General features: G+C 44.0%; 39 protein-coding genes (2 of these 39 only partly in view). 17 read left to right on the top strand and 22 right to left on the bottom strand.

The window, feature by feature from the left end:
* The 12 genes from ACQY73_RS25280 to ACQY73_RS25225 all read right to left on the bottom strand — a co-directional run.
* A protein-coding gene (locus tag ACQY73_RS25280) for a DEAD/DEAH box helicase (RefSeq protein WP_428656390.1) crosses the window boundary here: on the bottom strand, positions 1-237 show its 5' portion. It extends 1,092 nt beyond the left edge of the window; only the first 237 of its 1,329 coding nucleotides appear in the window; the start codon lies at positions 235-237; its stop codon lies beyond the left edge, outside the window.
* An 82-nt stretch (positions 238-319) separates the two neighbouring features.
* Positions 320-2,101 carry a fibronectin type III domain-containing protein gene (locus tag ACQY73_RS25275; protein WP_428656387.1) on the bottom strand — a complete coding sequence of 594 codons (1,782 nt, stop codon included), beginning with the start codon at positions 2,099-2,101 and terminating at the stop codon, positions 320-322.
* A gap of 9 nt (positions 2,102-2,110) precedes the next feature.
* Entirely contained in the window at positions 2,111-3,757 is a 1,647-nt protein-coding gene (locus ACQY73_RS25270) for a glycerophosphodiester phosphodiesterase family protein (RefSeq protein WP_428656385.1), read from the bottom strand.
* 91 nt (positions 3,758-3,848) lie between these two features.
* Positions 3,849-4,043, bottom strand: coding sequence for a hypothetical protein (locus ACQY73_RS25265; RefSeq protein WP_428656382.1), 195 nt, complete (start codon positions 4,041-4,043; stop codon positions 3,849-3,851).
* Positions 4,044-4,172: 129 nt separating this feature from the next.
* Positions 4,173-5,030: a glycerophosphodiester phosphodiesterase family protein gene (locus ACQY73_RS25260; RefSeq protein WP_428656380.1), complete on the bottom strand. Its 858-nt coding sequence runs from the start codon at positions 5,028-5,030 to the stop codon at positions 4,173-4,175.
* Positions 5,031-5,557: 527 nt separating this feature from the next.
* Entirely contained in the window at positions 5,558-6,907 is a 1,350-nt protein-coding gene (locus ACQY73_RS25255) for a PhoPQ-activated pathogenicity-related family protein (RefSeq protein ID WP_428656378.1), read from the bottom strand.
* Between the two features lie 52 nt (positions 6,908-6,959).
* A complete protein-coding gene (locus tag ACQY73_RS25250) occupies positions 6,960-8,204 on the bottom strand; it encodes a hypothetical protein (protein ID WP_428656375.1) in 1,245 nt (414 codons plus the stop codon).
* 84 nt (positions 8,205-8,288) lie between these two features.
* Positions 8,289-9,926 carry a SusD/RagB family nutrient-binding outer membrane lipoprotein gene (locus tag ACQY73_RS25245; protein WP_428656373.1) on the bottom strand — a complete coding sequence of 546 codons (1,638 nt, stop codon included), beginning with the start codon at positions 9,924-9,926 and terminating at the stop codon, positions 8,289-8,291.
* Positions 9,927-9,948: 22 nt separating this feature from the next.
* Positions 9,949-13,362, bottom strand: coding sequence for a SusC/RagA family TonB-linked outer membrane protein (locus ACQY73_RS25240; protein WP_428656371.1), 3,414 nt, complete (start codon positions 13,360-13,362; stop codon positions 9,949-9,951).
* A gap of 362 nt (positions 13,363-13,724) precedes the next feature.
* Positions 13,725-15,362: a SusD/RagB family nutrient-binding outer membrane lipoprotein gene (locus tag ACQY73_RS25235; RefSeq protein WP_428656368.1), complete on the bottom strand. Its 1,638-nt coding sequence runs from the start codon at positions 15,360-15,362 to the stop codon at positions 13,725-13,727.
* A gap of 29 nt (positions 15,363-15,391) precedes the next feature.
* On the bottom strand, positions 15,392-18,757 hold the full coding sequence (locus ACQY73_RS25230) for a SusC/RagA family TonB-linked outer membrane protein (protein ID WP_428656366.1): 3,366 nt from the start codon (positions 18,755-18,757) through the stop codon (positions 15,392-15,394).
* Positions 18,758-19,062: 305 nt separating this feature from the next.
* On the bottom strand, positions 19,063-19,605 hold the full coding sequence (locus ACQY73_RS25225) for an RNA polymerase sigma factor (protein ID WP_428656364.1): 543 nt from the start codon (positions 19,603-19,605) through the stop codon (positions 19,063-19,065).
* 353 nt (positions 19,606-19,958) lie between these two features.
* Between ACQY73_RS25225 and ACQY73_RS25220 the strand changes: the two genes are divergently transcribed.
* The 3 genes from ACQY73_RS25220 (at position 19,959) to ACQY73_RS25210 (ending at position 25,742) form a co-directional block, all read left to right on the top strand.
* On the top strand, positions 19,959-22,205 hold the full coding sequence (locus ACQY73_RS25220) for a ligand-binding sensor domain-containing protein (RefSeq protein WP_428656362.1): 2,247 nt from the start codon (positions 19,959-19,961) through the stop codon (positions 22,203-22,205).
* 156 nt (positions 22,206-22,361) lie between these two features.
* Positions 22,362-24,581 (top strand): hypothetical protein, encoded by a 2,220-nt coding sequence (locus tag ACQY73_RS25215; RefSeq protein WP_428656359.1) that lies wholly within the window; start codon positions 22,362-22,364, stop codon positions 24,579-24,581.
* A gap of 126 nt (positions 24,582-24,707) precedes the next feature.
* Entirely contained in the window at positions 24,708-25,742 is a 1,035-nt protein-coding gene (locus ACQY73_RS25210; RefSeq protein WP_428656357.1) for a hypothetical protein, read from the top strand.
* A 159-nt stretch (positions 25,743-25,901) separates the two neighbouring features.
* On the opposite strand, the gene ACQY73_RS25205 is transcribed toward ACQY73_RS25210, so the two are convergent.
* Both ACQY73_RS25205 and ACQY73_RS25200 read right to left on the bottom strand, forming a co-directional pair.
* Complete coding sequence (locus ACQY73_RS25205; RefSeq protein ID WP_428656355.1) at positions 25,902-27,512, bottom strand: glycoside hydrolase family 28 protein; 1,611 nt, start codon at positions 27,510-27,512, stop codon at positions 25,902-25,904.
* A gap of 93 nt (positions 27,513-27,605) precedes the next feature.
* Complete coding sequence (locus tag ACQY73_RS25200; RefSeq protein ID WP_428656352.1) at positions 27,606-29,054, bottom strand: Gfo/Idh/MocA family protein; 1,449 nt, start codon at positions 29,052-29,054, stop codon at positions 27,606-27,608.
* A 497-nt stretch (positions 29,055-29,551) separates the two neighbouring features.
* Between ACQY73_RS25200 and ACQY73_RS25195 the strand changes: the two genes are divergently transcribed.
* Positions 29,552-32,239: an ABC transporter permease gene (locus ACQY73_RS25195; protein ID WP_428656350.1), complete on the top strand. Its 2,688-nt coding sequence runs from the start codon at positions 29,552-29,554 to the stop codon at positions 32,237-32,239.
* A gap of 83 nt (positions 32,240-32,322) precedes the next feature.
* On the opposite strand, the gene ACQY73_RS25190 is transcribed toward ACQY73_RS25195, so the two are convergent.
* The 5 genes from ACQY73_RS25190 to ACQY73_RS25170 form a co-directional block, all read right to left on the bottom strand.
* Positions 32,323-34,209: a hypothetical protein gene (locus ACQY73_RS25190; protein ID WP_428656347.1), complete on the bottom strand. Its 1,887-nt coding sequence runs from the start codon at positions 34,207-34,209 to the stop codon at positions 32,323-32,325.
* Positions 34,210-34,587: 378 nt separating this feature from the next.
* Complete coding sequence (locus tag ACQY73_RS25185) at positions 34,588-35,880, bottom strand: PQQ-dependent sugar dehydrogenase (RefSeq protein ID WP_428656344.1); 1,293 nt, start codon at positions 35,878-35,880, stop codon at positions 34,588-34,590.
* 141 nt (positions 35,881-36,021) lie between these two features.
* Entirely contained in the window at positions 36,022-36,960 is a 939-nt protein-coding gene (locus ACQY73_RS25180; RefSeq protein ID WP_428656343.1) for a M20/M25/M40 family metallo-hydrolase, read from the bottom strand.
* A gap of 109 nt (positions 36,961-37,069) precedes the next feature.
* On the bottom strand, positions 37,070-37,315 hold the full coding sequence (locus tag ACQY73_RS25175; RefSeq protein WP_428656341.1) for a GlsB/YeaQ/YmgE family stress response membrane protein: 246 nt from the start codon (positions 37,313-37,315) through the stop codon (positions 37,070-37,072).
* A gap of 84 nt (positions 37,316-37,399) precedes the next feature.
* Complete coding sequence (locus ACQY73_RS25170; protein ID WP_428656339.1) at positions 37,400-37,972, bottom strand: helix-turn-helix domain-containing protein; 573 nt, start codon at positions 37,970-37,972, stop codon at positions 37,400-37,402.
* A gap of 178 nt (positions 37,973-38,150) precedes the next feature.
* Here ACQY73_RS25170 and ACQY73_RS25165 point away from each other — a divergent pair, with 178 nt between their 5' ends.
* From ACQY73_RS25165 to ACQY73_RS25130, 8 genes are all read left to right on the top strand, one after another.
* Positions 38,151-39,251 (top strand): sensor histidine kinase, encoded by a 1,101-nt coding sequence (locus ACQY73_RS25165; RefSeq protein ID WP_428656337.1) that lies wholly within the window; start codon positions 38,151-38,153, stop codon positions 39,249-39,251.
* Between the two features lie 38 nt (positions 39,252-39,289).
* A complete protein-coding gene (locus ACQY73_RS25160; protein WP_428656334.1) occupies positions 39,290-39,985 on the top strand; it encodes a LytR/AlgR family response regulator transcription factor in 696 nt (231 codons plus the stop codon).
* A 225-nt stretch (positions 39,986-40,210) separates the two neighbouring features.
* Complete coding sequence (locus tag ACQY73_RS25155; RefSeq protein WP_428656332.1) at positions 40,211-41,542, top strand: S41 family peptidase; 1,332 nt, start codon at positions 40,211-40,213, stop codon at positions 41,540-41,542.
* Between the two features lie 116 nt (positions 41,543-41,658).
* Positions 41,659-42,399: an intradiol ring-cleavage dioxygenase gene (locus ACQY73_RS25150; protein ID WP_428656329.1), complete on the top strand. Its 741-nt coding sequence runs from the start codon at positions 41,659-41,661 to the stop codon at positions 42,397-42,399.
* Positions 42,400-42,468: 69 nt separating this feature from the next.
* Positions 42,469-42,990, top strand: coding sequence for a hypothetical protein (locus tag ACQY73_RS25145; protein WP_428656327.1), 522 nt, complete (start codon positions 42,469-42,471; stop codon positions 42,988-42,990).
* Complete coding sequence (locus ACQY73_RS25140) at positions 42,987-43,676, top strand: pirin family protein (RefSeq protein WP_428656324.1); 690 nt, start codon at positions 42,987-42,989, stop codon at positions 43,674-43,676. Before ACQY73_RS25145 ends, ACQY73_RS25140 begins: the two co-directional genes overlap by 4 nt.
* Before the next feature lie 85 nt (positions 43,677-43,761).
* Positions 43,762-44,439 (top strand): hypothetical protein, encoded by a 678-nt coding sequence (locus tag ACQY73_RS25135; RefSeq protein WP_428656320.1) that lies wholly within the window; start codon positions 43,762-43,764, stop codon positions 44,437-44,439.
* A gap of 536 nt (positions 44,440-44,975) precedes the next feature.
* Positions 44,976-47,444, top strand: a complete 2,469-nt coding sequence (locus ACQY73_RS25130) for a DUF5686 and carboxypeptidase regulatory-like domain-containing protein (RefSeq protein WP_428656318.1) — start codon at positions 44,976-44,978, stop codon at positions 47,442-47,444.
* A gap of 58 nt (positions 47,445-47,502) precedes the next feature.
* Here the strand turns inward: ACQY73_RS25130 and ACQY73_RS25125 are convergent, their stop codons facing one another.
* From ACQY73_RS25125 to ACQY73_RS25115, 3 genes are read right to left on the bottom strand one after another with little or no spacing between them, the layout of a single operon-like run.
* Positions 47,503-49,326, bottom strand: a complete 1,824-nt coding sequence (locus tag ACQY73_RS25125) for an ABC transporter ATP-binding protein (RefSeq protein WP_428656316.1) — start codon at positions 49,324-49,326, stop codon at positions 47,503-47,505.
* Positions 49,327-49,680 carry a DUF5615 family PIN-like protein gene (locus ACQY73_RS25120; protein WP_428656314.1) on the bottom strand — a complete coding sequence of 118 codons (354 nt, stop codon included), beginning with the start codon at positions 49,678-49,680 and terminating at the stop codon, positions 49,327-49,329.
* Complete coding sequence (locus ACQY73_RS25115) at positions 49,677-49,910, bottom strand: DUF433 domain-containing protein (protein ID WP_428656312.1); 234 nt, start codon at positions 49,908-49,910, stop codon at positions 49,677-49,679. The genes ACQY73_RS25120 and ACQY73_RS25115 overlap by 4 nt, the downstream gene beginning before the upstream one ends.
* Before the next feature lie 257 nt (positions 49,911-50,167).
* Between ACQY73_RS25115 and ACQY73_RS25110 the strand changes: the two genes are divergently transcribed.
* The 5 genes from ACQY73_RS25110 to ACQY73_RS25090 all read left to right on the top strand — a co-directional run.
* Complete coding sequence (locus tag ACQY73_RS25110) at positions 50,168-52,564, top strand: DUF1553 domain-containing protein (protein WP_428656310.1); 2,397 nt, start codon at positions 50,168-50,170, stop codon at positions 52,562-52,564.
* Positions 52,565-52,567: 3 nt separating this feature from the next.
* Positions 52,568-54,019, top strand: a complete 1,452-nt coding sequence (locus tag ACQY73_RS25105; protein WP_428656308.1) for a DUF1501 domain-containing protein — start codon at positions 52,568-52,570, stop codon at positions 54,017-54,019.
* Positions 54,020-54,148: 129 nt separating this feature from the next.
* On the top strand, positions 54,149-54,682 hold the full coding sequence (locus tag ACQY73_RS25100) for an REP-associated tyrosine transposase (protein ID WP_428656306.1): 534 nt from the start codon (positions 54,149-54,151) through the stop codon (positions 54,680-54,682).
* A gap of 444 nt (positions 54,683-55,126) precedes the next feature.
* Entirely contained in the window at positions 55,127-57,286 is a 2,160-nt protein-coding gene (locus ACQY73_RS25095) for a chitobiase/beta-hexosaminidase C-terminal domain-containing protein (RefSeq protein WP_428656303.1), read from the top strand.
* 54 nt (positions 57,287-57,340) lie between these two features.
* A protein-coding gene (locus ACQY73_RS25090; RefSeq protein ID WP_428656300.1) for a DUF2911 domain-containing protein crosses the window boundary here: on the top strand, positions 57,341-57,671 show its 5' portion. 215 nt of this gene lie beyond the right edge of the window; only the first 331 of its 546 coding nucleotides appear in the window; the start codon lies at positions 57,341-57,343; its stop codon lies beyond the right edge, outside the window.

The following is a 57,671-nucleotide window of genomic DNA, read 5'->3' as shown; positions in this document are numbered from 1 at the left end:
TGTGGGAACCAATACTATGATCTGCGGATTTTTTTCTTTTGAAAACTGAAATTGCCGAAGGCAGGGCAGTAAGTAAGCAAGGGTTTTGCCCGTGCCCGTTTGTGCAATACCATACACATCCTGTCCCGACATTACCACCGAAAACACCTTTTGCTGAATGGCAGTAGGGGTTGTAAAGCCCAAGTCATTGATGGCATTGAGTAGTGGTTTATTGAGATTTAATTCGTCGAAAGTCATACCTATGCATTTAAAATAAAGGGCAAAGGTACAGGTAATCAGCGGGATTTACATAAAAAGCCCTGAATCAAGGCAGCAGTTTTTATTTCACGATCTTTAATTCATCCTTCACATTACCCTTCGGATCAAGGCAGCGGTAGGTCAATTCGTTTTTGTCAATACGAATGTGCTGATACACCGGGCCACTCTGAAAACGGGCCGCTGCGTAAGGTTCTTCCGGCCAATTTTTGTGGTGGCTCGGAATGCTGATAGAGATGGTGTAGATCGTTCCCTGAGCCGGAGAAGCTGCCGGTTTTTCGGCATACATCGGCTTGCTGCGCATGTAATAATGCACGTGGCCGCTCATGACCATATCAACATGATAACGGTCAAACAGCACACCCCATTCTTTGCGAATATTCGCGTAATTTTCTTCAAAATTGTAAGGCGGAAAATGCAACATGACAAACTTCCACTTGGCTTTACTTTGAGAAAGTTGTTTTTCAATCCAAGCGGTTTGATCATCTACCAGAAATGTCCCATCAAGCATGACAAACAAAGCATTTTGGTAATTGAAGGCATATGTACGCTCTGTTGGCAGCTTATCGGGGCCATTGACGGGCAAACTGAACATGTTTTGGTACATGGCCGCCCCCAAACCATCCTGACTGTCGTGATTGCCGGGAATCGGCATAAAAGGTTTTTGGCTGAAAATTTTTCCTGAATGCTGAAAAAACTCATCCCATTCGTTACGGTCAAGGCCTGTACTGACCAAGTCGCCGATGACAGAATAAAAAGAAATCTCAGGGTGCCTTTCCAGCGTTTGACGGGCCATGTTGCCCCAGTCAGCCGATTTGTGGGTATCGCCAAACCAGATGAACGAAAATGCTTCCGGTTTCGCGGCTTCGGTTTTAAAAGAACTTACTTCCGACCAACCGCCGTCGGATGAACCTACGCGATAATAATAATTGGTAGCGGGAATAAGATGGGAAAGATGGGCCGTAAAACGCTGAATATAACGGTCGTTACGTAAGAGGCGGTCTTCCATCGTAAACGGAGAAGCAGCGGTTACCAACGTATCCGACGAAGATTTTGTCCAATACTGCACTTTTCCGGTATTCACGTTTGATTTGGTACGCCATTGCACATTGATGGTCGTGGTGGGATCAGCACTCCAAGTAAGCAACAATTGATCGGGCTTATTAACGGCGGGATATTCGGTTTGGCGAAAAGCTTTTACTAAATGGGCTTCTCGTGCGCGCCCGCGAACGGTTGTCAACAATAATTGCCCCTGTAGCTTTGAGGGAACTTCTGTAAGCGTCAGTTCATCCCAATCATGGTACGTAAACGCCCCTACTTTCATCTCTTCAAAATGCTGATGTGCCGGAAAAATATTCGACAGCACAGGTTTGTCGCCGGTTTTCTGCGGCCCGACACTCAAAAAATAGACCGGACGGTGCTTATCAAATCCATTGACCCCCAGTTCTATCTTCCCTTTTGGAAAACTCTTTTGCCATACTTCATAGGTATACTCATCATTTTTGACCAGCATGGCTGTTTTGCGAAAACCACTTTTTTCAAGCCAAAAAGGCCGAATTTTCTGATCCTGATCGTGCATAAGCGAAACAACCACCGGCACATTGACATCAAACGTCCAATAACGAGTAGCCAGCGTTTGTTTTTCTTCTTCCGAAAGAAAGGTTAAGATATACGAATCGGAAAGTGTGTCGAGTTGAGCAGGAGTAAATTTCCTGTATAACCTGGTCACAACCTCGTCCATGACCGATTGCACTGTGTGTTGAGGCTTGAAAGTAACACGAGCAATCATGCCTGACATCAACACAGTCGTCAATAAACTTGCGGCAAAAAAGAGTTTGATTTTCATAGCGTTACACTATTTCGCAGGATATTGTTTATCCAACCACTTCACCATTTTGTCAAATACATCTACTGCCGCAGAAGCACTCATGCCATGTTTTTCGTGGGGGTACAATTCCAATTGAGTCAACACGCCCAACGATTGAAGCTTTTTATGCAAATTTTCGGCTTGGCTTACATTTACCAACGGGTCTTCAACGCCGTGAAATGAGATCGTAGGTACGGCCGTTTCTTTGGTGAGATGAAGCAACGGGCTCGCATCCACACAAATCTTTGCTTTAGGGTCGGCCTCGCCCAGGAACCGAATGACGGTATTGTTGGCATCGCTCCCGTCGGCGCGTACAGACTTGTCTGTCAAATCGGTTGGTCCCCAAAGATTGACAACGGTTTTAACCTGTTTATACGGGTCATGTGCGTAGGCATACAACATGGCTAAATGTGCGCCCGCGCTACCGCCCATGAGCGCAAATTCATTGCCATTGTAACGATACCTTTTCGATTGAGCAGATAAAAAAGCAATGACCTTTTTAACGTCCTGAATCTGGGCAGGGAAAAGATTTTTTCCGTCTTTGACCAAACGGTAATTCATCGAAACAACAATATATCCTTTCTTTCCAACCAATTCATCAATCAGTTGTTTCGGAAATTCGCTTTTATCACCCCTGCTCCATGAACCTCCGTGAATGTACACGATCACTTTGGTATCAGGTGTATGATTTTCAGGGATATACGCATCGAATTTATTTTCATCGTTTTCGGCATACCCGTACGACACATCCATCAATGATTGGTAGGCCGGCTTTTTAGGGACATTAACAGCATTTTTAGCTATTCCATCGCGCCACCCGTTGGTTTTCAGGTAGTTTACCAGCGCCTCGGGGTTATCGGTTTGTACGCCCTGCACTCCCTTATTCAGTGCCGAATCCCACGCATCCTTACCTTCAGACGGGCTCTGAACGTCCAGCCAAACGGCGGTGCCCTCTTCTTGAGCGGTTTGCCCCATGGCCTGTTCACCGATATTATCCAAAACTTCTATTTTGGCCTGACCCAAAAAGAATTTAAGTTGTTGGCTGTTTTTTATTTCTTCCGGCAGGCTCGTCATCAAGGGCATTTGAGGCGCTATGCTGCGCCATTGCTTATAGTAGGGTATCTTGTTGAGATACACCACTATTTGCTTTTCCATGCCTTCTTCCTGAATCTGTTTCCAGGTTTCGGCCACATCAGCTTCTTTGAAATCCAGGTAAATATTGATCCGATTCTTACAGACTTTCAGTACTTCCCGAAACGTCGGAATTCGATAAACAGTTGCGTCACCGGCTTTGGGGCTTTTGAGTTGCAGTTGGCTTAATTCGGCCAAAGTTTTGTCTTTCACATTCCCTGTAGCATTGGTCATGCGGTCTAACGTCCCGTCATGATGAATGACCAAAACACCGTCTTTGCTTGTACGCACATCTATTTCTGTATAATCTGCGCCGCTTTTGATAGCTTCTTCGTAGGAGGCAAGGGAATTTTCGGGAACATTGACGTGATTGCCACGGTGAGAGATCACCACAAACTTATTCTTGGAAGTTGGCAGCGGAGCTAAAGTGCTTTGCGCATAACTGCTGAAAACCAGTGCTGTTATTACTAAAAACAACAGAGATTTAGACGTGTATTTTATCATTATAATTTACTTTCGCAGGTAGTTCGAATAAATAATGCCGAGCTGAAGAAAGCTCATGCGTTGAAAAACAGGTGAATAAAATCAGAAAAGACTACTTCTCCTGCTGCACACCGGCAGCATTTACGTTTTCGGAAAGCAATTCATTGAAATATTGCTCCAATACTTCCGAGTAAGCGGGCGACATCTCCTTTTCCCCAATACCTGCCAAAAATTCTTCGAGTTCACCCAGTGACATCTCGTTGCGCATTAGCTTACCAATCAAATATTCAGGACGGTTACTTTCCATTATTTTTTTGGCTTGTTACATGTATATATACTTAGATGCAATCATAAAGGGCTATTATAAATCCATTAAATTTAATTTTTCAATTAACGAATAGGACAAAAACACCGTTTTGCGAAAAAATACCTACCTTTAAATATGCAATCCTCTCTCTTTCAGCAATTTTAACAGTAATTCAGGTTCATCGGTCTGGATCACATTAGCGCCGTTTTTTAACAATTGATCAAGGGCTTCGCTTTGTTTGCCGGTGCGCAATAATCCATCAATACTTCCCAATGCATTGATCCATACTCGCGCTCCGCGTTTTTTAATAAGATTGACGACTTCGGGAGTGTAAAACGAAAAATCAATGTGTACTACTTCCGGTTTGAAGAGCGTAATGGCGGAATCGGCCATTGCTTTGGAGTGCGCACGGGGCATGAGCATGTATTTCTTATCGACCTTGTCCACAAACTTCAACGCATCATAATCGCTGTCAAAGTAAAAAACAATATCTTCGGTCTTGGTCTTTTTCACTACCTCAATGATCGGTCCCAGTTTATCGGTTTTCAGGTCCAGATCTACCAAAATGCGCCCTTTTGCCAATCGTAACACTTCTTCAAGCGTCGGTATCTTTTCATTCGTTTTTTCACCCCTGACCATTAAGTTATAACTTCGAACCTGCTCCAACGTCATGTCTTCAGGATTGCCTTTACCGTTGGTTGTGCGGTCAATTTTGCCATCGTGCATCAATACCGGTACTCTATCAGTGGTCACTTTCACATCGATCTCAATGATATCAACGCCCAATCGAATGGCCTCCTGCACCGCAGGAATTGAGTTTTCGGGAAAAACATTGTGGGTTGCGCGGTGGGAAGCTACCAACACTGTCTTGGAATTGGTTGTCAGAAAATCCTTTTTAATGTCTGCAACGTTACGTAATGCTATGGCAGCGATACTTCCGACAACAATGGTTACTCCCAAAAAGGGGACAATGATTCTGTTTTTCATGGGAAATGCTTATTTACTAAACAATACCTCCGAAATTCATAAAAAGACTAATTTTTGTCTGTTTTTTTATTGATCAAATTGTCGGAATTTCATTTGAAACCCTGAACGCCGGTCATTTATCAACGCATATAAATGCACTATTTTAACCACATCTACTGAACACATAAACATGGTATTTTCGAAAGAAGGAAACAAAAAGAATGCCTGACAAAACAACTGCTTTAGATTGGCAAAAGGCAGATACATACATTGAGCAGAAATTTAAGGACATTTGAAATAACCGGCCGCAGCCGTTGCTCACAACCCGACCGGTGGACGTTAAAGCAATACTTTTTTATTCAACACGTTCCATTTTGAAGTCCTATTAAAAGCACAAACCCCGACCAAAAGATCGGGGTTTGAAAAATCGAACGGTATTTATGGGTAAATAAATAATGATCATAATCAATGGGTGCAAAAATACAACATAATTGAATAAAAGATATGACAATTAGTTATTTTTTATCCTCACAAATCTATAGTTTACCCTACAATACGCCTTTGGGATCGGTCAAAAATACGCGCGTGCTGACAGTATAGGTACCTCCTTTTGGGTTCTTGTATTTCATATCTACATAAAATGCTTTGTAGCCGCTGCCGGTGTATGACTCCTGCAATTTGATATTTGATTTATTGGAAATACCAAGACTGCGGCTTGTCCATTTATCATTTCTAAAATCTTTGTCGGTCGAATTGGCCGTCCAAACCACCGCATCCACCAGATCACTTGGTGCCGTTTTAATCGCCAGATTGATTCCTTTTTTGGTGGAAGAGATATTCCAGGTAGGCGTTGGGTACTCTTTCTTATCCAACGTAGTACCAAAAAACGCGCTCAATGCTTCCATCGCCTGTGCACCGCCGCCAAGATCATGGCCGGCATTTGGTACATAATGGATCATGTTCTTGCCGGGAATTTGGCTATAGTAATGTTTAATAGCATCCACCGTCCAGTATTCATCGTTGGTTCCGATAAAGATCAATTTAGGGACGGTCAATTTGGCGCGGTACGAGTAAGGATCTACCATCGTCGTAATGGCATTTCCCTGGGGCGTATTGGCCGATTGCGGAATTTCAAGTTTTACATAATCTTCGATCTGGATGCTGTATTCGCCGTAAGATTTCAATTGATACTCAAGCGTAGCCGGCATATTCAGCATATCGATCACCATTGGAGCAATGGCTTTTACCCGATTATCATCAATGGCTGCCGACAGCCAAGTGGTCCAACCGCGCTTCGATGCACCCGTTACAAGAAAGCCGTTTACGTCGTGTTTAAGCGTTTGTTTCGAAAACTCCTGAACAGCAGTCATGGCTTTTACAGCGCTTTTTACCATTGGAAAAAGCAACGGCCATGAATAATCACCGTCTTTTTTGAAGTTGTGTAAGGTATAAGAAATCAAGGCATCTTCGGTCAGTTTTCCATAAAGCGGTTGATTAGGTGCCTGTTTCAGCAATGCCACAATGGCTTTATTCTTGGAAGCGATTCCCGCAAGCGGAATCCACATTTTATCCGCTTTGCTCCAGTTAGGTTGCTCTTCTTTGTTTGAGCCACCCGTAATGAACAACATTGCCCCATCGTGCAGGTTTTCTTTGGGAACCAAAACGGTCAATTGGTGTCTCCACGTGATACCTCTCCATTTTTGAGAAGTCAACAGCAAGTTATATCCTGTCACATCATCACCCATTGGGAAAGAGTCTTTGAGTTCCCAAGTGAAGGTATTATCTCCGTTGTTAATGTAACTTTTCAGGGCTGTTTCGGGAGTAATTGCCTGTTGGGCGTTGAGTTGATAAGCGCCTGCAAAAAGGCAGAATAAGGCAATAAAAAATGATTTACGCATGGTTTTTAAGAATTGAGGAAGTATTACGGTTAACAAATAATTTTTCAGCCTTTTATTCAGGTTTGGGGCTTTCTTTGACCAATTTGAGGGCATACTCCATGTAAAGTTCGCCCGTCATTTCGCCCAAACTGGTACGGCTCACGTAATCGTAGCGTTTGAAACTGTTGAAATCCACTTTGGTGAGCATGTAGCCGTAAGCGTCGTTGGTCAATCCAAAAAGGAAAGGCAATTTGGTGTTCATGTGCCGTTTGAGGTAAAAACCAATGTTCGGCAGGGCTTCGCCGGGAATGGTCAGAATCTGAGCAGGCCCAATGTTCAGTAGGTTCAACTGCGCGCTGACGGCGTCAGGTTTTGCATTGGGGTGTTTGAGCGGAGAGTTTTTAAGAATGTATTTCATCATGTCTGATTCTACGGGAAACTCTACCTTCCGAGACGTGCAATACAACGCCGGATTTTCGATGGGTGAGGCCGTACTTATAATACGCAAAGCTTCGTCGCCAAGCAATTCACCGATACGAATGCACTCTTCCCACGTATTGGCCTCGGTATTTGCTTCGCGGCGTGTATCTGCTGTGACCATACCGCCCTGTGCACCATTCATAAACAGTGCCATGCCACCGCCTTTCGATTCGATGCGGTCGTACAATGGCCCGCACAGATCAGGGCTTAAAATACCTCTTCCCGAACCGATCACTTCGGGGTGAATGGCATAATTTACCAACGTTGCGATGGGTTTGCCTGATTTGGAAATGGCCTGAATGACTCCGCAACGAGGGTCGTATAAGTCAGCAGCGTAGTAATTATAAGCGATCTTTCCTTTTGCTTCGCCAACGGCGATTTTCAACGAAGCCGGCTCCAATTTGGTTACTGCTTCGTTGACTGCTTCGGCAATTTTTTTGACACAATCTTCCAGATAATTTAAATCCGCCGATGTTTTACCGCTTTGGTCGGGAAACGCGTACGCATCAGGGCCGCTGTGCGTATGTGTGCAGCCGATCAACACATTTTCGGGCGGGATGCCTTTGATCAATGCCCTTGAGCGATTGCCCAGAATGGAGGACCAACCTAAATTATCCACGCTAACGATTGCCACGCGAGTGCCTGCTTTTTCCAGCACCAGCACACGGGCAAACAAATCACCTTTTTTCTCCGTTGCTTTCTTGGGCGTACCAATGCCTCCCGAAACCGGGAGCAACGGGTTAGGAGTAATAAGGCGCAACGTAGCCGCAGCCTTAAACTCTTGCGCACCGGCAGTATAACAAATTAAAAAGAGAAGTAAATAACCTATTTTTTTCATACAAATAGAACGCATAGTTTTCGAAAAAGAGTAAAAAAAGGGTGGACATGCTCCACCCTTTTTTTGTTCAACTAACCCAAAAAATTACCAAGGTTTACCTGTACCTTGTACTACCCATGGTTTTGACCATGGACTGTTTTTACCGTCAATGGTTGAATAAGACGTAGTTTCAAGCTTACTCATTGCTGATTCAGTATTTGTTTTGTTCAAATTACGTTCGTCCAGCATGTAATAGAATCGTACAGGCAGTACACTGCGTTTCGATTGTGAACCGGTTTTCAGTTCAGGGAAACCGGTACGACGATAATCAAACCACGCTTCCTGTGCTGCGGTCCAGCTGGAGATCCATTTTTGTTCAATGATCTGCTTCAACGTGCCATTGTATTTAGCATCAGCTCCGGCAATATAGGCTGCATAACCGCTCGTTACGCCCCAAGTATCAAAAGACGCTTTAACACCGGCTTCGTAGTTGGTTTTGGCATCACCCGCAGCCCAGCCTTTTAATGCCGCTTCGGCCAGAATAAAACGTACTTCTGCCGCCGACATCAACCGCGATTTCAACAATGTGCCTTTGGGTTGACGATAAATATCATTCAACCAGGAAACGTGCGGATTTTTGGCACCTTGTTCAGCAGTCGGGCTTAGGTTATAGGTAGGCCCACCCAACATGGCTGTTGGAAGTCCAACGTATTCGTTTGTATTGTACTCTTTCCCCTCTACTTTATCAGGTGACAAATAACGCTTGTTGCCGTCGATCTTATCGGTTCCTTTTGGAAGAGTTGGGTCAACAACGAGTTGAATTTGTACCTTGTTAGCCCATATTCCTAAACGTGGGTCTTTCAAAACAAGGAGTCTGTCTACCAAGGTAGCAGCCATTTTGATACGACGGTAATTGCTTTCGCTGGCATCGTATGCCGTAGTGGCAGGCCATGAATCTGATTCACTGTTTCCCGCAAAAGGCATTGCGGCATCGTCGGCAATCGCAGTTATGATAGGGTACTGTGTAGCATTGGCAATAATTTTCTCAATACCGGCTTTGGCAACGTCCGGTTTTTTAGATGAGATACGCAGGTAATAACGGAGAGCCAACGAATTAGCCAGTTTTCTCCACTTAGCAGGGGCACCCTGATAATACACATCGGCAGTACCGACAGTAACCGTATAATCGGTTGCGTTTTTGGAAAGCAACGTATTGGCTTTTTCCAGATCGGCCAGAATACCGGTATAGATCACTTCCTGCGAATCGTAGGCAGGGAATGTGTTTTCGGCGCCTCCAACAGAGCCTTTCAGCGCATTGGTATAAGGTGCATCTCCCCATAGATCGGTGATCAGGCCAAACATCATTGACTTCATTACCAAGGCAATGCCTTGATGCAATTCAGAATTCATGGCAACGCCGCGGTCATACACGTACTGGTTGTTACGCAAAATATCGTAGTAACCGGCCCAACTTTGGCTACCACCCCAATCGTAATCATTGTGGCTACCGCTCCACCCATCTTTTTGAGTGTGTTGCATTACTCCGGCAAGATCCTGATAGCCTAAGTTTACAAATGCTTTTCCGGCTTCGGTCAATACCGTTGACAGTACAAGGTTGGGGTTGGCAGTGGCGGGATCAACCCCGTTGGGGTTCACGTTCAGTTCGGTAAGATCCTTGCAGGAAAATACCGTACAAGAAAACAGCGCCACGAAACAGGTAATTTTAAATGTGTTGAATTTCATCACTTTATCCGTTAATGTTTTCTTAGAATGTTAAATTCAATTTAACTCCGACAGGAATCACCCAAGGGTTAACATTGTAACGTTCGATCCCCTGTTTGAATTGGCTGCCACCCTGAACACCTGCTTCCGGTTGGAATGCATTTTCAGGATCAATGTTAATTTTAGCGGCTGTCCAGAGAATGATGTTTCTGCTGTAGACCGAGAAGTTAGCACTTTGTACCCCTACTTTTTTCAACAAATTCTGAGGCAGATCGTAGCCTAATGTGATCTCTCTCAATTTGAGGAAAGAAGCATCATACAAAAACGCTCTTGTAAATGACCATGCCGTGCTGCCCGCAAATGGAAGGATAGCAGTACCTGTTCCGCCTAAGTTTTCTTTAAAGCCGGTTGGGTTACCGTTGGCATCATACCCGGTAGCAAGTACACCGGGAATAAATACACCACCATGCGGCAAGGTATATGGGCCGTATTTGAAAGGATAACCGCCATAATCAGGCGTTGGTCCACCTACCAATGGGAAATAATTTCCGTGAATACGAATAAGTTCGTCCTGATTGGCAACCAAGTAATTACGCAACGCATCACCGGTCAAGCCGTTAGGGTTGATGAGCTTATCCAAAAACAATTGAGATTGGCCGTTCTCTTCGCCGTAACGATAGGTTTGTGATACAAAATCACCGCCATTTCTCCAGTCAAACGACATGCTTAGGCTAAAGCCTTTGTACGAAACCGATGTTTGCAATCCCATGATAAATTTAGGATTGAAGTTACCGATCTTATTTTTAGTGTTGATAGCATCAATTGACTGCCATTTACCCGTTTGATCTAAGATAGGATAGCCATAATAAGGAGATTCTTTGTTTTCGACCGTTACGATCTTGGCGTCATAAATATCTCCGATCTGCTCGCCTACGTATGTCCATGCTCCGCCTTTGGCATCTGTCCATAAAGTATAGTAAGGCAGATCATCAGAAAGCGACTTGATCGTGGTACGGTTACGAGTCCAGTTAGTGCTCAAGTCCCATCTCCAGTTATTTTTATCTACGATGGTTCCGCCCAAGCTCAATTCAAACCCTTTGCTCATGAGCAAACCTGCATTGATGTTTTTCAACGAATACCCTGACGAAGGAGGGAGTTTAGTACTCAGGATCTGGTTACGGTTTTCAACCATGTAATAAGTACCCGAGAAGCGCAAACGGTTTTTGAATAAATTCAAATCGATTCCGCTTTCGTAAGAAGTTACAATTTCAGGTTTCAGGTCTGAGATAAGGAGCGTACCGGGAGTCGATAAACGAGGAACACCATCCCATGTACCGGCATTGCCCAACGTTCCCAATAATTGATAAGGATTGGCATCGTTACCTACTTGCGCAAATCCTGTTCTCAGTTTTAACATACTGATCTGGCTCGTCAATGGCAACATTTCATTGACCAACAAACTCAACGAAGCCGATGGGTAGAAATAAGAGCGGTTGGCTGCAGGAAGGGTACTCGACCAGTCATTACGAGCGGTTACGTCCAGAAATATCATGTCTTTGAAACCGATATTGGCCAATCCGTAAACACTGTACATAGCACGCTGAAACCAACTGCTGTTGTAGTCCAGGTTGGCAGGGGCGATATTTTGGATATTATACACGCCGGGTACGATCAAACCGGTTCCGCTTTTTGTAGCGTTGGTTACGTTAGAACCTTTCTGATAACGGGAGTTTCCACCAACCGATACTGAAAAGTTAAAACTCTTCAGGTCTTTTTTATAAGTAGCCAAAAAATCGGCATTGCTTTCAAAATTGGCAATATTGATCAAACCATAGGCACCGCGTGGGTCGCCGGTATAGCTATTCGCCACTTTCATCTCACGTTCTTCTTTGTACGTATCAACGGCATAGCGGCCCATAAGACTAAACTCCGGCGTAATTTGCCAGTCGGCCCGTACGTTTCCAAAAACGCGATCACGCACAAAGCTGTTGTTGACCTCATAGGCTAAGAAATAAGGGTTGTTCCAAATTCCTTTGTATTGTGAACGCTGCTGAAGTCCTTCCTGACCGGGCAACCAATAGTCTTTAAGATCAGTGATATCAATATGGGGAGAAACCGCATACGCCCATTGAAGCGGGTTGGTACCACGGTTACCGGCAGGACGGTTGTTGGAATTGGAACGGCTCAGATCAAGGTTGCTGCTAAGTCTGAGTTTTTCGTTGACTTTTACCGATGTATTCAGGTTAATCGTGTTTCTGAACAGATCGGAATTAGGGATAATTCCCCGGTTCTGCATATTTGAATACGACAAACGATAGTTAAAAAGATCGTTGCTGTTGGCTACCGATACACCATTGGTGGTTGTAATCCCTGTTTGAACAAAGTTCTTTACGTTGTTGGCATGAGAAACCAAAGGCATGGCAATGGGTTTTCCGTTTGCATCAAGCGGGCTGTTCCATTGTACTTCTGAATACCCTTTGTCTAACGCTGCACCGTAAGTAGCTCCAACTTCTTCCTGAATCAATTTCCCGAAAGGGTTACTGAGCGGATTACCGCTTACCGACGCCGGAATAGCCGAATATTGACCCGGACCAAATTGGGTCTGCCATTTCAGGAATTTATAAGGATTATCAAAAACAGTGTTGGAGGTAATGGATACGGTCATTTTTTTGACCTTTGCTCCGCTTTTGGTAGTGATCAATACTACACCGTGGCCGGCACGTGAGCCGTACAAGGCGGCCGCACTTGGCCCTTTCAGGATGGAAACACTTTCGATATCATCAGGGTTAAGGCTGGAGATGGAATTACCAAAATCCGCTCTGTTATCCGTTCCTACCTGACTGATGTTATTAAGTGTATTGGCAATAGGTACGCCATCAACCACAAACAGCGGCTGGTTGTCGCTACCGAGAGAAGTTGCTCCCCGAATCACCATACTCACCGACGAACCTGTACCACCGGTCGAACTTACTGTTACCCCGGCAACTTTCCCCGCCATGGCATTCAGGACGTTTTCCTGCGCTACGCGGTTGAGCTCTTTGCTGTCAATTTTTCCTACCGAATAACCCAGTGACTTTTCTTCGCGTTTGATTCCAAGCGCCGTTACGACTACCTCTTTGAGGTTTTCAGCACTCGGCGCCAAAGAAACGTCGATGACGCTTCTGGCGCCAACCGCTATTTCCTGGGCGGTGTATCCCACAAACGAATAAATCAAAACCGGATCTTTCCCTGAAACCTCAATCGAATAGGCTCCGGTACCGTTGGTAGTGGTTCCTTTTTGAGTTCCTTTCAAAATAATATTCACCCCGGGCATGCCGGTACCGTCTTCCCCGGAGGTGATTTTGCCGGTGACAGTTCGAGTTTGTGCCCAAGCCGTAGATAAGCACAACCCCGCAACCACTGTCAAACTAAGCAAACACCTCAACGTACGTTGTAGAAAAGTAGAGCTAATAATCATGGTCCTTATTGGTTAAAGAAGTTCTATACCTCAATACCGGCAAACCCAATAATAAGACTACTCTGCATGAAGAATTTTTTTAAAAAAATGTACTATTTAACGATAAATTAAAAATATTATAACAATTTCTTCATCTTGAGAATTTATGCCTACAAAAAAGTATAAAAGTTAAGGTATTATCTATCAGCCAATTGCGATTAATGAATTGTGCTTCTTTCATTAACTCCCGGACGAACTCGTCGGAAAATGTTAAAACTATCCCAAAAAAACGGAGGCGGAAGTATATACCTCCGCCTCTCAGCAAACTACCAATTGTGCTTATTACTTTCTATTAACTAAGAATTTACCACTGTTTTCTATTCTTATTGTAATAGCCAAATCTTTGAGAATTGGTCATCAACTGCCGGTGCCAACGTGCCTACTCCGAGGTCATAAGCTGTTCTGTTTTGTCCCAGTTCATTGCCCGGATAGCGATAACGGAGTGGGAAAGGAAAACCGCTCAAACGTCCGTTGTTGAAAATGTTTGGTAAGCCGGTTCTGCGCAGATCCAAATAAGCTTCTGCCGAAACAGTGAACAATGCCAACCATTTTTGTTCTGCAATTTTTGCCAATTGGCCTGCTTTATCAGCAGGGAGGGCAATGCTTGTCTGAGCCAAATAAGTATTAATATCCGCTTGTTTTACGCCCCAACGAAGCATTGAGTTGGTAATTCCTTTGCGATAATACGTATCGGCACTTCCTGAGATCAGGCCTTTTGCGGCTGCTTCAGCCAGAAGAAACTGTACTTCGTCGCTGTTCATGATCTGGGCTTTCAGCAAATTGTGTTTGTTCTGTCTGAACAATTGAGAGAACTGAGAAACTTTAAAGTTACCCACAACACCCCCTGCGGCCGTATTGTAGTGCCCGTTTCCGTTTTTCCAGTCACTCAACATTCCCGCAATGAATCCAACATAAAGCTTGTCGGTATCGGTGATATTTGAGGTCTGAGCCGCGATTTCCTTATTGGTAAGATCCAGGTATTCCCATTTAGAAGTATACGTAAATCCGTTCGGGTCAGTCGTTGTTACCGTAACACCGTTTTGCGCTTTATCGGTTGTCCAGGGATTCTCAACGGGAGCTATCCATACATTCATACGGGGATCTTTCAGTTCCGCTAATTTATCCACCAACGTTTTGCAGGGTCTTCTTTTGTTGAACTCGTCTACTGAACCCCAGTTGATGTTGCCGCCTTTCCAAGAGTTATCGGCCGTTACGCCTACATAAGCGATGGAAGCGTTCTCGGTGGCATCGGTAAGCAAAGGTGAATTCAACAAAGTAGTTATTCTGGTGCCTGCATCCGTCATTTTACCTGAAGCACGCATAAGCAGACGCAACTTGAGGGAATTGGCAAATTTGATCCACTTTGTCTTGTCACCGGCAAACATCAGGTCATAGCTCTTGTCGATGGGTTCTGTACCCGCCGTCATCAGCGCCGTAGCATCATCCAGTTCTTTGAGCAAACCGGTATACGTTGCCTGCTGTTTATCATACTTAGGATACAAGATTCCTTCGCGCGCTTTTAGTGCTTCTGTGTAATATACATCCCCATAAAAATCGGTCATGAACGAGAACAGCAATACGCGGAAAGTAACAAAGATACCTTTGTGCGTTTTAGAAGCTCTTTTATCAGCCAATCCAATGGAACCATCCACCAGTTTCAGGATATTCATGGCCGAATACATATCGTCGATGGGCGATCTAAAGCCGGCATAGAAGTTATCGCTGCTTTGATAGTTACTTTGCATGTGCTGTACAGCACTGGGAAGTCTGCGGTTATCAAAGCTCATATTTTGGTAAAAGAGCGAAGTTTGCTTGATAACGGAAGCCAACAAATAGGGGTCATTGACCGATTCTACCGCATCCAATTGCTGCACGGTATCGTTGATCCGTAATTCATCGTTACTACAGGAAAACATCCCTGCCAGTAAGACCATTGCGAATGTTTTAAAAAATGGTTTCATATCTTGTATCGTACAATGAAAATTAAAGATTAAAAATCAAGAGACAGCTTGAAGCCATAAGAACGAATGCTTGGCAAAGTAGCTCTAAGGATACCTTGGTTAGTACCTACCCCTGAGAAAGCCGACTCAGGATCTTCGTTGCGACCGGAAGCATTCCACTGAAATACGTTTCTGCCGATCAACGCGAACGTTACATTGTTAAGGTTGTATTTTGTCGTAATCGCTCTTGGCAATGTATAGGCAAGGGTAATTTCTCTCATTTTGAAATTGGTTGCATCGTATGTTCTGGTTGCTGAGAAGTTCCAGATGATATCACCGTATCCGTTGTAAGGGAAATCGTAGAAGGTATTTTTAGGGTTAGCACCGTTGACGATATAGTCAGCATCTGTTGCTTTGGCAGGATCGCCCGTATAGTTTGGATTGAGGAATACCCCTTTTACATAACTTGCATCCTGAAAATTAGAACGTTTGTCATCATTGTTGTTGTTGATAGCCGCGTATTCACTGGCACCTTCTGCCGGCCAAACCAATCCGCCGTTTTCAGCATCACGTCCACCTACCCACCAAGGGTTGTCTGCGCCCGACCCCAACGTCGTGTTTGCTCTTCCGTTTGACTCAGCATATTGCTGGTTAACCGATACATACTTGCCTCCTTTGCGGAAACTTCCAACCAGACCGAGTGTAAATTGTTTGTATTTAAGGGTTGTGTTCAAACCTAAAATGAAATCAGGGTTGAAGTTGCCCAATTTGCCACGATCTCTTTCGTCACTTGATTTTTGAATTTTCCCTTCCGAATTATCCAACAATGGCATACCCGCATATTTTCCCGTTTTCACCCGTAAAATCGGACTTTCTTCGTAGATACTTCCGATCACTTCTCCTTCGGCGATCTTTACTTTGGTTTTACCATCGTAGCTGGCGAATACATAACCTGCAGGGGCAAATTTGTCAGACAGGCGAGTGATGGTTGCTTTATAATGCGTAAAGCTGGCCGAAACATCCCACGTCAGGTCTTTGGTTTTGATAGGTGTAAAGTTCAATCCCCACTCAAATCCTTTGTTACGCACATCACCGATGTTGGTCAATAATCCCGTATAACCTGTTCCCTGAACCAATGGGATATTGTCAATTTGGTCTTTTTGGTCTTTTATAAAGTACGTAAAATCAAATTTGATGCGGTTGTTGAACATCCAGATATCCGTACCGATCTCTTTTGAAACCGAGTGCTGTGCCTTCAAATTAGGATCAACAATGGAAGCATTCAAGCTTACTGTATTAATAGAACCCCAAGGGCTTGCATCATAGCTATACGTATCAATAGATCTTTTGCGTACCAGTCCGTTTCCTACATCAGCATAGTTTAAACGGGCTTTCACGAGGTTAAATACCGACGGAAGTTTGACCGTTTCAGAAAGTACCCAGCTCAAAGAAGCCGAAGGATAGAAATAACTGATCTTTTCCTGTGCATAAGCACCTTTCCAGTCGTTACGGCCGGCCAATTCCAGGAATAATTGGTTGTCATAACCAAAATTTGCCGTTCCATACGCGCTGACAGACTTTCCTACCAAGTAAGGGTTTCCGTTTACGGTCAGGGTTCCTGCTTTGATGTTACCTAACGTAAACAACGCAGGTGAACTCAGGTCACCACCGACGATCTCCATTGATTCGGCATTGGTGTAGCGATAGTTACCTCCGCCGGCTACTGTTACCGACATTTTACCAAAAGTATTATTGTAGGTAAGAATTGCATCGGTGTTGGCTTCAATGCTGCTGTTGGTTCCTGACACGAATTGTCCGAATGCATCACCTTTACCACCCCATGATTGTCTCAATTCATAATTTTCTTTCACGTTCTGCATCCCTGTACGCAACATTAATGAAAGCGGTTTGGCCAATTGCCAGTCTAACTGTACTTTACCGAAGTAGTTGTCACGAGCAAATTTGTGGATTTTTTCGTATGTGTTCCACCAAGGGTTATTTTGAGAAACGTCGATACCGTTGTCTTTCATGATGGCGCCGTTTTGTCTGATACCCACAAAACCCGGCATCCAATAATCTTTCATCTGATCCAGCGACTGCAAGTTGGTCGGAATATTGAACAACAGATCGTTCAATACGCTGTTAGAACCGGTAGTATTCTGTTTGTTGGGGGTGAACGTTTTAATGTAGCTTCCGCTTACCGAAACCCTTACGTCTTTCGTCAGGTTATAGGTTGTATTCAAACTGAAAGATTTCTGATCTGTCTTGGTATTTGGCATTACACCTTTGTTATTCATATCAGATACCGAAAAGCGGAAAGAGCCTTTGTCATAATTGCCCGTTACCCCTATTGTATTCGTTACAGTGTTTCCTGTCCGCAAATAAGCCTGTACACGGTCTTCATTAGAAGAAACCATCGGGCCGTTTTTCCACTGTTTTGCGGCTACGTCCCAATAATTAGACGAAAATTTACCATCCAATTTCGGTCCCCAGGTATCTGTATTATCGTATTGCCATTCATACGCCCGTTCTCCCTGTCCGTAGCTCATTTGCTCAGGAAAGAATTGGTAGGCTTTATCGGCAGTAGCTGAAGTAGTAAAGCTCACGCCAATCCCTTTTTTAAGACCTGCGCCCGATTTTGTAGTGATCATCACAACACCGTTACCACCTTCTGCGCCATACAGTGCACCCGCGCTGCCGCCTTTCAAAATAGTGACCGAAGCAATGTCTTCCGGGTTTAACTGAGAGAGAATGTTTCCGAAGTCAACGCCGTCTTTATTGGTAAACGACTGAGTTCCTACGGGAATACCGTTAATGACGTACAACGGCTGGCTTTTCAGCGAAACGTTGGCATCGCTCAAGGTTGGCATCGCCGACGTACCCCGAATGTTGACCAATACTGAAGAAGTAGGATCACTGCTGATGTTGGTCAGGTTGACCCCACTCACTTTTCCGTCCAACGACTTCATCAAGTTGGGGTTACCCGCTTTAACGATATCTTCCGATTTCAATTCACCTACTGAAAACGCCAGCGATCTTTTTTCACGGCTAATACCCAACGCCGTTACAACGACTTCCTGTAGATTTTCCGCTCCGGGTTCCATGGTTACGTCGATCACGCTGCGTGTACCTACCGGTATTTCAACAAGGCTATAACCAACAAATGAAAAAACCAACACGGGATTGTTTCCACTTACTTCAATAGAGTAATTTCCTGTACCGTTACTGCTTGACCCGCGCTGTGTTCCTTTCAGGACAATGTTGACGCCGGGCATACCGGAACCGTCTTCTTTAGTGGTAATTTTACCGGTTACGGTGCGAACCTGTGCCCAAGTTGTGGCGAAACATCCTCCCACAACTATTGTCATCAGAAGCAAACGCCTTAGCGTTCGTTTTAAAATAGAGTTGTAGTTCATCTTTTTTTCGATATTTAAAGTAGTTTAATTGTACCCTTAAATACGGCTTTTACCGGTAGATGTACTATTGCCGAGAAGATTATTTTTTTGTTAAGTGCGAGAAAAAAAATAGGCATTAGGCTAAAAATCAAGCTGATATGGCTTTATAACACCATTTTACAGCTCCCCGGCAGTATGGTTTTTAAGGCAGAAAAATAGCGTAATAAAAATGGCAGGATTATTCTACAATGTAAGGAAATTGCCCAAGCTCGGCAAGTTATTCCAACAGCCGGGGGCAAATTAAATCATGAAACCTACAGGCAGGATTACAATACAGCAGCCATGTCTACTCTTTCACGCAGGAATTGTTTGGCTTTGACCAATTGATTTTTAACGGTATTCTTTGATATCCGCATCAATTCCGCAATTTCCTGATACGATTTACCTTCTTCCACGTTAAGTTTCAGAATGATTTTTCGTTTTTCAGACAGAGAATCAATGGCGGTACGAAGACGTACGATCTTTGCTTCTTCGGTTTCAATTTCGTCGCTGTGTCTGTCCTCCATTCGTTCCATGTATTGCTGTCTGATAAAATGGCTTTTTTCCATTTTTTTGAAATAATCAAAAGCCAGATTTCGCAAACAGGTAAACAAATAGGAGTTGAAATTGAGTTCAGGATTTATTTGGGTTCTTTTTTCCCAAATCTTTATAAATACTTCATGTAACATGTTTTCTGCCTCTTCTTCGTCTTTCACGAGAGAAACACAGAATTTAATGGCAGGTGTTTTGTAGTGGTTATATAACTCCGCAAAGGCTGTCTGATCACCTTGGATTACTTTACGCAGGGTATATTCGCTGATACAGGCCATGGTGTATTTTTTAGGGAAAGGTTAGAACTGGGTATAGGTTGTAAAAGGACTAATAAATCTTAGAATTGTGAAAGTAAAATTACATCCTTATTTTCGAGAAACCATCTCAAATTGCGTAAATATATCCTCAATTTGCGCAAATTATCAAAGACATATCATTCCCTTAATAAAAGCCTATAAACCATTGTAAAACTATTATTTAGCCATAACAATTTGTTCATATTTCCGGCTTTCGTCCTTGCATCTATCGCCCAAAAACGCAGAAAATGCTCTATTCGCTAAAATTGACAATTTCTCAATAGCCTACCCTCTTCGGAACGTAGTATTATCTCTGCAAGACACCACGCAGAAAAATGAAATCTTTTCCCAAAAGTGCCTACTTCTCTTTCCTGTTTTTACTCTTTTCGGGCAACATTGACGGACAGAATCAGTCCCTGAGTTCATACCAAGATACACAATTTTGGCAGGAAACGCACGAAGCTTATCCTGTTCATGCGACTGCTTCCGCTCCCAATGAAGTGAGAAGTATTGCCGTTGACAAAAATTTAACTATCTGGATAGCCACGGCGGCCGGGGTGTTCATAAAAAAAGAAAATCAATCTTCATGGACCGCACTCCCGACCGAAGGTGGTAGCGGGCCGGCCTTTTCGGTAGCAATTGACCATAAAAATAATGCATGGCTCGGTACTTGGGACGGCGTATATCGGGCTACCGGCACGAAGCTTGAACGCATCCCGGGAGTGACTGCTCCCATCTCTGCCCTGTGCGCAACCCCGGAAGGAATGACGGCCGTTGGTCCCAAAGGTATTTGGTTTTTTGACGGTCGGCAGTTTGTTAAAAAAGACTACGAAATACCCCGTTCGGTACGTGATGTCACTGTCGATTCTAAGGGCGATTTGTGGCTGGCAAGTGACGTCGGATTGTATACTATTAATAAGGTAGGAAAAAGCACTGTTTTCAGGAACAAAAATGAAGTTTTGAGCGCATATATAAAAGGTATAACGCTCGACTCACAAAATAAGCTTTGGGCAGGCGGTTTAGGTGGAGTAACCATTTTGCAACATGGAAAGAAGGAACGCACCATCACTACTGCTCAAGGTTTGCCGACGGTGTATGTCACCTGCGCCAAAACCGCCCCTGATGGCACGGTATGGGTAGGCACCGAAGAAGGCGTTGTTCGGTATTATACCGATGGCACTCATTCGTTACGTTTCACGCGCCGATGGCTGCTGAATGATCACGTTTTAGACATTGATTTTGACTCCAACGGCAACGCATGGATAGCCACCAAAAGAGGAGTAAGTATGATCAAGCGTCAGAAAATGACGTTGGCGCAAAAAAATGATTATTTCCATGACGTACTGCTTAAACGCCATATCCGAACGCCGTGGATCGCGGGGCAATGCCGGTTGGAAAAAGCGGGTGATCTGACCACTTGGCAACCCGAAGACGATGATAATGACGGAGAATATACGGGGAATTATTTGGCAATGGAAGCGTTTCGTTATGCCGCCACCAAAAGCCCGGATGCCAGGGAAAATGCAAAAAAAGCGTTCGGTTTTCTGAAACTGCTACAGGAGGTAACTGATACGGAAGGCTTTTTTGCACGAACGATTGTTCCTATCGACTGGAAACATGAACTTCACGATGAAAATCGCACGTTTACCCTCACCGAACTTGCCGATGAATTGGTCAAAGAACCGCGCTTCAAACCCGTTGAGGTTCGTTGGCGAAAATCCAAAGACGGCAAATGGCTCTGGAAAGGCGACACCAGCAGCGATGAAATGTGCGGACACATGTTCGGCTATTATTTTTATTACGAATTGGTTGCCGACGAAGCCGAAAAAGCCATAGTTCGGAAGCATATAGCGCGAATCGTGGATTACCTCATTAAACACAATTACAATTTTATAGATGTTGACGGCAAAGCTACCCGCTGGTCGGTATGGTCGCCTGACCAGATCAACCGTGACCCTGAGTGGGCACCCGACAAATTTCAAAACTCAATGGAATTGTTGGGTTATCTAAAACTGGCGCACTACGTAACCAACGACGAAAAATACCAACGCGAATACCTTCGCCTGATCGAAAAGGAGCATTATCTGGAAAACATGGCGCAGGTTGTTCACCAAAACCCTGCGTGGTTTATCTATTTCGACGTGATGTTGCAGGCGTATATGTATCCGATCTTTTTGAAATGCGAGAAAGACCCTCAACGATTGGCCTTCTATCAAAAACACATGGATGAATGGTTTGAAAAGCGTAAAGGCGACCATAACCCGCTCATCAATTTTATTTATTGCTATTCAAGAAACAAAAAGGCAGAACTCGCCAATTCGGTTGATTTTCTGGTGGATACACCGCTTGATCTCATTGATTGGCCCATTGATCATACCAAACGCGAAGACCTGAAGATAGTGCGCGAGCCTGTGTTGGAAGACGAACAAGTCAATATTCTTCAACCCGCCAGCCTCCGAATGACTGTTCGTTGGGACAAAAATCCCTGGACTGCCGCCGGAGGTGATCCTCACCGCGAACGAGAGCCTGTTTTCTGGCAATTACCCTACTGGATGGGTCGCTACTTGGGCATGATTCGCTAATGAAGTGCCTTTGGTTGCTCACAACCGAAAGGGTACCCAAATCGTGCATAGTGTCTTCGGTTACTCATAACCGAAGACATTTCAAACTGAATAACTCGTTTCTTTATATTTTTCTCTAAACACAAGCATTCAATCAATAATCATAAATTTTTCCTCATGCGTTCAATCCCTTTGCTCTTACTGTTTTGCGTTGGATTATTTATTTCATGCAGCAAAAAATCTACGACCCAACCTGTTTACGAAGATGTTCCCTTTCTGCAGGATTACAGCATCAAATATTATGCTGAACCTGCCAATGGTACGTTGATCTCGGCCTTCAGTGACCGCAACGGCGTTGTTAAAATTCTGTCAAGTGCGGGGTTGTTTCAACCCTACGACGGGCAATTTTTATACCACGGAAAACTGCAGGCCGACGGCACTTATCGCCCGCTAAAAGATAAAAAAATTGCAGGTTTAGGGGTTCTTGAAAACCAATTCGTTTTTTTGGATGATAAAACCGTCTTGAGCAATGCATGGGCCGGTAAATTGTTCTCCAAACATCAACTTCCTGCCGCTCATCTTTTCACCGCAGGGAAAGATTTTACTTTTTTAGTTTCCGACGGAAAATCATTGGAACTTATCAAAGATTCAACTTCGCTGTGGAAAGGTGATCTTGGCGGCGACGAAGTGATCTCGATCCGCTATCAATCTGACGCCGCTACGTTCTGGATTTTGGGCAAAAAATCATTGCATACCTTATCCGATAATAAATTAACAAGCGTTTTTCAAGGAACAGGATTCACGTCCTTTGATATTACCGACGACGCTAAAAAGTTGTTTATCGGTACACCGGATGGGTATATTGAATGGGATGTTACCACAAAAAAACAGGTAGGAGAAATCCACAAAAAACTTCCCTGGACCGAAATCACCGCCGTTGACGCCATCGGCGATAAAGTATGGTTTGGTACTACCAACGGTGCATTTGCCCTGCGCTCTGACGGCAAGTTTGATTATTACAACGGAGAACGCTGGTTGCCAAGCAATGGTGTCGTTCATCTTTCCGAAGGGCCCAATAAATCCGTATTAGTGCTTACAACGGCAGGTTTGGGTCAGATCTGTTTCAAAGAAATGACATTGCAGGAAAAAGCAATGTATTATGAAGAACAAGTGCGCAGCCGCCACATCCGTAATGGCTTCAATGCTTCGTTGGATAACATGGAAAAAGGCAACATTGCTTCCGGTTATTTAGCTGATTCGGACAACGATGGTCTATGGACTTCGATGTATTTGGGCGGAGAAATCTTCCGCTATGCCGTAACCAAAGAAGAAGATGCGCTTCAAAATTGCCGCGAAGCGTTGGATGCAATGGAACGTTTGTATACTATCAATCCCGTTCCCGGTTTTCCGGCTCGTTCGTTTGAGCGGGCGGGTTATATTTCCCAACTTGCCGATCCTGACCGTTGGCAACACGCCCCTGATCGCAACTGGGATTGGAAATCAACCACCAGCAGTGACGAAGCCGTAGGGCATATTTTTGCCTTCGGAGCCATGGCCGAACTTATCGACGATCCAACCATGAAAAGCCGCGCCATTGCATTGATCGACACCCTAATGGGCCACATCGTAAAGAATAATTATTACCTGATCGACTACGATGGCAAGCCCACTACTTGGGGACGTTGGAGTCCGGAGTATGTCAATGCTTTTCCAAAAAATGTAGGTGACCGCAAAATCACCTCTTCCAACCTCATGGCGATGTTGCAAACGGCTTATCATTTTACCAATAAAGAAATCTACAAGGAAAAGGCGTTTGAGCTGATGCAGAAACACGGCTATTTGGAAAACCTGATGCGCCCCATGAAAGAGATCGGCCCTGCTCCCGGTGAAGCGGATGCACTCAGCAAAGAACTTTCCGACGGCTGGAATCACTCCGACGATGAAATGTATTTCATAAGTTACTGGGGATTATATCGTTACGCGTTCAACGACACGCTCAAAGCTAAATACAAAGAAGCCATTATTGATCACTGGCAGATCGAACGTCCGGAAAAAGAAGGGGCTTGGAATATATTTACAGCGTTGACGGGCAACTCAGAATTTGATCTCAACGAAGCCGTTTGGTACTTAAAAGAGCATCCGCTTGACCTTATTGATTGGGCAATTTCCAACAGTCACCGCAAAGATGTTGAAAAATTAGCGCCCAATTTCCGTGGTCAAACGCTGAAAGAAGTACTGCCTCCCGATGAGCGTCCCGTGCAGCGCCACAACGGCAATATGTTCCAACTCGACCGCACCGGCAGCAATGGCACTTCCGAACACAGCGCAGGAGATATTTGGCTGTTGCCTTATTGGATGGGCCGCTATTTGAACGTCATCAGCGCCCCGAAGAAGTAGAATTAATTAATTTCTGAAGAGGGTTGCAATGGCATAATATGTAAGCCATTGCAACCCTCTTTTGTTACTTTTCCTGATTGAAAGCGTCGAACATAGAAAAATAAGCCGAACAAAATTTACTTTTCTATGAAATACACCTTTCTTCTTGTATTTATAGCTTTCAATACATATTCCCAAGGCCTGCAATTAGAACATTGGTTAAGATATAATGATAAAGATTTTAAATCCGGATGTAAGATTATTCAACATTTGGTCGATGATACTAATTTCGACGGTATTGCTGAAAATATATTGCTAACGGAAGATACACTTAATCAAGACAGTGAAGGCTCTGTTGTATTTTATATTATTCAATTAAATAATAATGGCCTATACAAGAAATTATTTAAAAATAACATGCTTGCCCAATGTCGATCCTGTGGAGGTGGCGCAAGCAGTATAGGAGAAATTGAAATTAACGAAGATAAGTCTATTAGTTTTACAGCCCATTATGGCTCAAGACAAAAGGGAGAGCACCATACAACTATTTACTATAACAAAGAATTTCAAAAATGGGAAGTCAGATCTTTAGGTTTCTACTGGTATGATGGCCTTGATCCGGACGGAATTTCACCGGGCGCAAACGGCTCCTGGAATTTTGAATCTAACTATTTTAAAAACCCTATTTTTATAAATGAGTCAACAGGAGGCACTTGGGAAATAATCCAGCAAATAAGGGTAAACAAATATTTTAAAGTAATTTCACCTAAAACATATTTTAAAGCTTCGGACAATATTAATAACTCAACAAATAACTATCTAATCCAAGGTGATTTTATTGAATGCGAATATGAGATTAAAGATTTTTGTGGATGCGAATTCATTAATAAAAGTAGAGGAACACAAGGCTTTTTAAACAAGAAAGACCTCATTGAAGTATTTGTAAAAAAAGAAACCACTAATTTCTATTTAGTCACAGAGTCAAAAGCTGAAATTTACTCGTCTCCTTCTTTTAATAAAAAAACTACAGGATATGTAATTAAAGGGGATGAATTGTCTTGTCCATATTCTTATGGCGGTTTTCTAAAGTGTGACTTTGAAAAAGAGGATGCGAAAAATAGTGTTATTGTTCGAAATGCGTTTTTTATTCATCAAAAGTCAGTTAAACCGAGAAAGTTTTAATTTTTTAAATCATTTCACCGGTTAACAGAACTTTCCCTGCCAATTACATCTTTTTTAAAATAGTTTGCAGGCAGGAAACCTCCGCAAAGGCAAACGCCTTGCAAATGAGAAAGGTATAAATGCTTATATTATCAGCTGTAATTAGTTGAAGATTCTCACCTATTTCTCCACATTTCCTACCAAAACCACTTTGTTAACAGATTCATTTTTGGCCTCAATTATTTTAGAAAAATCGCGTAAATCATTGCCCGAAAGGACAATATCAGTTTCAGCGATTGCCTCAAATTTCAAAAATGCTTTGCCGGGAGCTTGGAGCAGTGGTGTGCAATCCGCAATTTTAACCGCTTTGCTACCTCTTACGTTGATAAATGCCTCGCTCTGAGCTGACACCGTAGCCGAAACCCCGGCAATACAGGTGTTATCAACATCATCAAGCACAATGGCAGGGCGGTCTTCGGGATTGCTGTAGTACAAACGCACATTTTGCAGGGAAAAATTACGGGCATGTCTTATCTGAAAACCATAGGCATTATTGATACCAAACTGTTCAGCATCAGGGTATTTCTTCTCATTCTCAGGCAATTTCTTTTGGGCATCTTCAATCGTTCCGCCCCCGGAAAACGTGATGGAAATATTGGATAAGTGTATATTTTCAAGTTCATGCCCCGGCAAACCCGCCAATAAACAGCCAAGTTTTGAGGCTCCCGTAGCCGAGATATTTGAAATCTGAACGTTCCGCAAGGTACCGACAGGCACTATTCCCTGTTCCTTCTTATACGGCCTTGCCCGGTTTCCGAGGCGAAGAAAAATGGGGGTTTGGGGGCCTGAAATACGTATATTATCAATCATGACTCCCTCCAATTGCCCCCCATCGACGGAGGCGAGCGTAATACCGCTGTTACCCTGAGGGTTTCCATAGATCGCTTTATCTGACACAACTGATGGCTTTACAATACAATTGGTAATAGTGATATTCTTAAAACCGCCCGACGACTCAGTACCGCATTTGATGGCATTGCAATGACTGCTGACAATACAATTGCTGATGACAACATTTTCAACCGGATACTCATTCATACTTTTGAGGGTAATCCCATCGTCGTCGCTATCACCGACACAATTGACGATCCGAACGTTTTTACATCCGTCGATGTCCATCATATCGTTGTTTTTGTTGCTGTGATTAAAGACATTGATCCCATCAATCAGCACATCTTCGCAATTGAGATAATGTTGCATCCAAAAACCCGAATTTTGGAGACGGAGGTCTTTGACTGAAAGGTTTTTTACCTGTACAAACCAAAAAAGGAAGGGTCGCGCGTTATAATTTTTAGGAAAGAAGGGAGATGTATCTTTAAAATGACTGCCTCTTCCGTCTATCGTTCCGTTACCCTTCAATGCTATATTCTTTTTCCCTTCGGCATAAAAAAGCGAAAAATGGATATTTTCACTGCTGTAATAAGGGATTTTGGGTGTAATAACGGGGTAGTTTTTGATGGCAGTATCGCCAAGAATTGTTGCCCCTCCGGAAATATCCAACGTGATATTGTCCTGCAAAAAAACTGTCGCCGTAATGTATTGACCCTTTGGAAAAAAAACCGTACCTCCACCTTTTGCGGCACACACATCTACCGCTTTTTGAATAGCTTTAGTATCTAAGGTATGGCCATCTCCTTTGGCTCCGTAATTTTTAACGTTAAAAAAAACGCTGTCCTGAGCGTATAGGGGCAATTGTAAACAAATAATAAAAAGAAAAAAGTACTTATGCATAGATAAATTAAAGGCTTGAAATGCTTAAAAGTGATTCATATTCAATTGAATACCTTTAAACACCTCAAGCCTGTTAAGTTTCAAAAGGAATCATTACAACGTCAAATTCCAACCGTCGCGGTATTCGCGTTTCACGAACTGATTGGCTAAATCGTAGTTTGTAATTTTCATATTCGGTGCGTCGTAATACAACTTCTTCCGACCGTTGTAACGATCTGAGGAACGTTTTGCGGTTGGGTTGTCGCGAAGCATCCAACTGCGCAGAGCCAAATTACCGATCAAAATACTTTCCGTAAACGGCGCTGCATATTCAAACGGTGAGCTCGTTACGCCTTTGCCATAGCCGGCAATACAGGCATTAACCCACTGTAAATAGTGGTTTTCGTCGGGAACGCGGGCAATGGTTTCGGGAATATTGAGTGTTTCGTTGGCTTTCAATGGCAACAAACGAGGCTTGGCACCGTAACAGTCGGCCATCAATTTTCCTTTCGAGCCAATGAACAATACACCGCCGTCGGAATTACCGAAACTTTCGCCCGGCAATAACTCTTCGGGAAGTTCGGGCAAAATACCGCCGTCGTACCAACTTACTTTGATGTTGCCTTTGTTGTCTTTACGGGGATAATCCAAGTGGATAGAGGTCGAAAACGGCGTCCAATCCGGGTTATCGTCTTGTGGACGCAACGTAAACGTCCACGTTCCCGCCACACTACATTCTACAGAAGTAGGATAATCGATCGGCAAAATTCGATAAATCGGGTCCATGATATGGCAAGCCATATCACCCAAGGCACCCGTACCGTACGGCCACCAACCACGCCAGTTCCAAGGTAAATAAGCTTCGTTATAGGGTACTTTTTTGGCAGGCCCCAGCCACAGATCAAAGTCCAATTCTTTGGGAATATCGTAGGTTTTATCCGTTGGCATAGCTTGCGGCCATACCGGGCGGTTGGTCCAGGCCAATACTTTATGTACATCGCCGATAATGCCCGAATCGTAGATTTCTTTCATTCGACGCACGCCGTTGCCTGAGCCGCCCTGATTTCCCATTTGGGTGATCACTTTGTATTTTTTAGCAGCCTGCCCCAAGATACGCGCTTCGTAAATATCGTGCGTTAGGGGTTTTTGGGTATAAACGTGTTTGCCCAATTGCATTGCCGCCAATGTAGCTACGGCGTGGGTATTGTCGGGCGTTGAAATTGAGCAGGCGTCAATGTTTTTCTGTTCTTTGGCCAACATTTCCCGAAAGTCTTTGTAGTAGGTTGCTTTCGGGAATTTCGTCCGCGAATCCACCGCCTGACGGTCGTCTACATCGCAAAGGGCAACGATGTTAACATTCGGGCTTGCCGAAAATGACGCCAGATCGCTTTTGCCTTTACCGCCAACCCCAATGCCGGCAATGTTGAGTTTGTCGCTCGGCGCAATGAAGCCTTTGCCAAGTACGTGGCGCGGAACAATAAAGAACGATGTTGCTGCCACCGAAGAGGCTTTTATAAAATCTCGGCGGCTCTTGGAATCAAGTTTGATCTTTTTTTCTTCCATGATAACGAATAATGTTTTGAGGATTTAGGTGTACACATTGACCTGTTGTATACTACTGAATTACAAGATAATCGTACCTATTTTTTACCTGAAAAATTATTGGCTGAAACAACCCCTGAATTTGTAGGGGCAGGCTTTACGTCTGCCCCGGTTGGCATGTTCTACAGATTGCAACGAGCAGAAGCAAAAAAGACAAAGTTAAACGGCAATCAAAAAAAGGCAAACGTGAAGAGGGCAGACGTAAAGCCTGCCCCTACGTCTACCTGTCCATACACGTACAACTTTTGTCCGTTTTTGGACAGAGATAATTTGCCATAGCAATAAAAACAGGCCATTGCGGCTCAAAAAAGCAGTATTGCAAGTTTGGCAAGGTATTTTATATACAGAAATAGATAAAATAAGTACAGCCTGAAAATTCCAATGTCAACGAATACGACATCGTGATTTGAATCGCTTAAAACTGCCTGTCCTGAAATTCATTCAAGCTAACGAGTGATATGAAACGCAACGAGTCTGATCCGTCACAAAAACCGGCTACCCCGCCAAAGTGGCTTGATAAATGGATGGAATGGTGCTGTGCTCCACATCTGCGCGAGGAGGTAATGGGCGATTTACACGAACGCTATCAAAAAAGGGTCCGGCGATTGGGTGAACGCAGGGCACGGAATCTATATTGGCGAGATATAATGACCTATATGCGCCCCTCTGTTTTAAAACGTAAACCTTCCGATTATTCATCTTCCTCTTTACTATCTGTTAACATGCTACGTAATTACTTCAAAATTGCCTTTCGCAACCTTTGGAAAAGCAAAGGCTACGCGGCCATCAATGTAGTCGGTCTTTCGGTGGCGTTCTGTATTTGTGTATTTCTCTTCCTGACCGCTTATTTACAACTGACGTTTGATTCGTTTCACGCCGACGGCGACCGAATTTTTCAAACCTACTTTTTTACCAACGATCCTGAAAAAGCAACAAAAAGCGGTGCAATGCCCTTGCCCTTGGGACCTGCCTTAAAGGCCGATTTCCCGGAACTGGCCACTGCCCGCGTCATGAACGGAAGAAAGAGTTTGATCGAAGTAAATGGAAACTATTTTGACAAATTGGCCACCATGACCGATGAAGATTTCTTCAAGATATTTTCGTTTCCGCTTCTTAAAGGCAATCGCGAAACGGCCCTGCGTGACATAAACAATATTGTGCTCAGCGAAAACATGGCTAAAGCGGCATTTGGCACACAGGACCCAATGGGAAAAATAGTTTTTCTTGGAAACGAAAGTGATCGAAAGCAATACATTGTAACCGGCGTGGTAAGCGATGCTCCTCACAATTCAACCGTGCAATATGATGCGTTGGTTCGCATTGAAAATTTGCCCAATTACCAACATGGAAAAGATCGTTGGGATAACTTTTCTCACTCGGTCTTCGTAAAATTGCCGCCACACGTAAATCAAGCCGCTTTTGAAAATCGACTGAAACCGTTTGCCAAAAAATATCTTCCCGCTACACTCGAAGAGCTTACCAAAAAGGGAGCCAAGCCCGACGCCCTAGGGGATGTATTTACGGTACGATTACAGCAACTTTCCAAAGTACATTTTGACCGTGAAATATCCGGAAAAGGTGCGCCGATCGCCATTGTGTATACACTGTTGGGTATTGGTTTTTTTATTCTGTTGATCGCGTGTATCAACTTTATTAATTTAAGCATTGCCCGTTCATTCACCCGCGCCAAAGAAGTAGGCGTACGCAAGTCGTTGGGAGCGCTCAAAAATCAGCTTTTTGTTCAGATATGGAGTGAATCTACGATGATCTGCTTTGTCAGTTTTGCGGTTGGTTTGACATTGGCCTACGCACTTTTACCCGAATTTAATGCACGATTTGACGCTCGTCTTACCCTTGATCACCTATTTCAACCGGGATTCATTGCGATGATAGCAGGCTTGTTTGTCGTCGTTACTTTATTGGCGGGAGGCTATCCTGCATGGCAAATGACCCGCTTCAATCCGGTGGAGGTTTTGAAAGGGAAAGTTTCCATAAAACGTCCCGGAATCTTACGCAACTCGCTCATTGTTACGCAGTTTTCTATGTCAAGTTTATTGGCCTGCTGCACCATCATTGCCTCACAACAGGTAGATTTTCTTCGAACAAGACCTCTTGGTTTTGACAAAGAACAAGTTATCAGTATTCCGGTAGGCAATCAGGTAAATGGTCGCCAGGTTCTCGGGCGCCTGCGCAATAAGTTGGCGAATGACCCTTCAATACTTTCCATAACGGGTACCGGCGTCAATCTGGGACGCGGAAAAGACCGTGTCACTTCACGATCTACGGTTGGCTTTACCTATAAAGGACGAAAAGTTGAAACGGATTGGCTATTGGTCGATTATGACTATTTCAAAACGCTGAATATTAAGCCCACAGCGGGTCGGGAATTCAGTCGCGCGTATTCGTCTGATTCCGTAAATCGGATCATGATCACGGAAAGCATGGCCAAAGCAATGGGCGAAGCCAATCCGGTAGGTTTATTGTTTGGTGACGACAGCGATAGCTCAAATACCAAGTCGCAAATCATCGGTGTTGTACCTGATTTTCATTTATATTCCATTGCCAGTGAAAAACGTCCCATTTCGATACATCTTTCGTCGACCGAGGCTATTCGTTATCTTTTTGTGCGCGTTGCGCCTTCAAGTTCAGCCAATTCAATGGATCGCCTGAAAAAGGTCTGGAAAGAGGTGGCTCCGCAGTCTGAATTCATTGGATCATTTCTGAATGAAAACATTGATAATTGGTACCAAGATGAAGAAATGCTCTCACGGATCACCGGCCTTTCTGCCGGCATTGCCATTTTGCTGTCCTGTTTGGGTCTGTTTGCCGTGGCATTGATGGTCATTGAGCAGCGTACCAAAGAAATTGGAATTCGGAAAGTGATGGGCGCAGGCATTCCCAACCTCATCATGGTGCTCTCGCAGGATTTTGTCAAATTGGTGCTGATTGCCTTAACCATTGCCATTCCGCTGGCATGGTTTGGCATGAAATCGTGGCTCGACAGTTATCCGGAACGCGTGGAAATCAGCGTGTGGGTCTTCCTAATGGTTGGGTTGGTTTCTATCCTGATCGCGTTGGCAACGGTCAGTTTCCAAACCGTCAAAGCCGCCTTGGTGAATCCGATAAAATCGTTAAAGTCTGAATAACAGTCCATTCCAACGTCGGCAAGAAGGCGTCCCAGACAACGTCGGCAAGGTTCAAAACCTTGCCGACGTTAACTTATTCGCTTTTATTTTATTGGTTTTATCGAAACATCATCCACATAAAAAACCGCCGGTGTTACCATTTCATCCGCACCGGCAAGAGGTGGATGCAGATCTTCATTAGGCGTTTTACGGTTGGGTAAATTGCGGTAAGGGCCCGTGCGCAGCGATAACCGTTCCACCGACTTAACAGCTTCAGCTAACGCGGCTCCCTGAATCACTTTTTTGCCATTAATAGACAGATCAAAATTGCCCGTTAACTGCGCATTGACCGTAAAAGTTAATTCATACCACTGCTCCGATTGATAGGTTTGCACTATTTTCTCAGCGCCTCCGTCGGTTACGACAATATTTCCTTTCCCGTCAAAACGCAGCCGAACGGGGCGGTTTCCGTAGCGGTCAGTGATATCTATTTCCAGCAAACCCGTTTGGTTTTGTGAAGGCTGAACTTTCAACGAACATTCTATTTTATTTCCCTCTTCAAATACACGGATAGCTCGGGCGTAATCGTAAGGGTCTTTATCGGTCAATTCAATGCATTTGCCCGTTGATTTAGGCGTATTTACTACCGTAACGGGTGCCCACTGTGGTGCATATACGTTCCAATCGCTGATATTTCCATTGAGGTCAAGCGCGTCAAAATTATCGCTTACGTTTCCTTTGACTTCGTACCGAACGGGCGTCGGAATACGACTCAGCCAAATATCCTCTTTATTCATGCTGTACGACAGCCACATGTCACTGCCGGGCGGATTGCCGTTGCCTTCTTCAATGCCACGCATGTAACACGGCCCAAAATCTTTCCAACGCCCAAAAAACCGACGCGGCGGCACTTCTCCCTGCACAAGCAACATATTGTCAAACACCGCGCCATCATCGCTCGTAATGATCGTGAGCGGAAAGCGGTGTTCGTCCATTTCGATGGGATTATAACACAGCGCATAGCGCCCGTCGTCGGTGCGCTGGCCCCATTGTTTCCCGCCTGCCATGGTCAGTGTCGGTACTTTAACGGGTTGAGAAAACGTATTTCCTTCGTCAGGAGATAAAGCCGCCTTGGAACGTTTCCACAATGCCACCACTTTGCCATCTTTGCGATGATAATACGATAAGGCCTGTATATCAAGCGATTTATCAAGATTATTTTTGTAAAAACCGTCCAAACCAAGGTCTTCTTCGCGCCATTGTAACGTCATGAGTTTATCGGCTAAAAGCGCAGTACAGGCTTCTACAAAGCCTTTATCGGTTGATTTTTGATAGAATGGATAACTTGTGTTTTTCTCGTTCCAAATCGTTTTATTGGCCGCCGGATGACTGCTGTAACGAATAAAGTAAATAGGGCCATAGGTTCCGTCTTTGTACACCTCCCGAACCACACGCCCAATACCGCCTTCTTTAAAAGGGTCTTCCGTATGTCCGTAAAAGGCCAATGTCAGCAATTTGCCGTTTGGTGCCACGTAAAAGCCCATGCGTTGATGCATCATATATCCATCCGAACCTTTGGGAATTTTCACGCCCTTGGGCGCAACATAGGGCGGAAATACGACTTTCGGTTTACCCCAAACGCGCCCATCTTTGGACGTTACGATCAACGTTTGTCCGGGTGCAATGTGCTCATCCACAGGATTGCTGAGGTATTGTTGATAAAAAGTATCGTTCCAATAACAGAGATTAGAGGCATGATTATACGTCCAACCAAACCCATCAGCCAGTTCCGGATGGGTACGATTGACCCGCACCGTTTGGCGGCTCTCCACTCCTATTGCGTACCGCAATCGTCCTTCATGCACCTGCGGGTCTACGCTTTCGCCTCCTACGTACCGCACAGGCTCATGCTCACTGCCTGTTTGGGCAAATCCTATTCCACTTCCACAAATCAATACTATTCCGTACCAATACGCTTTGTTTATCATCATTTTTCACCGGTAATTCTTGAAATGAATACTGATAAAAAGGGATTTTGGGCTAGTAAGATTGAAAGTTGCAGGATTTTTACCCTTATAAATTTACCCCATAGGGGTTACCTGTTTGTAGCCAAGAATATGCTTCAGGCTAAGCCAAGTGTGCCGTAGGTACACCCCAACGGTTGCATACCTACGGCATGCCGGGCAATTTCAGGCTTTTTTTATTCTACAAACAGGTAGTCCCGATGGGACATTTTGGCAAAATTCATTAAATATCATTTCTACAAAGGTTGAGCCTCTCCGAGGCAACTAGCCTAGAGGTTATACACACAAAGGCACAAAAAATGCCCGCATCATTGAATAACGCGCGCATTTTTCATTAATGTATCTCTACTTCTTAGGAGCCTTGTAAGCAATCCGATACAGCGTTCCGTTCAGATCATCCGTTACGTAAAGCGAACCGTCGGGGCCTTGGGCAAGGCCGGTAGGGCGGTGTTGAATCGGGCCGGTGGGCTTTGCAAGGTCTGTCCCTGCGAAATTATCCGCAAAAACTTCCCACGGTCCGGAAGGTTTGCCGTTTTTGAAAGGCACAAATGCTACCATATACCCTTTTTTAAGTACAGGCGATTGACCGTGAAAAGCGATAAAAGCGCCGTTTTTGTATTTGGCAGGGAACATTTTCCCTGTGTAAAAAAGCACGGCATTAGGCCCAAAGTGCGCAGGGAAATCCGCTACCGGATTGATAGCCTTTTCACCGCCGGTTATTTTACCGTCGCCGCCATATTCGGGGCAAAGAATTTTCTTCTTTTGGAATGGATCATAATAGACATACGGCCAGCCGGCATCGTCGCCTTCGTGTACTTCGTACATAGTTTCGGCAGGCAGTTTTTCGCTGTCTTGGGGCGTGTAATAATTGGGGAATACATCATGGAATTTGCCCCGTCCGTGCATCATCACGAAGAGTGAGTTTGTGCTTGAGTTCCAATCCAATCCTACCACATTTTTCAGTCCGGTGGCGTAGCGGGTTCCGTCGGAATATTGTTGATTGAGTTGGCCGGTTTTAAAGCGCCAAATTCCTCCTACCGAATCCAACAGCGGGCAAGGCATTTTTCCTTTGTTAGTCCCTGCTTCTTTGCACGTTTCATCGTACGAACCCACGTTTACATAAATGTAGCCGTTGTTGTCTACTGCAATATTTTTGGCTTCATCACGACCTTTGCTTACCAAACCCTTTACAATTTGTTCAGGGTTATTAACATCGATAACTTCCTCTTTTTCATTGAGCTTATACCGATATACTCCCGTATTGGATGATGCATACAAATACCCTTGACGAATAAAAATACCCGAGCCTTTGAAGTCACCGAAACCGGTTTTCTCGTCAATGACGCCGTCGCCATTGGTATCGCGGAGGCGGTAAATGGCTTTGCCATCTTTTAACTTATTTATTTTTACATAAATATCACCGCCTTTGCCTACCGCGAGGTGGCGCGGAGTTTCCAGATCTTCGGCCAAAATAGTAGCAGAAAAGCCCGCAGGTATTTTAAGATCAGTGGCCGCAGTGACACCGTACTTGGTATTTTCAGCATTGGGAGTCGTTGTTTCGTCACTTTTGTAAGCGGCTAAACCACTTACCGCAACCAGCGCAGAAGCAACGGAGAGTGTTCGAAGAAATGGATTCATAAGCGTAAAAAGAGGTTGTTGTTAGATTACTTCAGTATAAAGCAACTTAAGTTGGAATTATAAGGTAAAGGAATGAGAAGATTATTTTAACGTCGGCAGTGCTTTACCGAATTTCATTTAAACTCTGCTGATGTTGACAAATTACTTCACCTCCGTATACATCAGCTTTGGCAACTTCATTGCCTTGTCAATCAGCTTAATATGAATTTCTAAAATTCCTATTTCTGAGGCAATATCAATCTTTTCGGGGTCGTCGGTTGGCATGTGGTAGTCGTCGTGACCGCCGGTGTGGAAGAACAAAACTGGGACTTTTTTCGCATAAAAAGACGCATGATCGGCACCACCGCTCCCGGCTCGGTCGGTAAAGAATTTAACACTTCCTTTCACCTCTTTAAACACTTCAGGCCATGCGTCGCTTGTGCCATACCCACCGATGCCTACACCTCTGTCTGCATTGTAACGGCCGATCATATCTAAGTTGCTCATGAAATTGATCTTATCCAAAGGCAACGTAGGATTGTTCACAAAATACCGCGAGCCAACCAAGCCCAATTCTTCCGCACCAAAAGCAATGAACAGGAAATTATATGGCTCTTTGATATTATTTTTTGAATAATAGCGCGCCAATTCCAATAGTCCCGCCACGCCCGACGCATTATCATCAGCACCATTGTGAATTTTCCCCTGCGGTTCTTTATCGCGCGAACTGCCCTGTTTTCCAATTCCCAAATGGTCGTAATGTGCGCCGATCACGATGGTGTACGGAGCGCCGTTATCCAACAAACCAATGACGTTATCAGCTTGGCGAATACTGTCGGGAACTACTATACGCCGTACTTTGGCCGTAAAAGGTTGGCGATACCCGTTCGTACCCAAAGGTGCCAAATCCAGTTTTTTGAATTCTTTAATGATGTATTTCGCGGCTTTTGCATTTTCCTTGCTACCGGTTCCGCGCCCTTTCATTTTGTCGCAAGCCAGGTAATTAATGTGCTTAGCAATACGATTTGCGTCGGGTTGAATACTTTGTCCAAAAAGGGAAGAAGAAATAAAAAGCAGTGCTAAAAGCCGAAAATGTCGCATGAAATAACGGGATAAATAATGCCGGTAAAGATAACCCGAAATCATACCAACACAAAAATAGCCGGCTTATGACCGGCTATCTGCATTGTAAATTTTTCTTTCCTGCTTGCTATCGTTTAACGAGCCCTACCACAAAAAGTAAAGCTAAAGCACCGATAACAGCGGTTAGAATTACGCCGATGATTCCCGCTCCCAACGAAATACCTAATTGGGCAAAAAGCCAGTTTCCGACAAAAGCGCCGAGAATACCTACGAGGATATTTCCGAACAACCCGTAGCCGAAACCACGTTTGATTTCGCCTGCAATCCAACCCGCAATTGCACCGATAATCAATACATAAACTAAATTATTCATTATAAATAGAGGTTTTGTGGTTACTCATCAATGCCTTATGACTGACGAGTAACCACAAACAGCAAAATAAAATCGGTATCTGCACTATTCCTTGAAAAAATACATGGCTAGCATGGAGGCAGTGGTATCGCCAATGTTTGTGGGTTTGTGCGGTAAGTTGGCATCAAAGAAGATAGAATCTCCCGCCGAAAGCACGTATTTCTGATCGCCGACGGTATATTCTATGTAGCCGCTGATGATGTATTTATATTCAAATGCATTGGTTTTAACCATAAACGAACGTGTAGCTTTGGGTGCTAATTCCAGCAAAACGATGTCCGTAGGCATACTTTGGATAGTGCGCGTCATTACCCGTTTATACGAAAATCCCTTTGACTGTTCTTTCTCAAATGCCTGATAGTCTTCACTTCGCTTCACTACTACTTTGCTTTCGGAAGCCTGCTCTACATCGGCAAAAAAATCGTTCAGATCCACACCTAACGAACGAATCAGATTGATCAATACCAATAATGATGGGATAGTTCGATTGTTTTCTATCTGCGAAATCAGACCTTTGCTTACCTGCGCCCGGTCGGCCAATTGTTGAATGGTAATCCCTTTGGACTTACGATAATCTTTAAGTTTACTGCTTATTTGGATAATTACTTCGTTAGCCATACGATTAAATGTAAAATTGAACTTTGTTTGTTAAGCAAGGGATTGGATTTCAACGCCTCAGATCTTTGCTGCTTTTGCGTGATACAAGCCGATTTACCTATAAATTCTACTTCATTACCGCAAAAATTTCATATCAATGGGTTTGTTCTCTATTTTTCCATTCAAATTATTGTCTCGAATGAACAGAGCTTATTGGTCAGTCGTGATTCATTTATTGTGTGTAACCGCGTTTTTGGCTTTGCCCTATATATTTGCGCCAAACGGGTTTTCACAAATTTTGGAGATCACGAGTAATCCACACGAAAGAAGTAATTTTCTGGCTTATCTGTTGATGTTAGGATTCTTTTATTTGAATTACTACATCCTGATCCCAAAGCTATATTTCAGCGAAAAGTATCTATTGTATGCGTTCAGCACGCTTTTATGCTTTGGCGTTGTTTTGCTGATGCTTGTTTCAATTGACCGCCGCGATATCTTTTTTCAACGCAAGCCGCCGCATCATGAATTCAACGCTGAACGCCGTCCTCCACCGAGTTTTGACGCTCCACAGCCTCAACTACCGCCACCGGCATTTCAAACAACACAACATAAACCGCCCTTCGGCTTTGAACTGAGCCATGCGTTGTTTCTCTTTTTGGCGGGAATTTTCGTTTCTCTTTCGTTACGTATAAACGACCGATTACGACAAACCGAACGCGAGAAAATAAACACAGAACTCTCCTTTTTAAAGGCGCAGATCAATCCGCATTTTTTGTTTAATACGCTGAATACCATCTATTCACTGGCCATTGAACAATCTTCCAAAACGGCTGATGCAGTCGTAAAGCTTTCGTCGCTCATGCGGTATGTAATGCGTGAGGCCGATACGAGCTTGGTGGCGCTGACCAAAGAGTTTATGTACATTGAGAACTACGTTGCCCTTCAGAAACTGCGTCTTGATGATACGGTTGAAGTCCATTTTACGGTAAAAGGAAATCCGAACGGCCAACAGATCGCACCTTTGATCTTGATCTCCTTTATCGAAAACGCGTTTAAATACGGTGTCAATCCGCAGGAAAAATCGCTGATCCGGATTCATCTTTCTATTGTCGAAAATCAATTGCATTTACGTGCTTTTAATAAAAAAGTGCGCGTTTTTCACGATGAGGAAACCTCAAGCGGAATCGGCATTGAAAATACCCAAACGCGACTGCAACTGATGTATCCGGGCAAACATGAATTGACGATTGATGACTCGTTCGGTAGTTTTACGGTAGATTTGAGGTTGGAACTTAGTTGAAAAACGGACGGGCCGTCCGTACCACATTAACATTAACTATGATTAAAACCATTGCTTTAGACGACGAACCGCCGGCGCTGCGCGTGATTACGCATTTTTGCGGTCAGGTAGATTTTGTTGACCTCCAAAAAACATTTTCCCGCACCGATGAGGCGCTGAATTACCTTGCCGGTCATTCGGTTGATCTGCTTTTTTTGGACATTAATATGCCCTCTATGTCCGGCATTGAGTTTTACAAAGTAATTCCTCAGGAAGCGATGGTGATTTTCACGACTGCCTACGCCGAATATGCGGTGGAAGGATTCAACCTCAGCGCCATTGATTATCTGTTGAAACCTTTTACGTTTGAACGTTTCCTGCAAGCGGTCAATAAAGCCAAAGAATATCAGCAGTTTCTCCAAAAATCCGAAACGCCCGAGCCACCTCAATACCTGTTTATCAAAGCCGATTACAGCGTTTATAAAATTGCTTTTACTGCTATTCTCTTTATCGAAGGACTGGACGATTATCTCAAGATACACATCGAAGGCAGCAAGCCCGTAGTAGCCCGTATGACAATGAAAGGAATCATGGAAAAATTGCCTTCTCAGGATTTTATCCGCGTGCATCGCTCATTTATCGTGCCTTTTCGCCGTATTGAAAACGTACGCAACAAATTCATCACATTGGCGGGCGAAGAAATCCCAATTGGTAACAGTTACGAGAAAGATTTCTTCCGATTGTTTAAAGATTAGTCAAAAAATCCCACCTTCACAGGGACGGTTGGCCGCTGCCGAGGGATTTAGGGTGCATCTTTCTCCTACACATTCATCCCATTTACCGCAAATTTTTAACACTTCGAAACGTTTGCTTCTCGCAGTGCGTACTGTTTATTAGTACACTTAACCATCTAAAATCCTGATTTGAATTTGCTCCAACTCTCCCTGTTTTTTTAATCCTAATCAACTAAAAACAGTGTCATGAGCAGTATATCAAAATTTGCAATCGCGGGATTGGTGGCTTTCAGTGTGTTGGCAGTAAGTTGCAAACAAAACGACCCCGACCCTCAAAATTCCACTACCACTCCTACTACCTCAACCACTACGGCCGACATTCGTGATTCGTTATGGGCTTATATGCAGGATGTTTATTTGTGGTACGACAAATTACCCACCACCTTCAATCCTCATAATTACAGCGACCCCGAAAGCGAAATGGACGCCTTGCGCGCCTATCAGCCATTGGATCAATGGTCTTTTGTTGAGAAAGCAAGTGATTTTAACAGTTATTTTTCCGACGGAGAAACCAGCGACTTTGGCTTTTGGATCAAATTCGACGCCAACAATGACCTGCGCGTTCGGTATGTGTATGCACAATCGCCGGCAGGGAAAGCGGGCGTAGAACGCGGTTGGAAAGTAACAAGCATTAATGGTCAGGCCATCGCTTCCATGTCGGACGATGCCATTGTGAGTGCTTTTTATGACGTTTCTTCCACTACGTTTGGCTTCCAAAAATCGGACGGAACTGCGGTTTCCATTCCACTTACCACAGCTACTTATACATTGAATACTGTTTTGTACACCAACACGTACGACATTGCCGGCAAAAAAGTAGGCTATTTGGTTTTTAACAGCTTTACGGGAACACCTTCTCAAAACGAACTTAAAGCGGCACTGACCAAATTTGAAACCGCAGGCATCAGTGAACTAATCGTGGACTTACGCTATAACGGTGGCGGTGACGTAGATACACAAACGATGCTCGCCAATGCCCTTGCTCCTACGAGTGTAACGCGTTCATCGGTGATGTTCAGTTATCAACACAACAAAAAGCTGTCTGATTGGGACGAAACCATTAAATTCTCCAAAACGGGCTCGCTCAATTTGTCGCGTATCTTCTTTATCACGACGTCATCCTCGGCCTCGGCTTCTGAATTGTTGATCAATAACCTTAAGCCCTACCTTGACGTAAAACTCATCGGCAGTGCTACGCACGGCAAACCCGTCGGAATGTATGGTTTTGAGGTAATGGATTATGTGATCGCACCGATCGCGTTCAAAACCGTTAACGCTAAAAACGTAGGTGATTATTATGATGGATTAGCCGTAGATGCCGCTGTTTCAGACGGGCTGTCCAAAAACTGGGGCGATCCGCTTGAAAACTGTCTGTCAACGGCCTTGAATTATATCCAAACAGGAAGTTTCACAACCACCGCTGCCGGCCGCCTATCGGCAGAACAGGAGGTTAAAAATAAGCCGTTCGACCTAAAAACCGTGCGTGATCTGGTGGTAAAATCTCCCGCGCTCAAGTAGCATTTACCGCAACAAATGCCCCCTTTACCTCAATTGCCGTTTTTTGCACAACGAAAGCTCCAAGGCCAACGTATTATCAAGTGTAATCAATCACATTCTCTAATCATCTCAAGAACATGGAACGCAAGGATTTTTTGAAAAGAAGTTTGTCTGTATTAGGTATCGCCGCCGTAGCTCCGTTGGTTGGCGCGTGCAGTAAAACCGAAGTTGATCCGACCACTACTACCGGCACTACCACAACTACCGGCTCAACCAACGGTACCACCGGCGGCACATGCGATACGACACCTTCTGAAACCGAAGGACCTTTTCCAACCAAAACGCCAACATCGTTGGTCATGAAAGATATTCGTTCAGACCGCACCGGCGTACCGATGACCGCAACGATCACCATCAAAAATAAAAACAATAATTGCGCCGCGTTGGAAGGGGCTTTGGTCGATATTTGGCATTGCGACAAAGACGGAAATTATTCAGAATACGGCGGAACGGGAATGCAGAGCACCAATTATACTACGGTTCACTTTTTGCGCGGTCGTCAAACGACCGACGCTAACGGTGCCGCAGCATTCACCAGTATCTTCCCGGGTTGGTATTCAGGACGTGCGGTGCATATTCACGTACATATCTATAATGCGACCGGTAAATCATTGTTGGTGACCCAGATCGCTTTTCCTGCTTCGGTGTGTGATACGGTATTTACCACCGCTACCAACTATTACACCAAAGGAAAAGCCGACACTACCAACGAAAAAGATAACGTATTCAGCGACGGTTTTGCCAATGAAATGTCAACCGTATCAGGAAGCGTAGCCAACGGTTATACGTTGACACACACCATCGTCGTAAGTGCTTAAGTAAAGAACTCCCATACGCTTCACAAAAGCCTTGGGAGTTTTGTTTTTTTATCTCACCGGCAGCAAAAAATGAAAGGTTTAATCAACTTGTGTTATCGTAAAGTCATTGACGCCTCCTCTCAGAAAGTGTGGGACAAGTTCGTTTTTGACGATACGTATATGGAGTTTTATATGAAGGCGCAGTATTTCGACCCCGAAGGCAAATACAAAACCTTGCCCGAACTCCTGAACAATGTGCCCAATGCCAACCAATTGCATGGCATGGTGAGTACGGCGGCCATTGGATATCTGCGTCAACTCAACGACATTGTTCCCGATGTAACAAATGCTCACGGAAAACTTCGTCTGCCTTTCAAGCGCTTCAAGTTTGAAATTGTTCATTCACATATTCAAAATAAAGCCGAACACAAAGTTGCGATCTATTTTTACAGCGAGCCGCTCACGTGGATAGACACCATCGGTGACCAACTTTTGATTGCTTACGGCGACCAAAGAGAAACATTAAACAAAGGCGAAGAAGTTGAAACTGACCTTATTGCGCTGCAACCTTACGTCAGCATTTCTTCCATCCAAAAATCAATTATCGCATGATTACCCAAACGGAAGCAACAATCTTTTTAGCCGAACAGCGCGGATGCTCACAAACCGATCGGTTTCGGAGTTTTCACAACTTCAATTTTGGGAGTTATCAAGACGAGCATCGTCAGCCTTTTGGTTGTTTGCGGGTTTTCAACGACGATACGCTCGCCGGCGAAACAAGCCTGAAAATGAATATAGACGAGAATACAGAGGTGATTTTATTGCCGCTTGTGGGAGCCGTTGAATACAAAAACAGTTTGGGAGAAACAGGTTTTGTGGAAGCCGGGCAAGTACAGATTTTCTCGGCCACTCAGGGCATGGAATACGAAATCACAAATCCATATTCCGACGAATTGGTCAATTTTTTACAGATATGGCTATCGGGAGAAAAGGAAGGATTTACGCCCGGTTTAACGCAAACCACGTTCGATTTGCAACAAAGGAATCAATTGCTTTCCCTTTTTTCTACCCAATCAACGGGTTATATCGGCAAGTTCGGCGGCCGTGAAGAAGGTATTTATGAAGTGCAAAGTCCGGAAACACACGGCGTTTTTATTTTCGTGATCGAAGGAGCGTTTGAAGTGCAGAATCGTCTGCTTCATCCACGCGATGGCTTGTCGCTGCAATCTGTAGAAGCCGTAGAATTTGAGGCCCTTTCCAACGATGCCATTCTACTGTTGTTAGAAGTTGTTTTTTAACCATATAAGAAATATGAGATCATATAAGTCTTATATTTCCTGATATGCCTTATATGGCTAAAAAAATAATTTTCGTTTAAGGATCATGGCCGCTTTAGCAATCCGCAACGAACAAAACAAAACCGTCACTATTTCCGCTAAACTTATCTTTTACGGAAACCACGCCACGGAAGAATTGGCGCAGGCAATTGCCAATGAGATTCGTGATATGTACCACGAACCCAAGGCATCCGTAAGCCTCGACGAAGAAAGGTACGAAGTTCGGATACGCATTGACTATGAACTCGTAAGCCTGGCAGAGGTTGTTCCGTTATCTATAGAAAACACCAATTTTCGCTACAATTTCATTCGCTTGGAAGCCCAAAATCACGTCACGCGCTCGTTCATGGGCTTTGGTTTGGGCGACAATGTCGGTCACTGGATCACGACCGATAACCTTGGAAAATCTACTACTGCCACGCATGAATTTGGCCACGCACTGGGTCTTGACCACCCCGCCCGAATTGATTTTCGGGGCTTGGGGAATCCGGGCATTATGGCACCGCGCGGTACTATTGTAGATGCTTCGTTGCAATGGAATCCACTCGTAGCGGCGGGCGAATACGGAGGTACGCTCAACCCACTTCATCGTCGCGTACAAGCTTACGAGATCGAAGCTATTTTTAAGGATATTGTTTTTGATGATAATGGTTACGCCGAAATCGGGCATTTGAGCAATGTGCTTTTTTCAGAAAACGGCAATGTTTTGAATGTGTTTTTTTAATCGCTGAACCAACTCTTTAGTAGCTTTTCCATATTATTATATCTATTACAGGCAAGGAGCTTAATTTATAAGCGAATGGTTTCCCATTACAATCCAAAATAGCCCAAGGGCAATAAGAACAATTGTTTACGTCAGAATCTAACAGAATGATAGGATCATTTCCATGCCAAGAAAGAGAGATTCGCCGAACGGGAGCGGGCAAATTAGCGCCGGGCGTATGATATTCTCCTAAAGTAACAATTGAACGAAGCCAATTTACCTTACTTTGACGGCAGTCACAATGGTCAGCTGCCGCCATTAAATAATAAGGCCCTCCCCGCTCATCTGCTTTACATCCCGCCAGACAAAGAAAAAAACAGGAAAATTATCTGTTGCATATCGGTATCCTTTTTTATAGTAAAGACTCATTTTACCTGATAATCGTTGGAAGAGTATTTTATAGAACCATTTCTATTCTTTGTTAAAAATAAAAACTCTCTTCCTGTCGTTCTCCAAAAGGTGCAAATCAGTCGATAAACACTTTAAATGCAGCCTTTTTGAAAAATAATCTACTACTGTTCAGCCTTTTTTTACTGCCTTTTTTATCCTTTTCTCAAGAGTATTATAAGCTGCGCGGCTACGTTTATTCAGAAAATAACGAGCCTTTGGCGAGTGCTACCGTTCGCGTAGTTAACAGCAACACAGGAACCGTAACCGATACGCAGGGTAAATACGAAATCAAATTATTGGAAGGCCTGAACCGCATTTCGGTTTCTTCGATGGCTTATCAAACGGAAGTATTTGAGGTGGTAGCGGCCAAAGATCTGGTAAAAAATGTTTTCCTGAAAATTGACCATAAGCAGTTGGACGAAGTTGTGGTGAAGGTCAAAAAGAAAGATTATTCGTACGAGGTCATTAAAAAAGTGATTGAGAACAAAGAAGCGATCTTAAAGCAATACCAAAATTACAAGGCCAAAGCTTATATTAAAAGTGTGGAATATATTGAGAAGAAAGTTGTAAAAAAGAAAGAAGAAGAATTACCACCCAAACCTGACGAGCAACTTAAACTAAGCGAAAAAGCGCAGCAAAAAAACGACAGCATTCCAAACCTCAATATTTTTGAATGTCAATTAATAAGGCATCAAAGCAACGCCGGTCAGCAAAAAGAAGAAAGAGAAGCCGTTAAAAAGATCGGTGATCAAAGCACACTCTTTTTTAAGTCAGTAACCGATGGCGAATTTAATTTATACCAAAATCACCAGAGAGTACCCAAAATAGGTGACAACGAAATTACTTCGCCCTTGAGTGACCTTACTTTTTTGAGTTACAGATTTCAGCTGATCAAGTATTATTTTGTCGGGCAAGATAAGATATACCAAATCAAGGTCATGCCCCGGGATCTGGGAAATGCCTTATATGAAGGCACGATAGAAGTGTTGGAAGATCGTTGGGTGTTGCGTAATGTAGATTTGAAATTAACCAAAAGAGGACTTCTTCGGTATGACGAATTTGGATTTAAGCAGGAATTTGAAAATATTCAGAACCGTTGGGTTACTTCAAAAATTACGTATACCTGGAAGGTGAAAGAAGGCGCAATAAAGAAATCAGGAAAGACCGAGGTCATTCACTCTGACTATGAATTTGATCTGAATTTGCCCAAACGCTTTTTTGGGGATGAAGTGGGTTTAACTACCGCAAATGCCTACAAAAGAGATTCTACCTTTTGGCAAAATATCAGGCCGCATCCCCTCACGAAAGACGAACTGAAAGTAATCAAAGAAAAAGAGCGACTCGAAATCCTACAAAACTCAAAAGCGTATTTAGATTCGATAGATAAAGTTTATAATAAGATCACGTTTCCGAGAGTCCTGTATTTAGGGATCGGACACATCAATCGAGCCAAGAAAACTACTTGGTATTTTGATCCGGTCTTGGGGCTTATCGACCCATTAGCCATTGGCGGCTGGCGTATACGTTACGGTTTGGGCTACTACAAGCGGCAGGAGAATCGAAAGCAGGTATGGGTAAACACCAATCTTACCTATGGCTTTAAAAATCAAGACTTAAGAGGTGGCATTAACCTCAATTATTTCTACAATCCTGTAAAGGTATCAAGCATAAATTTCGCGATCGGTTCGGGGTTCAACATCATCAATGGAGCAGCTACCATACGGGATATCATTAAGCGAAGTAATTTCTATCAGAATAAATTTATAGATATACGCCACCGTACCGAGCTTTTTAATGGGTTTTATCTCAACACACAGGCTTATTATGAGATCAGGAGCGATTTGGGAGACTTTAAATTCGGCTCCTTGGGCGATAAACTTTTCAACAATAACACCCCGCAGATTTTTCCTACGAGCCATGTGTTGAAAACCGGTATCAGCGTTGAATATACTCCTCGACAACTTTATTTGAGAGAACCCAACGAAAAAGTGATCCTAGGTTCAAAATACCCTACTTTCAGTGTCAGTTTAGATAGAGCTTGGCCCGTAACGAGCAAAAACTCCAATGTTTTCACCCTTTTGTCGGCCGCTGTCAGGCAAACCTTCAATGTAGGAATTATCGGTACCTCAGAATATCGGATAAGCGCCGGCAAGTTCCTGGATACTACCAGTTTAGCCGTTATGGATTATAAATACATGCGCGGCGGCGACGGCCGTTTTTTCTCTCCTGCAATGTTTACGTATCAGTTGATCCCTAAGACTTTCCCGGTATTCAACTGGTATATTGAATCGCATTATGTGCATCAATTCAATGGTTTTTTTACGAGTAAAATACCGTTTTTCAACAAAACCAAGATCAGAGAGATGGCCGGTGGCGGATTTTTATACGTTCCGGAACGAAATTACCAATACTCAGAAGTCTTTTTTGGGTTAAACAGAGTTTTCAAAATTGGTCGCGAAAGATTACGGATCGGAGCCTATTATGTGATAGGACAATCCAATGATTTTGGGGTTAGGAATGGCATCAAATTCTCGTTAGAGCCTTATAATCAAAGCAAAAATACCTGGAGTTTTTGAAATTCATCCGACAAATACGTCTCGGCCGGGCAGACGCAAGGCCTGCCCCTACGGCGGGTTAACTCTGCATTAAGCTCAATTTGCGGTAGAATCCTTTTTCTTCTGTCAGCAGATCATCGTGTGTACCGCGTTCGATGATCTTGCCACCGCTCAATACCAAAATCTCGTCGGCGTGTTGAATCGTGCTGAGACGGTGTGCGATGACGAGCGTTGTACGGTTTTTCATTAAATTAGTCAATGCCTCCTGCACCAGTTTTTCAGATTCGGTATCAAGGGCCGAAGTAGCTTCATCTAAAATCAAGATCGGCGGATTTTTCAGGATCGCCCGCGCAATGCTCAGGCGCTGGCGCTGTCCACCGGATAATTTTGTACCACGATCACCGATAAAAGTCTGATAACCATCATTTTGTTCAATGATAAATTGATGCGCATTGGCAATTTTGGCGGCGGCAACTACCTGTTCTTCGGTTGCATCTGTACCAAAAGCGATGTTATTAAAAATAGTATCATTAAACAAAATAGACTCCTGCGTTACGATGCCCATGAGGTCACGCAACGACTTGGTCGTTACATCGCGTAAGTCTACGCCATCGATCAGAATTTTACCACTTATAGGGTCATAAAAGCGCGGAACCATATCAGCCACCGTCGACTTTCCACCACCCGACGAACCTACCAATGCCACTGTTTTGCCTTTTTCAATGGTAAAAGAAATATTCTGCAAAACGGGAATACCTTTCTCATATTCGAAAGAGACATTCCGCAATTCAATGGCATTGTTAAACGATTTCACGTGCATTGCATTAGGCGCATCTTTTACTTCAATGGGGGTATCGATCAAATGCATAATTCGTTCACCCGACGCCACGCCGCGTTGAATTCCGCTCACGGCATTGGAAATCTCTTTGGCGGGCCGCAAAACCTGCGAGAAGATGATAATATAGGTAACAAATGTAGAAGCCGAAAGCTCAAAATTGTCTGATAAAACCATCGAACCACCGTACAGCAAAATTCCCGCAACTACGGCCACGCCCATAAATTCAGACATTGGCGGTGCCATTTCCTGCCGAAAAACCATGCGTAAAAGTGCATGGCGGTATCCTTGATTCTCCGCTTCAAAACGCTTCTGAATCACTTTTTCTGCATTAAAGCCTTTTACGACCCGGATACCGCCGAAGGTTTCGTCCAATACGCTGATGATATTACTCAATCGTTGCTGCACTTCAGAGGCTGATTCTTTGAGTTTTTTAGCCAGACTCCCGATAATGACGCCCGAAAGCGGAATCACGATCAGCGTAAAAAACGTCAGCTTGACCGACATCGCAAACAACGTAATGAAGTAAAAAATCAGCGTAAACAGTTCTTTGAACAATGCACTGAACGCCCGCCCCAACGAATTCTCGATTTCCTGCACGTCGGTCGTTACCCTTGAGATCAGATCACCTTTGCGTTCATTCGAGAAAAATGACAAACTGAGCCGAATGGCATTATCAAAGACGGCTTGTCTGAGTTGAGATACAGTATAAGCCTTGAAGTTCTCAATAATACGGATAGACAAGTATTTAAACACGTTGGACAGCAGCACACAGATCATAATAGCACCGCACACAAATTGCAAAGCACCGTACTTCCCGTAATCCTGAATAGCATGGCCAAAATAGTATTGAAATAAGTCCACCAAGTAGTCGGCATCAAATCGAAACGACGGAAAGATCAGTTGCTCAGGAATTTTAGCTTTTCCGAAAAGAACATCCAACAAAGGTTGGATCAGTGTAAAATTGAGTACCCCAAACAAGCTACCCAATAAAGAAGTAAAAAAGTACGGCCCCACGTATCGACTTAACGGACGCGCGTACTGTAAAATGCGCCAATAAATTTTCATTTAAATTTTTATATCAATTTTATCAATCCCAACAATGACGAGGTCTTTATAGTTGAGGAGATGAAGAAGTTTATCAATATTATTCTCAAAAACAGCTTTCAGTTCTTTAATTCTTATATTTCCCACTCGCACCAAAATCAGTTTTTGGGGTTGGTGTTTCAAAACAAAAGAATTATAAAAATCTTTATCTTTAGTAATTAAAACATAGTTCTCTCTTGCTATTAATTCTAAAATTTCCTTATCAGAAGTATCATTTTTATGGGGCAAATCAAGAGTGTGATATGCTTCATATCCATTGCTTATGAAAACAAATTTTAGTACAGGAGGAAGTTGCGCGTCAATGAGAAATTTCATGCCGCCAAATTTGCGCTTTGAACTTTAAGAGTAGCCAACGCATATTGGATACAAGCCAACAAATCCTCTTTTTCCAAATCAGGGAAGGCCTCTAAAACCTCGTCTATACTATCGCCTGCCGCCAAGTATTCCAAAAGCCCTTCGACCAAATATCGAGTATTCCTGACTGTAGGCTTGCCATGGCCAATGGTAGGATTAAGCGTGATACGACTTAAGAGAATTGTTTCCATCTTTATGCAAATTAAACGTCAAAGTTAATAAAAAACCCGGTGAGTTTAGTTTTCTCGAAGGTGCTTTCCTGCTATGACTACATGGCTGAATTAGTTTATCATAATTTAACAGGTAAATACTATCTAATCCTACGTTGAAGTAATTACGGCAAGAGCCCTATACTTGAGTAAATAATTGCCCTTCGTGCAGTAGAAATTAGTTTATAATATTTTTTAAAATATATTTGTACTTGTTATAAACTGTTCCTAACCTTAACGTGAAACTATTCGCTCAGGCAAAGTCTTATTTGCTCAAAAACAGGCTTTTAATAGGTATTGGCATCGCACTATCATGCGCTACAGCCGCATGCTTTCTAAACAGAGGCAACGCATCGGCAGCCTCCATTCCCGACGAAGTTGATTATAATTACCACATTCGCCCCATCCTCTCCGACCGTTGTTTTAAATGCCACGGTCCGGACGCCAACAAACGCGAAGCCAATCTTCGACTCGACACCGAAGCAGCCGCCTATGCCGCTTTAAAAGACAATCCAAAACAACACGCTATTGTCCCCGGTGACCTTGATCATTCGGCCGTTTGGCTCAGAATTACGACCAAGGATACGGCTGAACTGATGCCGCCGGTCGAATCAAATCTTAAATTGACCGATCACGAAATTGCACTCATCGAAAAATGGATAAAACAAGGTGCTAAATACAAACCTCACTGGGCGTTTATTGCTCCCGTTACTGCTAAACTCCCTGAAGTAAGCGATGAAGCTTGGCCTAGAAATGAAATAGACCGGTTTACGTTGGCAAAAATGGAGGAAAACGGTCTCAAACCCAACGAAGAAGCCGATAAAGAACGGTTGCTCAAACGTGCTTCTCTTGACATAACAGGTCTTCCGCCTTCATTGGAATTGCAGGAACGTTTTCTGAAAGACAAATCTGAGAATGCCTACGAAAAAGTGGTAGACGAACTGCTTAAAAGCAAGCATTACGGAGAAAAAATGGCGCTTCCTTGGCTTGATGCCGCCCGCTACGCCGACTCACACGGCTACCAGGACGACGGTCTGCGTACCATGTGGCCTTGGCGTGATTGGGTCATCTATGCTTTCAACCAAAACTATGGTTATGATAAATTTTTGACGTGGCAATTGGCCGGTGATCTGCTGGCCAAACAACAGGGCAAAAAAGTGGATGATCCCACGGCCAAAGAAATGCTGCTGGCAACGGGTTTTAACCGCAATCATAAAATTACGCAGGAAGGCGGCGTGATCGACGAAGAATACCGCATCGAATACGTTACCGACCGGACCAATACATATGGAAAAACGTTTTTGGCCTTAACGTATGAATGTGCCAAGTGCCACGATCACAAGTACGACCCCATTTTACAGAAAGATTATTACAGCGCCTTTGCGTTTTTTAATCAAGTGCCTGAAAAAGGGCTTTTCGGAACCATTGATGCGAATTTTGCCGATCCGCCCAACATGAAGATCACAACGCAGGATGTTAAGGATATTCTGAAATTTGTAAACAAGACTGACACTGCCGCCGTCATGGTGATGGTGATGCAGGATAAAGATACATTGCGCCCTACCCATGTCTTAAATCGGGGAAATTATGACCAATTGGGAGATGTAGTAAAGGCCAATATGCCCAATTTTATTCTTCCTTTTAATCCTAAAAAATACGCCCAAAATCGCCTCGGATTAGCACAATGGATGCTGGACGCTAAAAATCCACTTACGGCACGGGTGTTTGTCAATCGGGTTTGGCAGGATTTTTTTGGACGCGGGATCGTCAAAACCGTTGGTGATTTTGGCATGCAGGGCGAGCTTCCTTCTCATCCTCAGTTGCTGGACTGGTTGGCGGTCGATTTTCGGACGCATGGTTGGGATATTAAGCGATTGGTCAGGCAAATCGTTTTATCGGCAACCTATCGTCAATCTTCCGCGATCACCAAAGAGCATTTATCCAAAGACCCTGAAAATGTTTTTCTGGCTCGTGCGCCGCGCATGCGCCTTCCCGCAGAATTTGTGCGCGATCTGGTATTGTCGAGCAGTGGTTTGCTCAACCACGAAATTGGTGGCCCAAGTGTGAAACCTTATCAACCTAAAGGCTTGTGGGAAGTGGCCTCTTCGGGAAGAGGAAGTTTGAAAAGCTATATTCAAGACCATGGCGACAGTCTCTACCGACGCGGCATGTACGTGTTTATTAAACGTACTGTCCCGCCCCCTAATATGCTGATCTTCGACGCCAGCAACCGCGACCAATGTGAAGTAAAGCGCTCTCGTACCAATACGCCACTGCAAGCGCTGTTAATGCTCAACGACCCTGCCGTTTTGGAATCCGCGCGTGTTTTGGCGGAAAAATTAACGCAGGAAAAATCATCCGTTGACGATAAGATCAACAAAGCGTTTCGCCAAATCGTCTGTCGCCAAGCCAAAGCCAAAGAACTTGACGTTATACGCAGGTATTTTGATGAAGAAAAAACAGCTTTGACAAAGGAACCACAAAAGGCTACGAAATTATTGAGCGTGGGTGAGACGCCTTATTCAATTGATAGGAAACTGAGTGATAGTAACGGACTGGCAGTCCGTACCACAGCGGCGGCGCTGATGCAAACGATATTGATGGTGTATAATTTGGAAGAAGTAATCATGAAGTAGGGTATGAACGAATTCTTAGAAAACCGCTTTAACATAAATCGTCGGCATTTCTTGGGGAAAATGACCGCAGGCATTGGCAGTGTGGCGCTTGGTTCGCTGCTCGTACCCGATCTGTTCAAAGGTTCGGGCGATGATTCCGATGCATTGCCCCTGGGAATTCCGCACTTCGCCCCCAAAGCCAAACGAGTTATTTATCTGTTCCAAAATGGGGCGCCGTCGCAGTACGAAAGTTTTGAGTACAAACCCATGCTCAACAAAATGGCGGGCGAAGAACTCCCTGCTTCTATTCGCATGGGCCAACGCCTTACGGGCATGACTGCTAACCAAGCGAAGTTTCCGTTGGTGGGTTCGCATTTTCAATTTTCCCAACATGGCCAATCAGGCATGTGGATCAGTGAGTTGTTTCCCAACATTGCCAATATCGTCGACGACCTCTGCATGATCAAAACCATGAACACGGAGGCCATCAACCATGACCCGGCCCTTACATTCATGCAAACGGGTGCCCAGCAGGGCAATCGCCCCAGCATGGGTGCATGGGCAAGCTATGGACTCGGCAGTGAAAATAAGAATTTACCCGCTTTCTCGGTGTTACTGTCACGCGGCAAAGGCAACGGGCAGGGCGTTTATTCCAAACTTTGGACCAACGGTTTTCTGGATTCCACCCACCAAGGCGTGGTTTTCAGCAGCGGGGAAGAACCCATTTTATACCTCAACGACCCTGCAGGTACTGACCGGTCGGCGCGTCGCAAGATGCTCGACAATCTTTCTGAACTCAATACTATGGCGTACGACGATTTTGGTGACCCCGAAATCAAAGCCAAAGTGCAGCAGTACGAAATGGCTTACCGTATGCAAACCGCTGTGCCCGAGCTTACTGACTTTACCAAAGAACCAGACCATATAATTAAAATGTACGGCCCTGAATGTCTGGTTCCCGGCACCTTTGCAGCCAATTGCCTGCTGGCCCGGAAGCTTTCGGAAGCGGGCGTTCGGTTTGTTCAACTGTATCATCAAGGGTGGGATCAACACGGCAACATGGTGGGCGAAATGCCTTTGCAGACCAAAGATACTGACCGCGCATCGGCGGCGCTGATTACCGATTTGAAACAACGAGGCTTGCTCGACGAAACGTTGGTGATCTGGGGTGGTGAGTTTGGCCGTACTAATTACAGCCAGGGAACGGCTACCAAAGACAATTACGGTCGCGATCACCATCCGCGTGCTTATTGTACTTTCATGGCCGGCGGTGGCGTAAAACCCGGTACTGTTTACGGAGAAACGGATGATTTCGGTTATAACATCGTCCGCGACCCTGTGCACATCAACGATTTTCACGCAACCGTTTTGCATTTAATGGGCCTTAACCACGAAAAGCTGACCTACAAGCACTTAGGTCGCCGCTACCGCCTGACGGATGTAGCAGGAAAAGTAATTCCGGGGTTGATTGCCTAACACCGCAGTCGCTCGCATCCTGCGAGTGACGACTATTATAAGGCTTCCAGCCTTTGTTATTTTTTAGGCCGGAGGCCTGCTAATAATCGTCGCTCGCATCCTGCGAGCGACTACTGTAAATTAAAAATTATGTCAGAATTGCGTAAAGCAACTGTACCTGAAGCTACCTATTTCGTTACGCTTACTGTAGTGGGTTGGATAGATATTTTTACGAGGAAAGAATATTCAGATGAAATCATCAAAAACCTGAAATTTTGTCAACAGAAAAAGAATCTTAAAATTTTTGAATACGTAATAATGCCGAGTCATATTCACATCATTTGTCGTCGTAACAGGGGATTATTGAACGAGCTATTGCGCGATTTTAAAAGCTATACGGCAAAGCAATTATTACAACTTATTAGAGACAATCCTCAAGAAAGCCGTAAAGAATGGCTGGACTATATGTTTCAGTTTTTTGCCAATCGATACGCCCAGAATTCAGAATACATGTTTTGGCAAAAGACGAATCATCCGATTGAGCTTTACTCTAACAGAATCATTCAACAGAAAATTGACTATATCCATCAAAATCCTGTAGCAGCAGGTATCGTTACTGAGCCTTATTATTATTTATATAGCAGTGCCTGCGCCGATTCACCGTTGAAAGTAAGTAATCTATAGTGACGAATTAAAAGCTATCACAAATTTTATATCAAGTGCATTTTTAATAATATCATTTCCCTTACATGCTTTCATTTATCACTTATAGGAATGCTCCTGAGCAGATAAAAATTGTTGGTGACAGTTCGGCTTACAAGACTTAATAGGTTATCTTGAATCTGTCAAGAATACTAAAGATCACATGCATTTAATTTTTGAATCCGAAATAAATGATTATCCAATCTCCCAACAACAGAGCGAAGTTGTCATAATTAAACATGTCCGACTTGAATTTTCCGGAACTGATACCTGGACAGTGTAAAATTAGTTTACCGGCGCAGTCGCTCGCGTCTCGCGAGTGACGATTATTAGTAGGCCTCCGGCCTTCGTAATTTATTCGGCCGGAGGCCTATCAATAATCGTCACTCGCGAGACGCGAGCGACTGCTTAAACCGACATTTTCAAATGCCTCGTTTTCAAAACCTAACCTCATACCTACTCTTAGCCATTCACGCCTTGTTGGTGTTTTTGTTGGTATTTCAGGACAAAGTCACCATTCCTGCGTGGTTGCAGCCTGTTGGGCGAATGCACCCCATGCTATTGCACTTACCTATTGGACTACTGATTTTAGCAGGATTGCTGTGGGTTTTCAGGAAAGAATTTGAAGGCATCGGTTTTTCGAAACTATTTGGCTTTGTCTTGTCACTAACAGCCCTGACGGCTGCATTGGCGGCGTTAATGGGCTTCTTCTTATCACGCGAAGAAGGCTACACCGCAGAGGTATTGACTTGGCACAAATACACCGGTGTTGGTCTGAGTTTTCTGATCTATGGATTGGTTTTATTGCATCAACAATCTACAGGCCACAAAGGGCTTTTCAATCTTACTTTGACAATTAGTGCCGTAATTTTGGTTATAACGGGCCATTTTGGTGCAAGCCTTACGCACGGAGATGATTATTTATTTCCTGCTCAAAAAGAAAGTACTTTACTAATTGTTACTGACGATACGCCTGTATTTGAAGCAGCGGTACAACCCATTTTGAAAGCCAAGTGTTTTCAATGTCACAACGAACAAAAGACCAAAGGCGAATTGCTCATGACCACCCTCGCAGGTCTGTACAAAGGAGGAAAAAACGGCCCGATATGGGTCGCCGGCGATGCCCTCAACAGTCATATCATTCAACGCGCCAATCTTCCGCTCGACGACAAAAAGCACATGCCTCCCAAAGGTAAAGCCCAACTAACTCCTCAGGAAATCGATCTGCTTACGGCTTGGATCCAAAGCGGAGCCGATGTAAAAAAACCACTTAAAGCATTTGCCGACAACGACCCGTTGAAAGGATTGGCGCAGGCATTTTTGAACAAGTCGGCCGGTCCAACGGTTATTCCTGCTCAGACCTATACATTTGAGGCGGCTGCCGAATCAACCCTTGAAAAATTAAACAATCCCTTCCGAACTATCTTTCCCATTGCTTACAATTCTCCTGCTTTACAAGCTGATTTCTTTGTGCGGCAGGCGTACAAACCGGGGCAATTGGGCGAGTTATCAGACATTAAAAAGCAATTGGTGGTGCTGAATTTATCCAACATGCCCATCAAAGACGAAGATTTGAGCACCATTGCGCAGTTTGAGAACTTGGAGAAACTGAATCTGAATAATTCCGATATTACGGGTAAAACATTATCTGAGTTGAAATCGCTTTCGGCATTGACATCGCTCTCGTTATCAGGCACTAAGGTCACCAAAGAAGCCCTGCAAAGTTTAGGCAAAATGCCCAATCTGCAAGAAGTATTTGTTTGGAACACGCCGATTTCGGAGAAAGATATCGCTGAATTGAAAAAACAAAATCAACAAATACGCTTTGAGTTGGGCTACATTCCCAATGAATCGGAACGGCTCAAACTCAATCCGCCGATGTTGGTCAACGAGAAGTTTATTTTGACCGATCAAACACCCGTGACGTTCAAACATCCGCTCAAAGGTATCACTATTCGTTATACACTCGACGGCTCAACGCCTGATACCCTATCGTCTCCCATTTACAAAAATCCCCTTACGCTTTCCGATTATACAGTCGTAAAAGCAAGAGCGACCAAAGACAAATGGTACGCCAGCGATGTGGTGGAATATTCCTTTTTTAAAGGTACCTATCACCCCGCACTTGCCGAATTGATCAACGAGCCCAATCCCCAATACAAAGGCGAAGGAGGACATACACTCATCAATCAGAAGAAAGGTGAAGCAAGTGATTTCAAAAATCCGGCTTGGCTTGGCTACCGCGAAAAACCTTTTGAAGCATTGTTTACATTCGCGCAGCCCACTCCTTTGAAAACCGTTACGATGAGTATTGGCAAAAATTTGGGCGGTTTCATTTTTCCACCTGCTTCGGTAGAGATTTGGGGCGGGAACGATAAAGCGCATTTAACGTTGTTACAAAAAATTCAACCTGAACAACCAATGAAAGACCAGCCAACTCGGGTAGAAGCCATCCAAAGTCAGTTGAAAGCAGGCAACTATACCGTCATTAAACTCATAGCCAAGCCCGTCGCCAAACTTCCGGCATGGCATCCAAGCAAAGGACAACCTGCATGGGTGTTTGTCGATGAAGTATTTTTTAACTGAAAAAACCTTTGTTTTATATAGTTTTACCAAACTTAACTCCTAACCTCACTTCCAATGAAAAAAATCTTAAAATGGACCGGCATCGTGATTGGCGTCTTGGCCGTTGTATTATTCATCACCTTCAAATTCATCCAGTACAATACCAAAAAAGCAAGTCCCGAAGCTACCGCAGAATACAAGAAAGATGGCACCGAAATCTCGGTTTTTTACTGTCGCCCTTCCAAAAAAGGGAGAGTCATTTTCGGCGGTTTAGAGCCCTATGGAAAAGTGTGGCGGACAGGAGCCAATGAAGCAACCACGTTTACCACCAACAAAGACCTGACCATTGACGGAAAAACGCTTCCTGCCGGCAAATACACGCTTTGGACCATTCCCGGAAAAGAGA

Origin of the sequence: Runella sp., from assembly GCF_965279615.1 — a bacterium.
Lineage (GTDB): Bacteria > Bacteroidota > Bacteroidia > Cytophagales > Spirosomataceae > Runella.
The sequence above is the reverse complement of the archived record's forward strand: the minus strand, read 5'-3'. Positions and strand labels throughout refer to the sequence as shown.

What these genes read in the sequence shown, in the direction of transcription:
- ACQY73_RS25275 (WP_428656387.1), bottom strand. Translation starts at nt 2,101, where the DNA reads ATGAAAATCAAACTCTTTTTTGCCGCAAGTTTATTGACGACTGTGTTG.
- ACQY73_RS25180 (WP_428656343.1), bottom strand. Translation starts at nt 36,960, where the DNA reads ATGCGACATTTTCGGCTTTTAGCACTGCTTTTTATTTCTTCTTCCCTT.
- ACQY73_RS25160 (WP_428656334.1), top strand. Translation starts at nt 39,290, where the DNA reads ATGATTAAAACCATTGCTTTAGACGACGAACCGCCGGCGCTGCGCGTG.
- ACQY73_RS25105 (WP_428656308.1), top strand. Translation starts at nt 52,568, where the DNA reads ATGAACGAATTCTTAGAAAACCGCTTTAACATAAATCGTCGGCATTTC.
- ACQY73_RS25250 (WP_428656375.1), bottom strand. Translation starts at nt 8,204, where the DNA reads ATGAAAAAAATAGGTTATTTACTTCTCTTTTTAATTTGTTATACTGCC.
- ACQY73_RS25145 (WP_428656327.1), top strand. Translation starts at nt 42,469, where the DNA reads ATGAAAGGTTTAATCAACTTGTGTTATCGTAAAGTCATTGACGCCTCC.
- ACQY73_RS25165 (WP_428656337.1), top strand. Translation starts at nt 38,151, where the DNA reads ATGAACAGAGCTTATTGGTCAGTCGTGATTCATTTATTGTGTGTAACC.
- ACQY73_RS25260 (WP_428656380.1), bottom strand. Translation starts at nt 5,030, where the DNA reads ATGAAAAACAGAATCATTGTCCCCTTTTTGGGAGTAACCATTGTTGTC.
- ACQY73_RS25195 (WP_428656350.1), top strand. Translation starts at nt 29,552, where the DNA reads ATGAAACGCAACGAGTCTGATCCGTCACAAAAACCGGCTACCCCGCCA.
- ACQY73_RS25170 (WP_428656339.1), bottom strand. Translation starts at nt 37,972, where the DNA reads ATGGCTAACGAAGTAATTATCCAAATAAGCAGTAAACTTAAAGATTAT.
- ACQY73_RS25175 (WP_428656341.1), bottom strand. Translation starts at nt 37,315, where the DNA reads ATGAATAATTTAGTTTATGTATTGATTATCGGTGCAATTGCGGGTTGG.
- ACQY73_RS25155 (WP_428656332.1), top strand. Translation starts at nt 40,211, where the DNA reads ATGAGCAGTATATCAAAATTTGCAATCGCGGGATTGGTGGCTTTCAGT.
- ACQY73_RS25220 (WP_428656362.1), top strand. Translation starts at nt 19,959, where the DNA reads ATGAAATCTTTTCCCAAAAGTGCCTACTTCTCTTTCCTGTTTTTACTC.
- ACQY73_RS25270 (WP_428656385.1), bottom strand. Translation starts at nt 3,757, where the DNA reads ATGATAAAATACACGTCTAAATCTCTGTTGTTTTTAGTAATAACAGCA.
- ACQY73_RS25230 (WP_428656366.1), bottom strand. Translation starts at nt 18,757, where the DNA reads ATGAACTACAACTCTATTTTAAAACGAACGCTAAGGCGTTTGCTTCTG.
- ACQY73_RS25150 (WP_428656329.1), top strand. Translation starts at nt 41,659, where the DNA reads ATGGAACGCAAGGATTTTTTGAAAAGAAGTTTGTCTGTATTAGGTATC.
- ACQY73_RS25245 (WP_428656373.1), bottom strand. Translation starts at nt 9,926, where the DNA reads ATGAAATTCAACACATTTAAAATTACCTGTTTCGTGGCGCTGTTTTCT.
- ACQY73_RS25190 (WP_428656347.1), bottom strand. Translation starts at nt 34,209, where the DNA reads ATGATGATAAACAAAGCGTATTGGTACGGAATAGTATTGATTTGTGGA.
- ACQY73_RS25210 (WP_428656357.1), top strand. Translation starts at nt 24,708, where the DNA reads ATGAAATACACCTTTCTTCTTGTATTTATAGCTTTCAATACATATTCC.
- ACQY73_RS25215 (WP_428656359.1), top strand. Translation starts at nt 22,362, where the DNA reads ATGCGTTCAATCCCTTTGCTCTTACTGTTTTGCGTTGGATTATTTATT.
- ACQY73_RS25200 (WP_428656352.1), bottom strand. Translation starts at nt 29,054, where the DNA reads ATGGAAGAAAAAAAGATCAAACTTGATTCCAAGAGCCGCCGAGATTTT.
- ACQY73_RS25265 (WP_428656382.1), bottom strand. Translation starts at nt 4,043, where the DNA reads ATGGAAAGTAACCGTCCTGAATATTTGATTGGTAAGCTAATGCGCAAC.
- ACQY73_RS25255 (WP_428656378.1), bottom strand. Translation starts at nt 6,907, where the DNA reads ATGCGTAAATCATTTTTTATTGCCTTATTCTGCCTTTTTGCAGGCGCT.
- ACQY73_RS25115 (WP_428656312.1), bottom strand. Translation starts at nt 49,910, where the DNA reads ATGGAAACAATTCTCTTAAGTCGTATCACGCTTAATCCTACCATTGGC.
- ACQY73_RS25240 (WP_428656371.1), bottom strand. Translation starts at nt 13,362, where the DNA reads ATGATTATTAGCTCTACTTTTCTACAACGTACGTTGAGGTGTTTGCTT.
- ACQY73_RS25100 (WP_428656306.1), top strand. Translation starts at nt 54,149, where the DNA reads ATGTCAGAATTGCGTAAAGCAACTGTACCTGAAGCTACCTATTTCGTT.
- ACQY73_RS25135 (WP_428656320.1), top strand. Translation starts at nt 43,762, where the DNA reads ATGGCCGCTTTAGCAATCCGCAACGAACAAAACAAAACCGTCACTATT.
- ACQY73_RS25235 (WP_428656368.1), bottom strand. Translation starts at nt 15,362, where the DNA reads ATGAAACCATTTTTTAAAACATTCGCAATGGTCTTACTGGCAGGGATG.
- ACQY73_RS25185 (WP_428656344.1), bottom strand. Translation starts at nt 35,880, where the DNA reads ATGAATCCATTTCTTCGAACACTCTCCGTTGCTTCTGCGCTGGTTGCG.
- ACQY73_RS25225 (WP_428656364.1), bottom strand. Translation starts at nt 19,605, where the DNA reads ATGGCCTGTATCAGCGAATATACCCTGCGTAAAGTAATCCAAGGTGAT.
- ACQY73_RS25140 (WP_428656324.1), top strand. Translation starts at nt 42,987, where the DNA reads ATGATTACCCAAACGGAAGCAACAATCTTTTTAGCCGAACAGCGCGGA.
- ACQY73_RS25125 (WP_428656316.1), bottom strand. Translation starts at nt 49,326, where the DNA reads ATGAAAATTTATTGGCGCATTTTACAGTACGCGCGTCCGTTAAGTCGA.
- ACQY73_RS25095 (WP_428656303.1), top strand. Translation starts at nt 55,127, where the DNA reads ATGCCTCGTTTTCAAAACCTAACCTCATACCTACTCTTAGCCATTCAC.
- ACQY73_RS25205 (WP_428656355.1), bottom strand. Translation starts at nt 27,512, where the DNA reads ATGCATAAGTACTTTTTTCTTTTTATTATTTGTTTACAATTGCCCCTA.
- ACQY73_RS25120 (WP_428656314.1), bottom strand. Translation starts at nt 49,680, where the DNA reads ATGAAATTTCTCATTGACGCGCAACTTCCTCCTGTACTAAAATTTGTT.